The sequence below is a fragment of the Pseudomonas sp. Z1-14 genome, from assembly GCF_051132005.1.
Lineage (GTDB): Bacteria > Pseudomonadota > Gammaproteobacteria > Pseudomonadales > Pseudomonadaceae > Aquipseudomonas.
In genome coordinates this window covers 1,581,432-1,639,102 of record NZ_CP071646.1, presented here as the reverse complement: position 1 = coordinate 1,639,102, position 57,671 = coordinate 1,581,432, and the positions used below count along the sequence as shown (strand labels likewise).

The window sequence follows — 57,671 nt, the reverse complement described above, 5'->3', positions numbered from 1 at the left end:
TGCTGCGCGTCAGGAAACCGTCGACCCGACGGGCCAGCTCGCGAAACTCCTCGGCACCGACTTCGCGACGCATGAAGCGCCCCCAATCGGTACTCAACGCCTGGGCTTCCTCGCTCAGGCCGTTGACCAGCGGAGTAGCGCTTTCCACCAGGTCCATGGTGCGGTTGGCCGCGGCTTCGGTCAGCTTGACCACATACCCCAGGCGCTCGGTGGCGTCGGTGATCTGCGAGACTTCCTCGGCCTGTGGCATGTTCGGATCGATCTGGAAATTGACGATCGCGCTGTGCAGTTCACGGGTGAGCTTGCCGACTTCCTGGTACAGACCGCGGTCACGGGTCTGGTTGAGCTCATGAATCATTTGAACCGCGTCACCGAAGCGGCCCTTTTCAAGGCTGTCGACCAGTTCGCGGGCATGTTTTTTCAGGGTCGATTCGAAATCGCCCATTGAAGATTCGTTGTCCATAGCTCCCCCGTGGCGCCGTTAACCGATGCGTTCGAAGATTTTTTCGATCTTCTCTTTCAACGCCTGGGCCGTGAAGGGTTTGACCACATAGCCGTTTACACCGGCCTGGGCCGCTTCGATGATCTGCTCGCGCTTGGCTTCGGCGGTGACCATCAGCACCGGCAGGTGCTTGAGTTTTTCATCGGCGCGCACGTGGCGCAGCAAGTCGATACCGGTCATGCCGGGCATGTTCCAGTCAGTCACCAGAAAGTCGATGCTCCCGCTGTTGAGGACTGGAATGGCAGTGGTGCCATCGTCAGCCTCGACCGTGTTGGTGAACCCGAGGTCACGCAACAGGTTTTTTATGATCCGCCGCATCGTTGAGAAGTCATCAACGATGAGGATTTTCATGTTCTTGTCCAATTCGACCTCCAAGCAGTCTTAAACGCGCCCAGCACCTGGACGCGCCATTTCAATCAATCCGGCACAACACTCGACAACTGTATGGAGTCCCACGGATGGAGACTGGCCCGGCACATGCCATGCCAGCCCCGCTCGCAGCGTCCCCACACTGCCTGTCAGCGCGCTCGCCACTCCCCCAAACGCCCCCGCAAGCGGGCCGCGCACTGGCTGTGTAACTGGCTGACCCGCGATTCGCTGACCCCCAGGACCTCACCGATTTCCTTGAGGTTCAGCTCTTCGTCGTAGTACAGCGCCAAGACCAGTCGCTCACGCTCCGGCAAATTGGCAATCGCATCCGCCAGCGCGCTCTGGAAACGTTCGTCTTCCAGGTCACGCGACGGCTCCATGTGAGCACTCGCATTGTCCTCGTGCAGCCCTTCGTGCTCGCCGTCCTGCAAAAGGTCGTCGAAACTGAACAGGCGGCTGCCCAAGGTATCGTTCAAAATCCCGTAATAATCATCGAGACTCAATTGGAGTTCGGCCGCAACCTCGTGATCTTTAGCGTCACGCCCGGTTTTAGCTTCAATCGCGCGGATCGCGTCACTGACCATACGGGTATTGCGGTGCACCGAACGCGGCGCCCAGTCGCCCTTGCGGACTTCATCGAGCATCGCTCCGCGAATCCGGATACCGGCATACGTCTCGAAACTGGCGCCCTTGCTCGCGTCGTATTTGTTCGACACTTCGAGCAGGCCGATCATGCCCGCCTGGATCAAGTCTTCGACCTGGACGCTGGCCGGCAAGCGTGCCAGCAAGTGATAGGCGATGCGCTTGACCAACGGCGCATAACGCTCGATCAGTTCGTACTGGGCGTCCCGTGCCGATTTTTTGTAGAGATGGTTGTAACCGCTGGCTGTCATAACACGGGCCCTGCCGTTTGTTGCACGAGACGCTCGACGAAAAATTCCAGATGCCCGCGAGGGTTGGCCGGCAGCGGCCAGGTATCGACCTTCTGGGCGATAGCCTTGAACGCCAGCGCGCATTTGGAACGTGGAAAAGCTTCATAGACGGCACGTTGCTTCTGGACAGCCTTGCGTACACTTTCGTCGTAAGGCACTGCGCCGACATATTGTAGGGCGACGTCCAGGAAGCGATCCGTGACCTTCGTCAACTTGGCGAACAGGTTGCGTCCTTCCTGCGGACTCTGGGCCATGTTGGCCAGGACGCGGAAGCGGTTCATGCCATAGTCGCGGTTGAGCAGTTTGATCAGGGCGTAGGCATCGGTGATGGAGGTCGGTTCGTCGCAGACCACCAGCAGGACCTCCTGGGCGGCGCGGACAAAACTGACCACCGAGTCACCGATACCGGCGGCCGTGTCGATCACCAGCACATCGAGGTTGTCGCCGATGTCGCTGAAAGCCTGGATCAGGCCGGCGTGCTGCGCCGGGGTCAGGTGAACCATGCTCTGGGTACCGGAGGCGGCCGGCACGATGCGAATCCCGCCAGGTCCCTGCAGGAGCACGTCGCGCAGTTCGCAGCGGCCCTCGATCACGTCCGCCAGCGTGCGCTTGGGGGTGAGCCCCAGCAGCACGTCGACGTTCGCCAGGCCCAGGTCGGCGTCCAGCAGCATGACCCGTCGGCCAAGCTCTGCCAGAGCCAGGGACAAGTTCACTGACACGTTAGTCTTCCCGACGCCACCTTTGCCGCCGGTCACCGCGATCACCTGTACGGGATGCATGCTGCCCATGTTCGTTCTTTACCTTGTCTTACTTAGACGGAGGCCACATTACTGGCTGCGCGTTCGCATACGGAACAATGCATGGCAGACCATCGATGTAGGTACAAAAAATATTCATGATTACCTCAGCCGACCTGCTTGGTCGGGCTGTGGTAGATGTCAGCGAACATGTCAGCCATGGCTTCGTCGCTGGGTTCTTCCTGCATTTGCACACTCACGGCACGACTGACCAGTTGATGACGGCGCGGCAGATGCAAATCATCCGGGATCCGCGGCCCGTCAGTCAGGTAGGCCACCGGTAGTTCATGACCGATCGCCAGGCTCAACACCTCGCCCAGGCTTGCCGTTTCGTCCAGCTTGGTCAGGATGCAACCGGCCAGCCCGCAGCGTTTGTAGCTGTGGTATGCGGCGGTTAGAACCTGTTTCTGGCTGGTGGTTGCCAACACGAGATAATTTTTTGACTTGATGCCACGCCCGGCCAGGCTTTCCAGCTGCATGCGCAGGGCCGGATCGCTGGCTTGCAGGCCGGCGGTGTCGATCAGCACGACGCGCTTGCGCAGCAGTGGTTCCAGCGCCTGGGCCAGCGATTGGCCCGGATCCACATGGGTCACCGACACATTGAGGATCCGGCCCAGGGTCTTGAGTTGCTCCTGGGCGCCGATGCGGAAACTGTCCATGCTCACCAGGGCGATGCTCTGGGCGCCGTACTTGAGTACATAACGAGCGGCGAGCTTGGCCAGGGTGGTGGTCTTGCCCATGCCGGCCGGGCCGACCATGGCAATCACCCCGCCCTCTTCCAGCGGCTCGACTTCCGGCGTGGCGATCATCCGCGCCAGGTGCGCCAACAGCATGCGCCAAGCCTGGCGAGGTTCTTCGATATCGTTGATCAGTGCCAGCAGGTCGCGGGACAACGGGCCGGACAAGCCGATGCGTTGCAGGCGGCGCCACAGGTTGGCCTGGGCCGGACGGCTGCCTTGCAGCTGGTTCCAGGCCAACGAGCCAAGCTGGACTTCCATCAGCTCACGCAGGCTGTTGAGTTCAAAGCGCATCGAGTCCAGGGCACGTGGGTCGACACCCGCGGCTGGCGCGGCTGGCGCCGGTGCCGGACGACGCGGCTCGGCCTGGGCTGGCTCGATCAGCGGTTCGGCAGCGGTCAGCGGCAGGCCGGCCGTCAGTGGCTGGCCGGCGAACAATTGACGATTGGTCCCCGCGCTGCCTTCGCCTTCGCTGCTGCGCAGGCTCAGTTCGGCCTGGGCGCTGGCGATGCGCGACTGAGTCTTGCGCAGCTCATCCTCAAGCTCCATGTTCGGAACCCGTGGGGCCAGCGCCGACAATTTGTAATCCAGGGCAGCCGTCAGCTCGACACCGCCGGCGATCCGGCGATTACCGATGATGGCTGCTTCAGCGCCCAGCTCGTCACGTACCAGCTTCATGGCCTGACGCATATCGGCGGCAAAAAAACGCTTCACTTGCATAAACCACTACCTCAGCCGTTGGGCCCTACTGTCGCAACGATGGTCACTTGCTTGTTGTCCGGTATTTCCTGGTACGCCAGCACATGCAGCCCCGGGACCGCGAGGCGACCGAACCGCGAGAGCATCGCGCGAATCGGACCGGCCACCAGCAGGATCACCGGTTGGCCTTGCATCTCTTGCCGCTGGGCTGCTTCGATCAACGAACGCTGCAGCTTCTCGGCCATGCTTGGCTCCAGCAGAACACCCTCTTCCGAGCCTTGTCCTGCCTTCTGCAGACTATTGAGCAATATCTGTTCCAACCTTGGCTCCAGAGTGATCACAGGCAGCTCAGACTCAGTGCCTACAATGCTTTGGACGATTGCGCGGGATACGCCGACCCGCACCGCAGCGACCAACGCGGCGGTATCTTGACTCTTCGAAGCGTTGTTGGCGATGGCTTCGGCGATACTGCGAATGTCGCGCACCGGGACCTGTTCGGCCAACAGCGCCTGCAATACCTTGAGCAACTGCGACAGCGACACCACGCCCGGCACCAGCTCCTCGGCCAGTTTTGGCGAGCCTTTGGCCAGTACTTGCAGCAATTGCTGGACTTCCTCGTGACCGATCAGCTCGCTGGAGTGCTTGTACAAAATCTGGTTCAAGTGGGTCGCCACCACGGTGCTGGCGTCTACCACGGTATAACCGAGCGATTGCGCCTGGGCCCGCTGGCTGATTTCGATCCACACCGCTTCCAGGCCGAAAGCCGGATCCTTGGCGGTAATACCGTTGAGCGAACCGTAGACCTGTCCTGGGTTGATCGCCAGCTCGCGGTCGGGATAGATCTCCGCTTCGGCCAGGATCACGCCCATGAGCGTCAGGCGATAGGCGCTCGGGGCCAGATCGAGGTTGTCGCGGATATGCACGGTGGGCATCAGGAAGCCTAGGTCCTGGGACAGCTTCTTGCGCACGCCCTTGATCCGGGCCAGCAGTTGACCACCCTGGTTGCGGTCGACCAGTGGGATCAGGCGGTAGCCGACTTCCAGGCCGATCATGTCGATCGGCGTCACATCGTCCCAACCCAACTCCTTGGTTTCCATGGCACGCGCCGGCGATGGCAGCAGTTCCTGCTGACGCTTGACCTCTTCCAGCGCCTGGACCTTTTGCCCGTTCTGCTTTTTCCAGAACAGGTAGGCGCCACCAGCAGCCAGGGCAGCCATGCTCAGGAACGACACGTGGGGCATGCCCGGCACGATACCCATCACCGCCATCAGGCCGGCCGCCACGGCCAGGGCCTTGGGCGAAGCGAACATCTGGCGATTGATCTGCTTGCCCATGTCTTCGGAGCCCGAAGCACGGGTCACCATGATCGCGGCAGCTGTGGATAACAACAGTGATGGCAATTGCGCCACCAAACCGTCACCGATGGTCAGCAAGGCGTAAACCCTGCCAGCATCACCGAACGTCATACCATGCTGGAAGATACCAACGGCCATCCCGCCGATGAGGTTGATGAACAGGATCAGCAGGCCGGCAATGGCGTCGCCACGCACGAACTTGCTCGCACCGTCCATGGAACCGTAGAACTCGGCCTCCTGAGCCACGTCAAGACGACGAGCCTTGGCCTGGTTCTGATCGATCAGGCCGGCGTTGAGGTCGGCGTCGATCGCCATCTGCTTGCCGGGCATCGCATCGAGGGTGAAACGCGCGCTCACCTCGGAAATCCGCCCGGCACCCTTGGTCACCACAACGAAGTTGATGATCATCAGGATGGCGAAAACCACGATACCGACCACGTAGTTACCGCCGATCACCACTTCACCGAAGGCCTGGATCACCTTACCGGCGGCAGCGTGGCCGTCCTGGCCGTGGAGCATGACCACGCGAGTGGACGCCACGTTCAGCGCCAGGCGCATCAGCGTGGCGACCAGCAGGATGGTTGGAAACACCGCGAAATCCAGCGGCCGCAGAGCGTATACGCAGACCAGCAGTACCACGATGGACAGCGCAATGTTGAACGTGAAGAACACGTCGAGCAGGAACGGCGGTATCGGCAGCATCATCATGGCGAGCATGACCAGCAGCAACAGCGGCACACCCAGATTCCCCCGGCTGAGGTCGGCTACGTTGCTGCGTGCGGTGCTGAATAACTGAGAGCGATCCACCAATATTCCCCGTTCCTGTGAAGCAAGTTTTTGACGCCCGGAGGGGGCGCAGACGGGGTATTGCAAGAAGCTTTCCAACTTTTGCAAAAGCTTGAAATAGAAAGGCCGAAGCGACTTCAACCCTGTGGGAGCGAGCCCGCTCGCGAAAGCGGTTTGTCAGTCGGCGCCTGTATCGACTGGATCACCGCATTCGCGAGCAGGCTCGCTCCCACAGGGTGATGCGGTTCACTTGAGAAGAAGGGTACCCGTGGCGAGGGAGCTTGCTCCCGCTCGGCTGCGAAGCAGTCGCAAACCGGCGGGTGCGGCGTGTCTGATGCCCCGCATCTGTCGCTTTCCAGGCAAACCTAACAGTTCTGCTAGTTTTCCCTTTGCATCCGAACCTCGATAATCCGGCGGAGCCTCGTCCGAACGGATCGTCGACCGTGCCAGCCACACTCCTCTGCATTTACCGCTATGACCCATTGGATCGTCTCACCCACCACACGGTGGCGACTCATATTCCCATCCAGCGGTTCTACTGCAAATCGCGCCTGGCCACCGAAATCGACGGCGTGATCAACCGATCAATAGTTCAACACGCCGACCAGCTGCTGGCCCTGACTGAAACCCAGGGCAACCTAAGGCAGGCAACACTATTGGCGACCGACCAACAACGCTCGGTACTACAGGCCATTGCCTGCAATGAATCGCAATCCCATGCGTATTCGCCTTATGGCAACCGAACTATCGGCAGCGGTTTGTTGAGCCTGCTCGGCTTCAATGGAGAACGACCGGACCCGGTGACCGGGCATTATTTGCTGGGGAATGGTTATCGGGCGTTCAACCCGGTTTTGATGCGTTTCAATAGCCCGGACAACCTAAGCCCCTTCGGCAAGGGTGGTCTGAACCCTTATGCCTATTGCCACGGCGACCCGGTCAATCAAAGCGATCCAACCGGACATGCGATAGTGCAGTTTGGAAGTCTTCTGCGTGCAATGATTGTCCTGAAACGCGGCGCTAGAGCTTTTAAAGCTGCTAGAGCTGCTAGAGCTGCGGCGCCTTCACCTGCGCCTGTGGCTCAATCGAGCACCGCGATGCTCGACGCGCCAAGTGGGCCTTCATCAACTATCAGCCCCCGCTTTCGTGATGAGATGGCACGCCTGCATGATGGGAATCAGCAAATAATAGACCAGCTACTTGCAACAGCGCGATCAAGCGTGCCATTACCGCAAACGCGCAGGAATTATTCGCTACAGCTAGCAACAGACGATGTAGATCTCGAAATTTATGCCCAAGCAATCGATGCAAATTCGATGCGGCAAAATTGGAACAGTGCGCAACGCCAGGCCGCTCTGAACGGAGCCGAGCGAGGTCGGCTAACAGCCGAGCGACATCTGCTGGCAACCGAGCGAAATGTGCTACGAGCCGAGCGACATTCGCGGCTCGTTACGCGTTCTCGGCGCATACGCGCGTATGGACGGCCAGAACGTGGTTGAGCCCCGAGCAAACAGATATTCTTCGCCGATGCGACCTTTGTCGAGCCGCATTATCCGAGCGCATCGGCAAGCTCGCGATGGGGTCGGGACTATCACCGCAGCGATTATGAGTCACGCCGCAAATCCGGCGGGATCGGCAGGTCCTTGAGCGGTTCGGGACGCTTGCCCTTGCCGGCGCGGTGCTGGCGGATCTGGTAGACGTAGGCCAGCACCTGGGCCACAGCCAGGTACAGACCTCCGGGAATTTCCTGATCGAGTTCGGTGGAGTAGTAGATCGAGCGCGCCAGCGCCGGAGATTCGAGCAGCATCACTTCGTTGGCAACGGCGATTTCGCGGATCTTCAACGCCAGGAAATCACTGCCCTTGGCCAGCAGCACCGGCGCATTGCCTTTTTCAGGATCGTATTTGAGCGCCACCGCATAGTGGGTCGGGTTGGTAATGACCACGTCGGCGTCGGGAATCGCCGCCATCATGCGCCGCTGGGAGACCTCGCGCTGCAATTGGCGAATCCGCTGCTTGACCTCCGGCTTGCCCTCCGAGTCCTTGTGCTCGTCGCGCACTTCCTGCTTGGTCATCATCAGCTTCTGCTTGCTCTGATAGAGCTGGATCGGCACATCGATGGCAGCGATCAGGATCAGGCCGCAAGACATCCACAACGTGCTCCATCCCACCAGCTGCACGCTATGAATGATGGCCTGTTCCAGCGGTTGATGGGCGATGCGCAGCAGATCGTCGATGTCGCCCTCCAGCACCACCAACGCGACGGACAGGACCAGCAGGAACTTGCCAAAAGCCTTGAGCAGCTCAACCAGCGCCGTGGTGGAAAACATGCGCTTGATGCCGGCGGCCGGGTTCATCCGACTGAACTTGGGTGCCAGGCTGCCGGCGGCGAAGAGCCATCCACCCAGGGAAATCGGGCCGATGAATGCCGCCAACAATAAAAAAATCAGCACGGGCTGAATCGCCAGAAGTGCGATCTTGCCCGAATGCAGCAGGTACTGCGTCATGGCGCCAGGGGTCAGCAATACTTCCCGAGGCAAGGAAAAATTCAGGCGCATGATTTCCAGCAGTTCCAGCGCCAGCCCGCCGCCATAGATCAGTAAGCCGCCAGCGCCGGCGAGCATGATCGCCAGGGTATTGAGCTCCTTGGAGCGGGCGATCTCACCCTTCTCGCGGGACTCCCTGGTGCGTTTCTCCGTGGGGTCTTCTGTCTTGTCCTGACCGCTTTCGCTCTCAGCCATGGTTCAGCGCGCCTGTGCCATGTCGCGTAGCAGCTGCAAGGCCTGGGTGGCCAATGGCTGATACTGGTTGAGAATATCCCCCAGGCTGACCCAGAAGATCACCATGCCCAGCACCAGCGTGAGGGGGAAGCCGATGGAAAAAATGTTCAGCTGCGGCGCCGCGCGGGTCATCACGCCAAAAGCGATGTTGACCACCAGCAGCGCGGTGATGGCTGGCAATACCAGCAGCATCGCCGCCCCCAGGACCCAGCCGAGCTTGCCGGCGATGTCCCAGAAATGATTGACCAGCATCGCACTGCCCACCGGCATTGTGGTGAAGCTCTCGGTGAGCACTTCAAACACCACCAGATGCCCGTTCATGGCGAGGAACAGCAACGTCACCAGCATCGTCAGGAACTGCCCGATGACCGCGGTGTTGACGCCGTTGGTGGGGTCGATCATGGAGGCGAACGCCATGCCCATCTGGATCGAAATGATTTGCCCGGCCACCACGAACGCCTGGAAGAACAGCTGCAGTGAAAACCCCAGCAGGACACCAATGAGAATCTGCTCGGCCACCAGCATCAGCGCACTGAGGTCAAGGGCATTGACCGGCGGCATCGGCGGCAGTCCGGGCGCGATGACCACGGTGATTGCCACGGCCAGGTACAGGCGCACACGGCCTGGCACCAGGGTCGTGCCGAAGACCGGCATGCTCATCAGCACGGCGGTGACGCGAAACAGCGGCAGGATAAACGACGCCACCCAGCTGCTGATCTGGGTGTCCGTCAGTTCGAGCATCGACATCGGGTCAGCCGATCAACTGGGGAATACTGCCGTACAGCTGCAGGATGTATTCCATGAAGGTTTGCACCAGCCACGGGCCGGCGACGATCAGCGTCACCAGCATCACCAGCAGGCGCGGCAGGAAGCTCAGGGTCTGTTCGTTGATCTGCGTGGCGGCCTGGAACATCGCCACCAGCAAGCCCACCAGCAGGCTCGGAATTACCAGGATGGCAACCATCATGGTGGTCAGCCAGAGTGCTTCGCGGAACAGGTCTACCGCTACTTCAGGCGTCATATCGAGCTACCCGCGCAATTGGTCTAAACACCGCCGAAACTGCCCGCCAGCGTACCGATGATCAAGGCCCAGCCATCCACCAGCACGAACAGCATGATCTTGAACGGCAATGAAATGATCAGCGGCGACAGCATCATCATACCCATCGCCATGAGGATACTGGCGACCACCAGGTCAATGATCAGGAACGGGATGAAGATCATGAAACCGATCTGGAACGCCGTTTTCAGCTCGGACGTCACGAACGCTGGCACCAGGATGGTCAATGGGGCCTGGTCGGGGCTGGCGATGTCGGTGCGCTTGGACAGGCGCATGAACAGCTCCAGGTCGCTGCTGCGAGTCTGGGCGAGCATGAAATCCTTGATCGGCACCTGGGCCCTGGCCACCGCGTCCTGGGCGCTGAGGGTTTCGGCCAGGTAGGGTTGCAGCGCATCACGGTTCACCCGGTCGAAGACTGGCGCCATGATGAACATGGTCAGGAACAACGCCATGCCCGTGAGTATCTGGTTCGACGGCGTCTGCTGCAAACCCAGGGCCTGGCGCAGGATCGAAAAGACAATGATGATCCGGGTGAAACTGGTCATCAGCATGACGAACGCCGGGATGAAACTCAGCGCGGTCATGATCAGCAGGATCTGCAGGCTGACCGAATACTCCTGAGCCCCTTCGGCGTTGGTGCCCAACGTGATCGCCGGAATCGACAACGGGTCGGCGGCAAACGCCAACGGTGCAGCCAGCAACAGGGCCAGCGCCAACAGAATGCGCAACGGCATTACTTTTTATCCTTTTGATCTTTACCCAGCAGTTCCATGAGCCGCTGGGCAAATTCGGGGGTGGCCTGCTCGGTGGCGGGCACCTGCACCGGCTCCTTGAGAACGTGCAAAGCGGTGATCGTGCCAGGGCTCAGGCCGAGCAGGATCTGCTCGTTGCCAACTTGCACCAGCACCAGCCGATCCCGCGGGCCGAGCGCGCGGGAACTGATGATGTCGATGACCTGGCCTTTGCCGGCAGGCCCCGCCTGTTGCACGCGCCGCAGCATCCACGCGAGGAAAAAAATCAACCCGAGCACCACGAGCAGGCCCAGCACCAACTGCGCCAATTGCCCGGCCATGCTGCCGCCACTTGCCGGCGCAACCGCCGCCGTGGCCGCGGGCTCGGCCGCCAGCACGCTGAACGGCAGCATCAAGGCTGCGGCGAGAAAGCCTTTCATTCAGCGCAGCTTCTTGATGCGTTCGCTCGGGCTGATCACGTCCGTCAGGCGAATGCCGAACTTCTCGTTGACCACCACCACTTCGCCATGGGCGATCAGGGTACCGTTGACCAGTACGTCCAGCGGTTCACCGGCCAGGCGATCCAGCTCGATCACCGAGCCCTGGTTGAGCTGCAACAGGTTGCGGATGTTGATGTCGGTGCTGCCCACTTCCATGGAAATCGACACCGGGATGTCGAGAATCACGTCCAGGTTCGGCCCGTCGAGGGTGACTTGCTCATTGCTTTTCGGCACGCTGCCAAACTCTTCCATCTGCATGCGATTGGAAGCGTGGTTGCCGGTATCGGCGGCCAGCAGCGCATCGATATCGGCCTGCCCGGCGTCGCCGGTTTCTTCCAGGGCCGCAGCCCATTCGTCGGCCAGCGCCTGGTCATCCTGGGTATTCATATCGTCAGCCATCATGTTTCCTCGGCGGGCAAGAATCGGTAAAGAACTAGAAATCCGTTACAAACGTAAGCGATTGACAGCACTCAGCGGCGTTCGATCGGCTCGATCACTTGCAACGCGAGGTTGCCTTTGTGAGAGCCCATCTTGACCTTGAAGGCCGGCACGCCATTGGCGCGCATGATCATGTCTTCCGGCATCTCGACGGGGATGATGTCCCCCGGCTGCATATGCAGGATGTCCCGCAGGCGCAGCTGGCGCCGGGCAACCGTCGCGCCGATCGGCACGTCGACGTCCAGCACGTCCTGGCGCAACGCATTGATCCAGCGCTCGTCCTGGTCGTCGAGGTCCGACTGGAAACCGGCGTCGAGCATTTCGCGCACCGGCTCGATCATCGAGTACGGCATGGTCACGTGCAGGTCGCCGCCGCCACCGTCGAGTTCGATGTGGAAAGTCGACACGACAATGGCTTCGCTCGGACCGACGATGTTGGCCATGGCCGGGTTCACTTCCGAGTTGATGTACTCGAAGTTGACTTCCATGATCGCCTGCCAGGCTTCCTTCAAGTCGATGAAAGCCTGCTCCAGCACCATGCGCACGACGCGCAGCTCGGTCGGCGTGAATTCGCGGCCTTCGATCTTGGCGTGACGGCCGTCACCGCCGAAGAAGTTATCCACCAGCTTGAACACCAGCTTGGCGTCAAGGATGAACAGTGCAGTGCCGCGCAACGGCTTGATCTTCACCAGGTTGAGACTGGTGGGCACGTACAGCGAGTGCACATATTCGCCGAATTTCATCACCTGCACGCCACCAACGGCCACGTCGGCCGAACGGCGCAGCATGTTGAACATGCTGATGCGGGTGTATCGGGCAAAACGCTCGTTGATCATTTCCAGGGTCGGCATGCGTCCGCGAACGATGCGATCCTGGCTGGTCAGGTCGTAGCTTTTGACGCTGCCCGGTTCAGCAGCGTTTTCGGTCTGCACCAGGCCGTCGTCGACACCATGCAACAGCGCGTCGATTTCGTCCTGGGACAACAAGTCCTGCACGGCCATGTCGTGTTCCTACTGCAATACGAAGTTAGTGAAGAGCAACTGTTCGATCACCACTTTGCCAAGCTCTTTCTGAGCCACTTCCTGAACGCTGGCCGTGGCTTTCTGACGCAGCATTTCCTGGCCGACCGGAGTGGCCAGGGTGTCGAAACTCTGTCCGGAGAACAGCATCACCAGGTTATTGCGAATCAGCGGCATGTGCACCCGCAGCGCTTCCAGGTCAGCCTGGTTGCGGCCCAGCAGGGTGATGCTCACCTGCATGTAGCGCTGGCGACCGTTCTGGGTGTAGTTGGCCACAAATGCGGGAGCCATCGGCTCGAAAATCGCCGGCTGCTTGCCCACCGGCGCGGTTTCCACCACTTCTGCCGGTTTGCTTTGAGCGCTGTGCATGAAATACCAGGTCGCCCCCACGGAAACACCCATCGCCAGGAGCAAACCCACCACGATCATGATGATCAGCTTGAGTTTGCCTTTGGTTGCGGGGTCTTTTACAGCTGCTGCTTCACTCTTCGCCATGCCAATAATCCGTCGCTAATCGGGGGTTTCACTGTTGCACGGCTTGGCTGGAGCAAGTGTTATGCCAGAAGCGCAAGGAAGGCGTCAGATGCATTCTCCGGAACACCGCAAATGAATGTGGGAGCGGGCTTGCTTGCGAAGGCGATGCATCAGTCACATATCGTTAACCGACACACAGCCTTCGCGAGCAAGCCCGCTCCCACATTGGGTACCGCGTTGGATCAGGCGTAGTAGTCGACCGCGCTGGTGCCGATGACGCTGGTGGTGTTGGCCGCCACTTCGGCAACGCTGGCCGGCAACTCTTCGTCTACCGAATCCACTCGGCCACCAGAGGAAGAGCTCGTGCGACCAGCCTGGGCCTGCTGCTGGGCTTGCTGTTCCTGACCCTGGGAGCCACGCGACTGATCCGACACGCTGACGTCGACCTGGCCCATACCCTGCTGGGCAAAGCTGTCGCGCAGGCGATGCATCTGGCCTTCGAGGGCTTCACGGACGCCTGAATGGGCGCTCATGAACGTGACCTGGGTCTGCTGGTCGGGGACCATGTTCACGCGAATATCCAGGCGCCCGAGCTCGGCCGGCTGCAGTTGGATATCAGCCGCCTTGAGATTGACGCTCGACAGGTACATCACCCGGTTGACCACTTCTTCGGTCCAGCCGCTCTGGTTCATGGCGATGGGCTGGTTGACCGGGACCGCGTTGGCGGTTTTTGGCGTAGCCGCCTGGGTCAATGCCGCCAGGCGGTTGGCGAAATCATCTACCCGCGTGTCGCTGGAGGCTGCGGTCAGGTCCTTGAGGCCTTCGTTGAGCAAGCCACCGAACGCCTTCTCCCCGCCCTGGCTGCCGGCACTGGTACTGTCCTGGTCGGCTTGTACATTGAGCATGCTCGCCATGCCGGCTGCGAAGGTCTGGGCCGACGTCGGCTCGCCATCGACGGACGCTGACGCCGTTGCCTTGGGCTGCGCCTGGCTGGAAGCGGACACATGGCCGCTCTGCTCCATCGCCAGACGCAACGCCGGCAGGGCGTCAAGCGGATCGGCCTGGGGGTCGAATTCCGGATCGGTCACCGGGGCCGACGTGGCCGAAGCCACCACGGGCGCCGCGACTGCCGCGACGACTGGCGCCTCGGTTGTGTCAACCACAGGCGCGGGCAGCGCCTCGGCAACGACTTCAGGCACGATGACCCCGGGCAGCAAGGCCGGGTCGAGTGTCGGATCGACTGGGGCGGCGTCGGCTACAGGCGTCTCGGCCGTATCGCTATCGTCCTGCGTCGGCTTGTCGTCGGCCGTGGCCGGCTTGTCGGCGGGCAAGGGTTTGCCGCTATCGGCAACCGCCGGCTCAGGAGCGGCAGCCGTGTCGCTGCCTGCATCCTTTTTGACGGTGTTGTCGGAGGCCTTGTCGCGCACCGGCTTAATCGCCGGTTCAAGGGCCGTCGAGGGTTTGACGGGGGCCTGCTTGGCGAAGACCTGGGCGAAACTGGAGGCTTTATTCCCGGCGTCCGGGCCAGCTGCCAACGAATTGACGGTGGCCTGCGGCTTGGCCTGGGTAACGGCCTGAAGGAGTGTATTAGGCGTAACGGGCATGAAATGGTCTCCGCTGCACTGGGATCTTTGATGCAGTCGAGACAGGACAATGCAAGGGATGGGCCAACGCGCCGAACAACAACTTTTTAACAGTGAAAGCCTTCGCGCTCTTCCTTGCAAAGCTTTCGAACGTAGGTAAATTCGCTGTTGATCTCGCTGACCAGTTTCTCGATTCCACCCAGCGAGGGCTGCTTGGCGCGTTGTTCCAGCTCGCCGCACAGTTCAGCCAGGCGGATGGCGCCCATATTGCTGCTACTGCCCTTGAAACTGTGGGCGGTGGCGCTCAATTGCTCCGCATCCCTGGCCTCAAGCAACACACGCAGGCGTGCCTCGGAATCGTTGAGGAACGTATCCAGCAATTCCGGATACCCTTCCTCCATGACTTCCTTCAACGTGCTGAGCACGTCCCGATCCAGATGAATCTCGCTCACTTGTTCGCTCCTTGATCAAGAATGGCCCCGATTATGCCAGAGCCTCCCAGAAAAACTCCACGCGCGCACTACGACCATCGTCGGACCAACTGGCCTCGTGGCATAGCTGGCGCACCAGGCTCACACCGCGCCCGGATAACCGGTCACGATCCACAGGCCGGGCCAGCACACGGCTGACATCGAACCCCTGGCCGCTGTCCTCGACCTCAATGACCAGGCGCCCACCCTCCCCTTGGGGAGTCACGTGCAGATGCACGCGGATATGGCCGCTGTCCAGCTCATCCAGACGGATGCCGCGCTCCGTATAATAGCGGGCAAAACCCGCCGCATCACGCTTGAGGCCCGAATCGAGCCCCAGTACGCCGTGCTCCAGTGCGTTGGAGTAAAGCTCCGTGAGGACACTGTACAAGGCGCCACTCTGGCCCCTGAGCCCATGGACCTCAAGCAATAACTGCAACAGGTAAGGCATCGGGTTGAAGCGCTTGAGCGTCTGTGCGCGGAACTCGAAACTCACCGACCAGTCCAGCGGGCTCGACTGGCCGCTATCGGAATAGACCGGTGGCGGCGGACTGAGTTGCGTCGGCGCGACCAACCGCACCTCGACCATGCTGAAGTCGTCGCGGGCCTCGCCGCGAAAATCACCGAGGGCCTGCTGGATATCTTCGAACAGTCGATCGGGCTCGCGGTTGGCCGCAAACACCTGCTGCAACCTTTCCACGCCAAACGGCTGATCATCGCGGTCGCTGGCTTCGATGACGCCGTCAGACAACAGGAATACCCGGTCGCCCACCGACATCGGATGCACTTCAGTGCGATCATCAAACAGTTGCGGCGTGAGCACGCCCAACGGCAAGTGCCGCGCCGGCAACGGCGTACGCACGCCACTGAGGCTGTCATGCAGGTAACCATCGGGCATGCCGCCGTTCCAGACTTCGACGGTGCAGCGCTGGAAGCTCAGGCACAGCAGCGTTGCGCAACAGAACATGTCCACTGGCAGGATGCGCTTGAGCTTGGCATTCATCTCTCGCAGGATCTGCGCCAGGCCGTAGCCTTTCGCGGTCATCCCGTAGAACACTTCAGCCAGCGGCATCGCCCCGACCGCCGCCGGCAAGCCGTGGCCGGTAAAATCCCCAAGCAGGATGTGCATGTCACCAGCCGGGTTGAAGGCGGCCAGCAGCAGATCGCCATTGAACAAGGCATAGGGCGATTGCAGGTAACGGATATTCGGCGCGCTCAGGCAACCGGAGTGGGCAATCTTGTCGAACACCGCCTTGGCAACCCGCTGCTCGTTAAGCAGGTAGTCGTGGTGCCGGGCGATCTGGTCACGTTGTTGGACCACCGTGGCCTGCAACCGACGCAAGCGGTCCATGGCCTTGATCTTGGCAGCCAGGATCACTTGGTTATAGGGCTTGGCGAGGAAATCGTCACCGCCAGCCTCCAGGCAACGGGCCAGCCCTTCGCTTTCGGTCAACGAGGTGAGGAAAATGATCGGAACCAGTTGGTCCCCGGCCAGTTGCTTGATCTGCTGCGCGGCTTCGAAGCCATCCATGACGGGCATCATCGCGTCCATCAGCACCAGGTGCGGACGCTGCTCCCGGTAGACTTCGACCGCCTCGGCGCCATCCGCTGCGGTGAGCACCTGATGGCCTTGACGGCGGACGATGGTCGACAACAGCAGCCGGTCGGCGGCGCTGTCTTCGGCAATCAGGATCGTCAGCGGCTCCGGCGACGATTGCATGGTAATCAACTGATATCGAACAACTTGTCGAAATTGGAAATCGCGAGGATTTTCTTGACGTCGCTGCTGCTGTTGACCACACGGATATCCGACTCGTCGCCACCGGCATGATCGCGCAACAGCAGGAGCATGCCCAAGGCAGAGCTGTCGAGGTAGGTGGCTTCTTTCAAATCCACCACGATGGACTCAGGCTTCGTATTGAGCTTTTCGTAAGACTCACGAAATTCCTGGTGCCGGCCAAAATCGAATCGACCTTTGATCGAGATCGTCAGCTTTTGTCCATCTGGGGACACTTCAGTTACGACAGACATATTCACTTCCTTGTCGTGGACATATGTGTACAAGGTGTAGCATCAGGTAGAGGTCTGAGCAAGGAATCAAACCCTCCAACCGACAGAATTCCGCTTTCATGTTCAATACGGATCATGGCGCGGCAGACGCTGAGACAGTTCATCAAGCAACTTCTGCTCGCGCTTGTCTTCCAGCTGCCGAGCTTCATCGATATAACGCTGTACAAGTTTGCGCAGCCCTTCGACCCGGGCGAAGGCTTCCTGCCAGCTCTGGCGAGCCTTTTCCAGGTTGTTCTGGTGCCAGACGAGGCTTTGGCGCTGCTGATCGATCGCGGTGCCCAGCTGTGCGAGGAACCCCTGGTAGCCCAACAGCCATTGCCCGGAAACGCCATGGCTGCCGCGGGCGATCCACTGCTCCTGGTATTCGAGACGAAAATTCTCCAGGTCGGCCAGCTTGCTCTCGGCCACGACCACTTGTCCCTGGAAATAAGCCAGCCGCTGAACGGCGGTCTTCTCGGCTTTTTCCGCCATGTCCACCACCGGCGCCAGGCGCGCCGCACGACTCGTGGCCATAGGCGGTTATCCGCCCGCGACGGGGGCGAAGATGGTTTGCAGGTGCGCTTCGCTGGCGGCCATGCCGATGTTGTCGTTCAAGCCTTGGCGCAGGTAGACCGCCATGGCCGGATAAAGATTGATGGCCATGTCGGTTTCACGATCACCGCCAGGCACATAGGCGCCCACGCTGATCAGGTCGCGACTCTGCTGGTAACGTGACCAGTATTGCTTGAACTGCTGGGCGCGCTTCATGTGCTCGGCACTGATGACCGACGGCATGACCCGGCTGATCGACGCTTCGATATCAATCGCGGGATAATGCCCTTCTTCGGCCAGGCGCCGGGACAGCACGATGTGGCCGTCGAGTACACCTCGGGCCGAGTCGGCGATCGGGTCTTGCTGATCGTCACCCTCGGACAGCACGGTGTAAAAAGCGGTGATGGAACCGCCGCCCTTCTCCGCGTTACCGGCCCGCTCCACCAGTTTCGGCAACTTGGCAAACACTGAAGGCGGATAACCCTTGGTCGCCGGCGGCTCGCCGATGGCCAGGGCGATTTCCCGCTGGGCCTGGGCGAAACGGGTCAGCGAATCCATCAGCAACAGGACGTTCTTGCCCTTGTCGCGAAAATACTCGGCGATGCGCGTGCAATACATCGCGGCACGCAGGCGCATCAACGGCGCATCGTCCGCCGGCGACGCCACCACCACGGAACGCTTGAGCCCTTCTTCGCCGAGAATGTGCTCGATGAATTCCTTCACCTCGCGGCCCCGCTCGCCGATCAGCCCCACCACGATGATGTCGGCTTCGGTAAAGCGAGTCATCATGCCCAGCAACACACTCTTGCCCACCCCGGTACCGGCGAACAGGCCCAGGCGCTGACCGCGACCGACCGTCAACAACCCGTTGATACAACGAATGCCCACGTCCAGCGGCACGCTGATCGGGTCACGCTTGAGTGGGTTGATTGTCGGGCCGTCCATCGGCACCCAATCTTCAGCCTTCATGCCACCCTTGCCGTCCAGGGCCCGCCCGGCCCCGTCCAGCACTCGGCCGAGCATGCTCATGCCCATGGGCAGCCGACCGGTATCGGCCAGCGGAACCACGCGGGCACCGGGCGCGATGCCGGCGACACTGCCCACCGGCATCAGAAATACTTTGCTGCCGGAAAAGCCCATGACTTCGGCTTCGACCTGCACCGGGTGATAACTGTCATCGTTGATCACCATGCACCGGCTGCCCATCGCAGCGCGCAAACCTTCCGCTTCGAGGGTCAGGCCGACCATGCGCAGCAGGCGCCCTTCGAGGATCGGCTGGCCGGCCAGTTCAGTGGCCTCGGCGTAGCTGCCCAGGCGCTTGCCGAAGCTGGTGCGGTCAAGGCGCATTACGGCCGTCCAGTTCAGGAGCAATCAGTTCGGCCGCGTCCGGGTCAACGATGGCGGCGGCCTCCGGTTCGTCCGGCAACTCCAGGCTCAGGTCGGCCGGAGCCGGATGCAGGGCCTGCTCGTGCAATTGGTCGAACAGCTTGGCCATGACCTGGCTGATACGTGTTTCGACTGTCGCATCGATGCGGCTGTGCTCGGTTTCCACCCGGCAACCGCCGGGCAGCAAGGTTTCATCCTCGACGATGCGCCAGCTTTCCTCGTGACGCTCGCGCAAGGCCTTGACCAGCTCGAAGTCCTGCGGATTGATGTACAGCCGCACGTTGCCCACGCCCAGGGGCAGAAGCTTGAGGGCCTCGCGCATGACATGCTCGATCTGGCTCGAATCGATGGCCAGCTCGCGCTGGATCACTTGCCGGGTGATGTGCTGCACCAGCCCGACCAGGGATTTCTCGATTTGGGTGTCCTGCTCGGCGATGGGTTCGAACAGGTTCAGCATCAGCGATTCCAGCGCCCGCAGCTTGGCCGTCAGCGCCACGTCGGCTTCCTGGCGGACCTTGAGCGTGGTGCTGTGGAAGCCTTCCTTTTCGCCGATGGCGAAGCCCTCGTTGTAGGCCTCCTGGCGAATGCTCTCGACTTCTTCGAGGGTCAGCGGCTGGACTTCCTCCAGCGGCACCTCTTCCATCTCCGGCAACTCTTCCACCGGTGCAGGCTCAGGCTCGGGCACAAAGGGATCGAAGCTGGGCAGCGACCAGACGTCGAAACCACCGACGTCGCGGGCGCGGATCAGGTCGCTGGGTGAATCATCGCTCTTGGCAGACATAACGACCTTAGATCATCTCTTCGCCGCCCTTGCCACCGAGCACGATTTCTCCGGCTTCGGCCATACGGCGGGCGATGGTGAGGATTTCCTTCTGTGCGGTTTCCACATCGCTGACGCGCACCGGGCCCTTGGCCTCGAGGTCGTCGCGCAACAGTTCGGCCGCCCGTTTGGACATGTTCTTGAAGATCTTCTCCTTGACGCCTTCGTCCGAACCCTTGAGGGCCAGCACCAGCACATCGGAGGACACTTCGCGCAACAGTGCCTGGATACCGCGGTCGTCGACATCGGCCAGGTTGTTGAAGACGAACATGAGGTCTTCGATCTGACCGGACAGGTCTTCGTCGACTTCGCGGATCGAGTCCATCAGTTGACCTTCGATCGAACTGTCGAGGAAGTTCATGATGTCCGCCGCGCGCTTGATACCGCCCAAGGTGGTGCGCGAAGCATTGGAGTTGCCCGAGAACTGCTTCTCGAGAATCTGGTTCAATTCTTTCAGGGCCGCCGGCTGCACGGTGTTCAACGACGAAACCCGCAGGATGATGTCGAGGCGCACTTTATGGTCGAAGTTGCCGAGCACCTCACCGGCCTGGTCCGGATCGAGGTACGCGACGACGATCGCCTGGATCTGCGGGTGCTCGTAACGGATCACGTCGGCGACCGCGCGCGGCTCCATCCACTTCAGGCTGTCCAGGCCGCTGGTATTGCCACCCAGCAGGATCCGGTCGATCAGGCCGTTGGCCTTGTCCTCGCCCAGGGCCTGGGTGAGCATCTTGCGCACGTAGTCGTCGGAACCGACGCCCAGGCTGGTCTGATCGCCGACGATGTCGACGAACTCGCTCATCACCTGCTCGACCTGCTCGCGGTGCACATTGCCCATCTGCGCCATGGCCACGCCGACGCGCTGGACCTCTTTGGGTCCCATGTGGCGCAGCACCTGGGCGGCGTCCGTCGAACCCAGGGACAGCAGCAAAATCGCGGCTTTGTCGACCCGGGACAATTTGGCAACAGCGGCTCGATTATCACTCATCTGCGTTAATCCACTCTTTCACGACCTGGGCCACACGACCCGGATCCTCTGCCACCAGACTCTTGATGGCGTTCAACTGAGCGTCATAGCCTTCGCTCGGGCTTGGCAGCAGAATGCTCTGCGGCCCGCCGAGGCTGACGCGATCGTTGGCCAATTCGCCATCCAGGCCGCCCATGCCTCCCAGCTCTACATCGCCCAAGCCTGCCAGCTGCTTGTTCTTGCCGCCACCGGTGATGTTGTTGAGCACCGGACGCAGCACTCCAAATACCAGTATCAGGATGAACAACACACCCAATACCTGCTTGACCACATCCCAGAACCAGGGTTGCGAATAAAACGGGATATCGGCGATTTCTTCACCGCGCTCCAGGGAGAACGGTACGTTGATCACGCTGACGCTGTCGCCACGGCTGGCGTCGAAACCGACGGCGTCCTGCACCAGGCGAGTGAAGCGCGCCAATTCGTCGGCGGTCCATGGCGCGCGGCTGGTTTCGCCGTTGGCCGGGTTGACCTTGACCTGATCGTCCACCACTACTGCGACAGACAGGCGATTCAAACGGCCCTGCTGCTGCTTGGTGTGGCTGATGGAACGGTCGAGCTCGAAGTTCTTGGTCGATTGCTGACGCTTGTCGGCCGGGTACGGCGCGAGCATCGGCTGGCCGGTGGCCGGGTCCATGATCTGCTGGCCATTGGCGTCGATCAGCGGCTGGCCTGGCTGCACCATGCCTGCGGCGGCGGTAGCGCCACCGGTGGTTTGCGGCGCGCTGGCCGGTGCTGGTGGCTGGTTGCTCAGGGCACCCGGTACACCTTGCGGGCCATTGCTGGCGGTCCGTTGCTCGTTCACCGACTGCTCGCTGCGCAACGCCGGTTGATCCGGGTTGAACTGCTCGGAAGTCGATTCGACGGCGCTGAAATCCACGTCCGCCGAGACTTCGGCCTTGTAGCGGCCGTTGCCGAGGATCGGTTGCAGGATGTTGTGCACCCGCTGGGTAAACATGCCTTCCATGCGGCGGCTGTAATCGTATTGCTTGCCGGCCATGGTCAGTTCGGAATTTTCCGCCTGGTCGGACAACAGGTTGCCCTTCTGGTCGACCACGGTGATCTGCGACTTGCTCAACTCGGGAACGCTGGTCGCCACCAGGTTGATAATGGCAACGACCTGGCCTGGCTCAAGCGAGCGGCCGGAATACAGTTCGACCAGTACCGAGGCACTCGGCTTGCGCTCGTCGCGCACGAACACCGAGCTTTTCGGGATCGCCAGGTGCACGCGGGCACCCTTGACGTTGTTGAGGCTGGAAATGGTCCGCGCCAGTTCGCCTTCCAGGCCGCGACGATAACGAGTCGCTTCCATGAACTGGCTGGTGCCCAGGCCCTGGTCCTTGTCGAGGATCTCGAATCCGATATTGCCATCGGTCGGCGTCACGCCGGCGGCAGCGAGCTTGAGGCGCGCGCGCGCGACGTCGTCGGCCTTGACCAGCAAGGCGCCGGAATTGGGTTCGACGGTATAAGGAATGTCGGCGGAAGCCAGGGTTTCCATGACTTGTTTGGCATCCATGCCCTCCAGGCTGCCGTACAGCGGACGGTAGTCCGGCTGCTGGGACCAGAGGACCACGGCGAAACCAATCGCCACGCTGGCAGCCAGGCCGACCAACAGGCCAACCTGACGCAGCATGGTCATCTCGGAGAGGTTTTCCAGGAAAGACAGGCCGAACAACGGCGGTTTGCCGTCTACCGGAGTTGCCTTGGCTGGAACGTTATCAACGGCTGCTTCTGCCATGACTCAATAGTTTCCTTAGACCGGCATCTGCATGATGTCTTGATAGGCTTGAACCAGCTTGTTGCGAACCTGGGTCAACGCCTGAAACGAGACAGTGGCTTTCTGCGAAGAGATCATTACGTCCGTCAGGTCGACGCCACTTTTGCCAATCTCGAAAGCACTGGCCAACTGGTTCGAAGCCTGCTGGGTATCGTTCACTTTATTGACGGCCTGACCGAGCATGTCGGAAAAGCTGCTGCCGGCCACTTGGGGCACCGCGACCGATTTAGGCTGGGCCATGGCGTCCATCTGCATGGAGCGCATGTCCAGCATCAACCGGTTAAATTCAATACCTTGGCTCATGATCTATTCTCTCTGGCGGCCCGCATTTTTTTGACACTTACTCAGCGGGTACGTAGGTAGTAGCAACAAGGGTGCCAGCTCCGTGGCCGTCGGAAACAAATGCGCGCGCGGATCCTTCCAGGCTTCTGTGGGAGCAAGCCTGCTCGCGATAGCGGTGTGTCAGCCGGCGCCCACGTCGCGAGGACTATTGTCTTCGCGAGCAGGCTCGCTCCCACAGGGTTTGTTTAATGCTTCAACTGGCGAAGAGATAAGCCTCTACATCCATCCCGGCATCACGCATCTGCGCCAGCTTGTAGCGCAGGGTCCGCGGGCTGATACCGAGGCGCTCAGCCGCCTCCTTGCGTCGGCCGCGTTCGGCGCGCAGGGTGTCGATGATCATTTGGAATTCGCGACGGCGCAGGTCATCTTCCAGGGCGCCGGCGGTTTCCCCCATCACTTCCCCGGGAGGAATCTGCACCGGGGCGGACTGCAACACCGGTAAAGGCGCGCAGGCCACCGGGCCGGCCAGGCAGAAATCTTCCGGCTGGATCAAGCCGCCCTGCTGCAGGATCAGCGCCCGCTGGATGGCGTTGTCCAGTTCACGGACATTGCCCGGCCAGGGATAGGCGATCAGACAGGCCTGCGCCTCGGCGGACAACCGCGCCGCCGCGTGCTTCATTTTATTGACGTGTTTGGCCAGCAGGCGCTCGGCCAGCGGCAGGATATCGGCGGTGCGCTCACGAAGTGGACGCCAGGCCAGCGGAAAAACCGACAGTCGGTAATAAAGGTCTTCACGAAAGCGCCCCGCCGCTACTTCCCCGGCCAGGTCGCGGTTGGTCGTCGCCACCACGCGAATGTCCAGGCTGATGGGCTTGCGCGCGCCGACCCGCTCCACTTCCCGCTCCTGCAAGACGCGCAGCAGCTTGGCTTGCAGGCCCAGCGGCATCTCGGAAATTTCATCCAGCAGAATGGTGCCGCCATCAGCCTGCTCGAACTTGCCAGGCTGGGCCGCGATAGCGCCGGTAAACGAACCTTTCTCGTGGCCGAACAGTGTCGCCTCGAGCATGTTGTCGGGAATCGCCGCACAGTTGATGGCAATGAACGGTTCGCTGGCGCGCCGGGATTGCTGATGGATATATCGGGCCAGGACTTCCTTGCCCGTGCCGGATTCGCCGGAAATCAGCACGGTTGAATCACTGCGGGCCACCCGCGCGGCCAACTCCAGCAACTGTGCACTGGCCGGCTCGATGGCCACCGGCCCCTCGCCCTCGACGGCGGGGCTGCCCAAGGCATGGCGAGCCACCAAGTCCAACAGCGCCTTGGGCTCGAACGGCTTGACCAGATAATCCGCCGCCCCTTGGCGCATGGCATCCACCGCCCGCTCGACGGCGCCGTGGGCGGTCATCAACAGGACTGGCAGTTGCGGCTGGCGTGCGCGCAGAAGGCCGAGCAATTGATGGCCGTCCATGCCCGGCATATTGACGTCGCTGACCACCAGGCTGAATGGCTCACGGGCCACTGCGAGCAATGCCTCTTCCGCCGAACCGACAGCGGCATAATCATGCCCGGCCAACAGCAACGTATCGGCGAGTGCTTCGCGTAGCGCGCGATCATCTTCAACCAGTAGAACCTTGGTCGCCATTTGCTCACTCCACCCCTTGCGCGCTGGAAAACAGCGGCAAGCACACCGTCGCGCACGTACCGCGCCCCAGCCGCGAGCGCAGCCGCAACTCGCCCTGATGGGCACGCGCCACCGCCTTCACCACGGTCAGGCCCAGGCCGGTCCCAGTGGTCTTGGTGGTAAAAAATGGCTCGCCCAGACGTGCCAGCACGGACGGCTCGATACCGCTGCCGCTGTCGCTGACACACAGGCGCAAGGTGTTGTCGCGGGTATACAGGTGCACTTTCAGACGGACATCAACGTCACTGGCCTGAATCGCGTTTTCAATAAGATTTAATACCGCGCCAACCAGCGTGTCACGGTTGCACAGCACCTCGCCCGCATGACTGTCGCACTGCCAGCGGATCGACACGCCCTGCACATGAGTCAGTGCTGCGGCCTGCAAAGACTGCAGCAGCACCTTGGGCGCGACGCGGTCGGTCAGCGGCAACTCGCCGCGGGCGAACACCAGCATGTCGCGCACCTGGTGTTCCAGCTCATGCAAGCGCTCCTTCAAGCGGCCGGCAAAGCGCTGCTGGGTCTCCATCGGCAGTTGCTGCTCGGTCAGGTGGCTGGCGTACAACAACGCGGCGGACAGCGGCGTACGGATCTGATGGGCCAGCGACGCGACCATCCGCCCAAGGGAAGACAGACGCTCGTGGCGGGCCAATTGGTCCTGCAAGTGACGGGTTTCGGTCAGGTCGTTGAGCAGCACCAACTGTCCGGGCTCGGCATCCAGCGAACGGGTCGAAATGGACAACCGTCGACCATCCTTCAGGGAAACTTCGTGGCCGTCGTCATCGCGGGGCGCGAAGCAGCGAGCGATGACGTGCCGCCAGAGCTGGCCTTCCAGAGGCAGGCCGAGCAGCTCGCACGCCGCCGGGTTGGCTTCGCGCACAAAGCCATGGGCATCGATGACAATGACGCCGCCGGGCAGGAGGTCGAGCAGATTCTGCAGCCGGTTGGCCAGGCGTTCTTTTTCCGCCAGTTCCTGCATGCGTTGGGCACTGACCACCGCCAGCTCACCCTTGAGCTCGGTAACCCGCGCTTCAAGCAGGCTATAGGAGTCGGTCAACTGGCTGGACATCTGGCTGAACAGCGAAAACGCCTGTTCGAGTCCAAGCCGGCCAGCCTGTTCGGCGGACGGCATATGTCCCGGCTCGGGGACAGAAGACATCAGGGCGGCTTGGGTCATCGTGCTCTCTCGCTTGGCTGACCGTCAGTTAAACGGAACGTTGCGAGAGCTGTAGCAATACCCGTGCCGAAAAAAAACCGCCTGAAAATCAGGCGGTTGCAAAACAGGCGTCAATCATCCGCCTGTTCATCTCCTTCGCGGCGGCTCATGCCGTACTTGCGCATCTTTTCCACCAGGGTGGTTCGACGAATGCGCAAGCGCTCTGCCGCGCGGGCGACGATGCCGTTGGCGTCGTCCAGAGCCTGCTGGATAAGGCCTTGCTCCAGGCCGCCCAGGTAATCCTTGAGGTCCAGGCCTTCCGGCGGCAGCAAGGCATTGGTGGTGAAATCCGGCGTATGGCCGTTGATCGCCACCCGCTCTTCCAGGTCGCTGCGCAGGCTGTCGACCATTTGCTCGTCTTCGTCATCGACGTAGCGGAATTTCTTCGGCAGCTCATTCACGCCGATCACACCGTAGGGGTGCATGATCGCCATGCGTTCCACCAGGTTGGCCAGCTCGCGGACGTTGCCCGGCCAGCCGTGACGGCAGAGGGACATGATCGCCGCCGAGTTGAAGCGGATCGAACCACGCTTCTCATGCTCCATGCGCGAGATCAGCTCGTTCATCAACAGCGGGATGTCTTCGACCCGCTCGCGCAACGGCGCCATTTCGATCGGGAATACATTGAGACGGTAATAAAGGTCTTCGCGGAAGCTGCCGACCTCGATCATGGTCTCGAGGTTCTTGTGGGTCGCGGCGATGATCCGTACGTCGACGCTCTGGGTCTTGTTGCTGCCCACGCGCTCGAAAGTGCGCTCCTGCAAGACGCGCAGCAGCTTGACCTGCATCGGCAGCGGCATGTCGCCGATTTCATCGAGGAACAGCGTGCCGCCATTGGCCAACTCGAAACGCCCGGCGCGGCTGGTGATTGCACCGGTGAACGCGCCCTTCTCGTGACCGAACAATTCGCTTTCGAGCAGCTCGGCGGGAATCGCCCCGCAGTTGACCGGCACGAATGGCGCTTCGCGGCGCTTGGAATGGTAATGCAGGTTGCGCGCGACCACTTCCTTGCCGGTGCCGGATTCGCCGAGGATCAGCACGCTGGCGTCGGTATCGGCCACCTGCTGCATCATCTGGCGCACGTGCTGGATGGCACGGCTGGTGCCGACGAGGCTGCGGAAAAGGTTGGGTTCGCGATGCCGGCCGCGCTCACGCGCCTGGTCGTACATTTCGCGATAAACCTGGGCGCGGTGCAGCGAATCGAGCAATTTGCTGTAGCTCGGCGGCATCTCCAAAGTGGAAAGTACCCGGCGGCGCTGGTCTTCCGGCAGGTCGAGGGAAGAATTTTCGCCCATCAGCAAAACTGGAAGGAACTCATCCCAGGTCGAGAGTGTCTTTAGCAAGCCCAAAAGCGACGCGGGAGCATTGACCGTCCCGATAAGGACGCAAATGACTTCACGACTGGACGACAGAGAGCCGACAGCCTGCTGCCAATCATGGCTACTGCAGGGTAAATTTTCTTCGCCAAGAAAATTCAGGATCACCGCCAGGTCGCGGCGGCGGACGCTATCGTCATCGATCAGGAGAATTTTGGTTTCACGCCACATGCAATAGCAACTTCCCTAGTCAACTCAGTGCCCGGATTTGGGGGCAAGCTAGACGCTTGCAGACTTGTCATGCCTGTAGACGCCTGAAATCTGTAAACAGCCACTAGTTAAGTCAAAAAATCGTGCACAGTCAAATTTATGGCGCACTTTGTTCGGTATTAACTGAAAATTAAATCAGCCGAACAAGTGATAAACCTTCGCCGCGTTCTGTGCCTGATGAATCTGCGACATTTCGCTCACGATTGCCTGACGCTCGCCCGTCGCCGCTTCCAGCAACTGGCGATAAACCCCCAGCAGTTCTTCCAGATTATTACGCAACGCCGCCTCGTCCACCTCGGACTCGCTCAAGACGTCCTCCATGCAGGAACGACACGCCAGGTCCAATTGACCAATGGCTTCCCAGTTACGTTCAGCCAAGGCACCAACCAGGGCATCACGGGTTTGTTCGATTCGCTGCAGGACAAGACTCATGAGAGCACTCCTTAGAATTGCGGACCAGGCGTGGCGATGGCATCCCAACCTTCCTTGACCGTGCGAAGCAGATCGGCGACTTCGTCGAGGATCTTCGGATCAGCCTTTACGTTGGCTTCGGCCAGGCGTTTCATCATGTAGGTGTAGAGCGCATCCAGCTCGGCGACCGACTCGGCCTGGTTTTCCAGGTCGAGGCCTTCACGCAGGCCACCGACGATGCCGATGGCCTTGCCGATCAATATGCCTTTTCCGGCAATGTCCTTACGCTCCATCGCACCTTTGGCCTGGGCGATACGGTCCAGACCACCTTCCATGAGCATTTGCACAAGACGATGGGGACCTGCTTCGGAGGTTTGCGCCTGAGCACCAATTTTCTGGTATTGGCGAAGGGCTAACATCGGATTCATGTTCTACCTCATCAAAAATTCGGTTCGTATAAACAGCGTATCGACGTCGCGTCAAAAAACTTTAGATCGAAAAAGCCGAAAGCCCGGGAGCGCCTTGCGACGTTTCCGGGCTTTTTCGTGTCAGCTGGAATCAGCTGTTTCTTTGCTGCGCGTTCATCGCTTCGAACATGGAGGTGATGTTGTTGGCGGTGGCTTTGAGCTTGCCGACCAGGGTATCCATGTCGTTGTACTTCTTGGTCAACACTGCGGTCAGGTTCTCAACCCGACGATCCAGGGCTTCCTGATCGTTCTTCAGTCGCGTCTGGGTCCTGGTCAACGCCGTAGTCCGCTGATCAAGGACACCGCCGGGCTGACTGAAGGGCAGGATCGCTTTTTCCATGCGCTCCAGCAAGCCGTCAGGTCCGGTGAACATCGTCTGGACCTCACCACTGAGCTTTTTGTCAGTCATTGCTGCAGTGAATTTGGTGCCATCGAAGTTCAACGCACCGGTCTTCTGATCGGTTGTAACACCCAGTTGGGCCAGCGACGTCAGCTTGTCGCCAGCGCCTGCTTCTGACAAAGGACCGCGCATCGCCGCCAGGAGCGAGCGAGGCAATGCGTCACCGGTCAACTTGGCCGGCACCGTCGGGTTACCATCATCATCGAGCGACGGCTTGGTCAGCGCGGTGATGCTGTTGGCGACCGCGTTATAGGCATCGACGAATTTCTGGATCGAGGCTTTCAGGCCATCATTGTTCGGCGCCACGGTAACTGTAGAAGTTGCGTCCGTCCCTCCAGCCACCAGGTTCATGGTCAAGCCGGAGATCGCCTGGTCAACCTTGTTGCTTTTGCTGGTCAGTTCCATGCCATCGACGGAAAACTTGGCATCGACCGCCACGGCACCGATGGCCCCAGCCGAAGTGGCCGTCATCGGACTGCCAGGCGTACCCACGACATTGGTCCCATCGATCTCCAACCCGGCAATGCCACTGACCGAAATGTCGGAGCCGGCGCCGGTAGTACTGGACCCCAGCACCAGGCGAGAACCGAAGGAGTCGGTCACGATGTTGGCACTGATACCCGCAGCCTTGAGCGAAGAATCAGCGTTGATCGAATCACGAACCGATTGCAGGGTCGAGCCGTCCGGCACCGCGAGGGTACGATCGACGCCGTTCTGCTTGATGGTCATGGTGCCAGAGGGAATGGCACTGGTAGTGCCGCCGGCAAAGGCTGCACTGGCGACCTTGGACGAAGTGGCGATATTTCCCACTTTGATCGTGTACGTGCCGGCGACCGCCGAGTTGGTGGCGGTGGCGGTTACAAAATTGGTGGCAGAAGAAGTTGCGGCAAAACCCGAAAACGCTGGATTGGTCTTGCTTGACAGCTCCGTCATCGCGGACCTGAAGGCGGCCAGCAAAGACTTCAGGCTTCCAATCCCGGAGATGTTATTGCTCGTGGTCGTCGTTGCACGGGTGATCTGGCCTTGCTTGGCCGCTTTGTCAGAATCCACCAGCGCCTTGACGATTGCACCGGTATCAAGGCCTGAGCCTAGACCCAGTCCCGGAAGAATTGGACTTGCCATTGTGATACTCCCTTCAGTATGTCGCCGGCCTTTTGGCCAATACAACGCCCAAAAGAATAGAGCAACAAAATTCGTGCCAGCTGTCAGGCTTCAGCGCTGAACAACAAGCTGTTTGCATCATTTAAACTGTGGGCCAATTTCAGAACTTCTTCGTTCGGGATCTGACGAATCACTTCACCGGAACCACTGGCAATCACTTTGACGATTACTTTGCCAGAAGGCTCATCAATAGAGAACTCCAGGTTACGCTTGACCGACTGGACGAACTTTTCGATTTCCTGGACGGCTTTCTTCAGTTTGTCCTGCTCGGCGGCAGCGTCTTTCGGAGTTTCCTTGACCGGTGTCAAAATAGCCACGTCAGCCTGAGGCTTCTCCACTGGCTTGTCGACCACTGTAGGCGCCGGCTTCGCCGCTGGATAAGACAAGTTCAGCTTCACGCTCATATCCATGTCCATCACCTCTTGAACGGAAAAAGCGAGAGAGCACGCAAGCGCACCCCCCCGCTAAAACTCATCCGGCTATTACTGAAGCAGCTTCAGTACAGCGGATGGCAGTTGGTTGGCCTGAGCCAGAACCGAAGTAGACGCTTGCTGCAGAGTCTGCTGCTTGGTCAGTTGTGCAGTTTCAGCAGCGAAGTCGGTATCTTGTACGCGACCCAGTGCAGCACTGGCGTTTTCGTTGATGTTCTGCAGGTTGGAGATGGTGCTGGAGAAACGGTTTTGTGCAGCACCGAGGTCGGCACGAGCACTGTTGATGGTATCAATTGCGCTGGTGATTGCGCCCATGGCGGCCGAGAAGTTGGTCTCGGCAGTAGCGCTGTCGGAACCAACGATGGTGATTGCCGAACCGACACCCAGGCTCGTAGCGTCGAAGCTGGCGCTCAGGGTCAGGGAGATCTGGTTGTCAGCACCGGTGTTCGAACCGACCTGGAAGGTCATGGTGCTGGCGGTACCGTCGAGCAGGTTCTTGCCGTTCAGGTTGGTGCTGTCGGCGATACGGGTCAGTTCGTCGCGCATTTGCGAGAACTCTTTGTTCAGAGCGATACGGTCGTCTGCGCTGTTGCTGTCGTTACGGGCCTGGATGGCCAGTTCACGCATACGTTGCAGAATGTTGGTTTGCTCTTGCATCGCGCCTTCAGCGGTCTGCGCCATGGAGATACCGTCGTTGGCGTTTTTGATCGCCATGTTCTGACCGCGGATTTGCGAGGTCATACGGGTAGCGATCTGCAGGCCGGCGGCGTCGTCTTTGGCGCTGTTGATTTTCAGGCCGGAAGACAGGCGGGTCATCGAAGTGGACAACGCATCGGAAGCCTTGTTCAGGTTCTTCTGAACGTTCAACGATGTGACGTTAGTGTTTACTGTTAAAGCCATGACGAATTCCTCGTTGGGTGGGTACTGCGGCTTCCGGCCCTGGCAACCGCCGGGTGTGGCCTAGAGAACCTTCGTAATAGTTATCGTCGGATTGGGAACTTGCTTGAGGGCTTTTTGCAAAAAATTTACTAGCAGTCTGCCACCCCCGTAAAAACAAAGACTTACCGGCCAATAAAAGCCCGAAAAATGGCGTCAAGAAAACCTGCGACGATCGCCAGGCAAAAAAATAGCGCCCCAGGCCAAGCCTGGAGCGCCATTCAGAGACCCGCGCGGGCTCAGTCGCGATAGAGAATCGCCGACCCCCATGACAGGCCCACACCGAAACCGCTGATCGCCACGCGCTTCCAGTCAGCGTCCAGCACATGCTTTTCCAACAGCAGCGGAATGCTCGACGACACGGTATTGCCGGTCTCGACCATGTCCTTGATGAATTTCTCGGGTTCGCCCTCGAAACGCCGCGCCACGGCATCGACAATCGCCGCACTGCCCTGGTGGATGCAGAACGCGTCGATGTCGCTGGCTTGCAGCGAGGATTCGTTCAGCAGCTCGTGCAAATGCGCCGGCACCTTCAGCAAGGCAAAGTTGAACACCTGGCGACCGTTCATGAAAAACACCCCGTCGCTGACCTTCAGGTGCGGCGCGCCAGAACCGTCGGTGCCGAACTTGGCCTTGCCCAACTGCCAGCTGGCGCCTTCAGCCATCCAGGTGGCCGTGGCGGCATCGCCGAACAGCATAGTGGTGTTGCGATCTTCCGGGTCGACGATTTTCGAATACGGGTCGGCTGTAACCAGCAGCCCGTTCTTCAGCCCTGCAGCTTCCATGAAGCCTTTCAAGGCATAGATGCCGTAGACGTAGCCCGAGCAGCCCAGCGATATATCGAACGCCGCCACATGGGTCGGCAGGCCAAGCTTGTCCTGCACGATTGCGGCGGTGTGCGGCAACCCCTCTTCATCGCCGTTCTGGGTGACGACGATCAACGCGTCGATCGACTCGCGCGAAAGCTGCGGGTTGTTGGCGAACAATGCGTTCACGGCTTCGACACAAAGGTCCGAGGTTTCCTGGTCTGCGTCTTTGCGCGGCAGGAACGCCGAACCGATCTTGCCAAGGATGAATTCTTCATCCTTCTCGAATTTGGCACCCTGAGCGTAGTTATCCACACCAGCGGTCGGCACATAACTCGCTATGCTTTTTATGCCAATCATCATGGCTTCCCGATCATGTACTGCGACTAGGTTCACCCCCGAAAGCTCAGGGGCGCTAAAAAAATGGTTGATTTCCAGGGGCGGACGCCTTGTCCAGCGAACGAACAGGCCTCCACTCCGGGGAATACAATACAGTGAAGATGCACTTTGTGACCTATGCGTCACGCCGTTTTGTCCTGAAGGAGCATTTTTTCATGACAAACGCAGCCGCGTCACTCCCGCAATGGTGCGCGATGTCGGCAGGAAATCCTGGGGAATGGTGGTGAAAATCCGGCGAAGGCGCCGGCAGGTTTTACCTGCCGGCTTGGCTGGGAAGCCTCGCAAGGCAGGGTTATGCGGCAGGCTCGTCCAACAAGTCGGTCCACGGTACGTTGCGCACCGGGCCCAAGGTGAAACCGGCACCGTCCAGTGCCAGGTTGCCGTTGTAGAAACGATCCTGGGCAAACGCCTCGGACCACTTGGCGCGCAGCGCCGCCAAAGTCTCAGGCGTACTCGCCAGCACACCGGGCTGGATGACCAGCACGTGTGGCGTCCATACCGTCAGGTAGCCGGCCTGGCCAACCCTGAGGCACAGGTCGACATCACCCAGGGCCTCGTTGAACAACCCGCTGTCTACGCCGTCGGCAGCCTCGAACAACTGCTTGGAAATCATCAGGCAGGCAAACGACACTGCCGAACAGTTCTGCTCGACCACCAGCCTGTTCATGTAGCCTCTGGCGTGCTTCGGCTCGCCGACGAAGGCTGAACCCACTGCGTCATTCAAACCCAGGATCAGGCCGGCCTGGGTAATACGTCCGTCGCGCTCGATCAGTCGGGGACCGACCACGCCGACTTCCGGACGCAACGCCTGGTTGAGCAACGATTCGATCCAGTTGACGTTGACCATTTCGCTGTCAGCCGCCAGGGTAACCAGGTAGTCGCCCTTGGCCTCCTGGCTGGCAGCGTTGATCAGCGACCCGGTCGCGACGCCCGCTTCGATATCCAGCAAACGAACGCGACTGGCCTGGTGCCCCTGGCCGTCGAGCCAGGTGCGCAGCACGGAATGGTTTGCCGCGCCGGTAGGCACCAGTACCTCATAGCGCTGATAGCGGGTGCGTTGCAGCACGCTGAGCAGGCAGCGTTGCAATACCGGAAGGTCAGCACTGCCATGGACGATGATCGACACCAGCGGTCGCTCGGTAAAGCGGTAGTCGATCTTGTGCGTACCCGTTATGACCGCGCTCACGTCCGCTTGATAACCACGAACCGCCAGATGACGCAGCAATGTCTTGCGCTCATCGACGTTGTCTTCCACCGGTGGCGCCTGGCCTATCAGCAGGGGCTCATTGAGGTGGGCAAGCCCTTCAAGGCCGTCCTGCTCGATCAGACGCAACAGCAGGTCGAACTCCATCGCTTTCTTGAACTCGCGGTAATAACCGCCGAGCTTCACCAGCGTCTCGCGGCGTACCAGCCAGTGACGGGCCATCAACGCCGGGTAGTTTTGCAGCAGGTCAAGGTTGAAACCGGGCCGGAAGATATCGGCCAGTGTTCCATCAGGCTGGCGCTGCAACTCATCCATCGCCACGGCCTGGCACTGTGGAGCGGCGAGCAATTCCACGCTCGCCCTGAACAGGCCACCCGGCGTCAGCTCATCGCCGGCCTCGGCCATGACCATCCAGTCGCAATCGCTCTGGTTGACCACCTGGTTGATTTTGTCGACGTAGTTGCTTTCGTTGACTTTGACGAAGTGCAGGACGTTCTGTGGCGTCGTCTCGGCCGGCAAGTCACCGGTGGTAAACACGACAATCTTGAACGCCCGGCAATAGCCATTGATTACGCTGTCGAAGGTGGCCTGCATCTTGAAGATGTCGGCGTCAAGGTCGAGGATCAAAATGCCAAACGTAGGGCCGCCGTTACGGGCAGCCAGGTACTTGGAGACTTTGCGGGCTTCACTGGCGCTTGGTTCGCGCGCCTCGAGCCAGCGCAGCAGCTGGCCGGAACGCGAGGCATCGAACAAGCGCGCAGTATTTTCAAACGCCGCCGCCTCGAGCCGTTGCTTCCACGCCTGGAGCATCTGCACGTAGCGCTCGTCACCCTTGGCCTGCATGACTTCAAGCAGTGGTTGCAGCAGATCCTGGTTGAAGGCATAGCTCAGGAAGGCTCTGGCCAGCTGTTCATCAAGCGGCTCGGCGCTGGTGTTGCGCTGGGGGCGAGACAGCTCTTTCTGCTTGAGCATGACGGCTTCCAGTTCCTTCAACTGCACCAGCCCGCTCGGTGCCGCATGAAGCAGGAATTCCAGTGCGGTGAGGACGTCAAAAAAAGCCTGGTTATAGAACGGCAGCTCAACGTATTGCGTCGGTTCGAAACGCCGCACCGGTTCGCCACGTCGCGAATCCCAGATCGACTCGAACAGCTTTCCGGCCTGCGGCACCGAGCGCTCGTCCAGCTTCTTGACGATCGCCTTGGCGTATTCGCGCACCGACTCATCCGGGCCGAGGGCACTGGCCAACGTCGTGGCCAGGCGTTCCTGTTCAGCGACCGCCAGCATGTCCTGGGCGCCAGGCGCCACTGCGGGAAGGCTTCGCGGCTTCGCCACGCGATTGCGCTCATGCAAACCGTAGGGAATGTCCAGCAAGCGGACCCTCGCCTGAGCCAACACCGCCAGGGAGTGGCCGGCTTCCTGTAACCGCGAATCAAAATCGGCGGGCAACGAAGCGTAACTGCGCCGCAGGGTTTCAGTGCGCGTCAGGGCGTTCACCAGGGACGGGCAATCCTCGGCAAACACTGCCAGGCGGGCTTGCACCGATGCGTCGCAATAGTCTTCACAGCCCTTGCGGTCGAGCAAGTAATAGTCGACACGGTCGGCATGGGCCTCGAACGCCAGGCTGTAGCCTTGGCAGGCGCTGTAATCGGTCTGGGTTTCGAGGAAACCCAGCGCCTGTTCGAGTGCCTGGGGCAACAGGAAACTCTCGACATCGACGATCGCCACGTAAGGCGTGGCGACTCCCTCGACGGCCTGGCGAACCTTGTCACCAAAACCCTTCGCGGCGGGCGCGTGCAGGTATTGCACGGTGGGAAATGCTGCCCCGATATCAGCTTCGATCCGGCTCGACGAGTCGACAACCAGCAGTGCGAACGAACTGTCGCGGTAATAGCGCAACGCTCGCCGCAGGGCAGTCGACTGGTCGTGAGCGAGCAGCACCAGGGTAATCCGTTCATTCAACGGCGCAGTCGATCCGGTTGAGACATTGCTTTGCATATTGATTCCTTAACGAGTGGGTGGCCGCATCAGCGACGCCGGAGTTTCGAGCTTGCAACCCATCAATCCGGCAACCATCCATTGGCCCAGTACTGCAGGTTATCGCCGCGCAAGATAAAGTCGCGCAGCACCACTTCACGTAATTCGTCGCCCATCCGGTAACTGGCAATTGGATCCGCCAGGTGCATGCGGATGGCCTCAAGCCATTCTTCGGTGCTGTTGCTGAGGACCCGTGTGCAAGGCAGGTGCCCTCGGTAAGCTTCGGTATCCGAACAGATGACAGGATAGCCGCACGCGCCGTACTCCAGCAGGCGCAGGTTGCTTTTGCAGTCGTTGAAAATATGAAATTCCAGCGGTGCCAGGGCCAGGTCGAGATTGAGGCTGGCAAGCTTCGCCGGATAAGCCGCCAGGCTCACGCCGGGATGAAACTCATGGATATAGGGCTTGAGCAGATCCGGGCACATGCCAAAGAAAACCCATTCGACTTCATCGGCCAGTTCCCGCACGACATCGGCGATGAGTTCCAGGTCGCCACGGTGGCTGGTGCCGCCGCCCCAACCGATACGTGGCTTGTTGGAGGTTGCCCGCTGGGGCCTGAGTTGGTTCCACAGGCCGGCAGCCAACATGTTCGGCACGACGCGAATGTCGTGGTGCATGCTGGACAAGACGTCCGCCAGTGGATGGGTGGAAACCACCACCCGATCACACAGGGCAATCCCTTTGCGCAGCAAGTCCTCGAGGTTGTCCGGCATATTACGACGGTGTTCGTTTTTTTCCGGAACCTTGGCAATGTAGTCATCCAGCTCGTAGATGCGCATGGCCTTGGAGTAAGTCTTGACCTGGGCGATGTCCTTGAATTTGCCGACGTTATAGCGACCTTGAAGAATGATCACATCCGGTGACTGGCGCTCGATGTCGATGATCGAGGGCGTATCGTAGGCGACACGCCCGACGATTCGTCCCGCTGCTTCGAGTTCGAACAACGGTTGGCTGACCCGGTAATGCCCTACCGCCGAGGTATTCACCGCAAGCCCGAGGATCGAAGGTACGTTGCGGGTGATCAGCGGATTCCATCCGGTACGTGGGCCGGGCTCCAGACTGAAACTTTTCCCGGTCAGGGTCAGGTTATGGTTGTAGGCCGGATCGTTGGCGATCCTGGGCAACCAGCGCTGATAGAACGCCTCCTGTTCATGCTCCAGCCGCTGCTTCCAGGAAGCATCGCGGCTGGCTTCCACGCCGGACGCCAGGACAACGTCACAGTAAGGCGTGGTGACGATCAGGTAACCGTTTTTACCGACTTGTTGGCATAACTCCAGAGAGTTGATGCGCTGCGTTGTGATCGATTCATCGAACCCACCGGCCTCATCCAGGACCTGCTTGCGCACCAACAGGCAATGATCGCCGATCGCACTCCAGTTCTGCACAGCCTGCAAGCGCTGCATATAGCCGCCGGACGTTACCGATTCGTTGACGAACGCCCTGCCCGCCAACCCACCCAGCCCCATGATCATGCCGGAGTCGATGACCCGGCCCTGCAGGTTGAGTGTACGTGGGCCGACGATGCCGACCTCGGGACGTTGGCCATGATTGAGCAGTTCGTCCAGCCAGGCGGCTTCCAGCACGACGCAATTGGGGTTGAGCAACAACAGGTATTCGCCGCGAGCCTGTTGCGCGGCAAAGTTGCGGATCACGGCTTCGCTGGCATGTTCGGAATGAGCAAATATTCGCAGCTTTTCACTGCCCAACTCGGCCATCGCCCGCAGCCAATGCTGCAACTCGGGATCTTTACTGGCGTTGTCGACAATGATTATTTCGTAGTGCGGATACGCGGTGAGACTGATCAGGCTGTTGACGCAACGCTCCAGCGCGCCCAGGTCATCCTTGACGCTGATGATGATCGACACCAGCGGTCGCTCGGAGAACAGGTATTCGATGCGCGGGATCAACGCCAGGAGCGGCCCGGGATGCAGCTGGTGGGGCACGCCGATACGCGTCAGGTGGGTGGTGGTCAGCCGGGCGTTCTGCTCGATGACTTGCGGTAGCGACAGCCACTGCGCAAACGAAAACGTCGACTCGACCTGGACCTCCGGAATATGGCCGATGACCTGCGGCCCGTCCGTTTCCACCAGTCGCCAGATCAGGTCATGGGGCGCCAGTTCGCCCAGGCTCGGATCGAATCCACCCGAGGCGAGGCATCGCGCACGCTCGAAAGCCAGGGTCCGACCGACATAAGGATAACCGCGCATCAGGTCGAGGTTGAAGTCGGGCTTGAAGATTGGCTCCGCCGACCTGTCATCCACCAGCGCGCCTTCATCGCTGTAGATACAGGCAGCCGCCGGCGAGCTGACAATCCGGTCGGCCAATATCAGCAGCGCCGAATCGGTCAAGCGATCGCCGGCACGCAGCAAATAGAACCAGTCGGCGCCGTCCAATTGCGGCAGCAGCCCATTGAGCTGCTGCGCCCAGTCCGCTTGCAGGCCGAGGCGCAGCACATGGTTGTCCAGCGCCTGGCGACCGTTGGATAACAGCAGCACCGATTCGCAGGCATAGGTTTGGGCGGAGATACTCTGCAGGGTAATACCCAACGCACCAGGATCGTCCTGCTCGTCGATGATGACGGGCACGATCATCGGACGATAGGCCCAACGGGCTATCTGGCGGGACAGGACCTGCTTGCGCAATGGGCTGAAACGCCGACATTCCAACCACTGCACATAGAGGTCCGCGTAGCTTTCGATGTCCGTGCCGACTTGCGAACCGATGACACCCTGCCGAGTCGCAATGACCGAATAGACGTTGATTTCTTCCCACTCGGAGGGACCTTGCACCTTGTCCCGCTCCAGAGCCTGGTAGCGCACCCAGCCACTGGCGGGCGCCGGCTCGCTGCCGCGCTGGGCGAGCATTTCCTTGAGCCATGTCAGCTCCACCGTGGCCGCCTCAAGCATCCTGGCCTGACGCGCGAGACGGTCCGGATGCAAGCGCTGGCCACTGCCCTCGGCATACAGCTGGACCAGATTGCCCCGGCGCAACAGGCAGATGAACAAGGCAAAATCGAGGATCGCCTCAAAGCCTTCACCGGGCCGCGCCAACGCTGGCAGCAAGGCCTCGACATCGGTGCGGCGCATCAATGCGCCGCTCAAACCGCCGAGAATGTTACGGGTGGTTTTTTCAAAATACGCCAGCATGTCGCTGCCGTTGAACATCGCATCGAACTGCGTGATGCCGGTGTTTTCAACGCGGATCGGCAGGGCAAAGTTGTCTGCATCGATTAAATGATGCTTGTTGATCACCAGCGATACTTGCGGATGCTCCTGCAGAATGTCGGCCTGCTGGCTGACGCAGTGCGCCAGCAACTGGTCGTCATCGCAAAGGAACTTGATGTACTCGCCCCGCGACTCATCAAGGCAGCGCAACAGGTTTTGCTGGAACCCCAGCCGAGTCGGGTTGGGCAGGTAGCGCAACGCAACCTTCGAGTCGACGCCGACGTCCTGAACGATCCGCTCGATTTCATCGGTACGGCAGTCGTCGCAGATGACGACCTCAAGGTTTTCGTAGGTCTGCTCGAGCGCGCTTTGCAAGGCGAGGCGGAAAAAGCGTGGGTTGAACGCGGGGATGGCGATGCTGACAAGAGGAGCTGATTTCACACGCATGGCTCTCAACCGGTGGGCGTCAACTCAGGCGAGAGCAGGACGTCCTGAATCGTACAGAGGGACGGGTCAGGGACCGCATGGCTTTACGGCCCCTGCCCTTGGATCAGACTTTGTTGAACAGGCCCAATTGAGCGATTTTGCTGAACGCCAATTGCGACGCCTGCAGCATCGTCTGCTGCATGGTCAGGCGCACCAGCACTTCAGCCGAGTCGGAATCACGGATGGCCGACTGGGTCTGGGTGTTGGCCAGGACAAAACTCTGGTTGGTCTCGTTCTGGGTATCCAGCGCCTGCCCACGCCCACCGACCGAACTTCGGGCGCTGGTCAACTGGTCAGTACCGCTGGCGAGGTTACCAATACCCGAGGCCAGCGCCGCGTTGAACTTCTGCAAGCCGATGCTATCGCCGTCAACCGGTGTGTTCAACGCTGTCCGCAGTTGGCTCACGGTGTCCAGGATGCTCTGGTTCTCGTGAGTATTGACCGCGATGTTGAACTGGTCGTTGGCGCCGGGTGTACCGTTGAGGGTAAAACTCACGCCGGAAGCGGTGGCGACGTTGCCGGCCAGGGTCCCGCTGGAAACAGGCTGGCTGTTTGGGGTCAATGGTGCCGCGTAAAGCTCGAAATCGGTGGCGCTGGTGAACTTCAGCACGGCCGAGCCGGACGGGAAACTGGCGTGGTAGGCCACCGGATCAGTGACCGAGCTGCCGGTGATTTCCGTTGCGTTGGAGTTGCTCGGGCTGCGACCCGCGACGAAGGTATCGGGTTTCGCCGCCAGGGTGAATGTATGGCCGGGCAATGCCGTGGCAGGATCGTCGCCGGCCTTGAGGTTGACGTTCAAGGTCAGGTCGATGCCGCGAAACTTCACGCTCTGCCCGGCCTGGGAGTTCGGGTCGATCGAGCCCCCCTGGCTGGCCTCGGCAGTCACGTCGTTACCCGACGAATCGGTGATCTTCAGCTGGGTACCGCTGACGAATTCCACCGTGTACGGCTCGCCGCTGCGGAACTGGTTGTTATAGGCAACGCTGGAGTTCACCTGGCCGTTGGAAAACACCACGCGCCCGTCGTCCACCGCAGGGGCGGTCATCGTCATCTGGCTGCGGCTGGTGTTGATGGCTTGTTGGAATACTTCCCACCCGGTGCTGTTGGTCGCCATGGACATGGTGTCGCCAACCGGCAGGTCGAGGGTGGTCTGATCGCCGTTGTAGCTGTAGGTGCCATCGGTGTTGCGGGTGAACGGTACGACATCGCCCTTGGAGCCGGCGAAGATGTACTTGCCGTTTTCGTCCTTGGTGTTCATCAGGCTCAGCAACTGCTCTTCGATCTGGCCCAGCTCCGAAGCATTGGCTTGACGGTCGGCGTCGGTGAGGCCGGCGTTACCGGAGCTCACGGCCAGTTCCCTGGCACGCTGCAGCACGTTACCGATGCTCTCCATGACCGCCTCGGTGGTGCCCAGGGTCGCCTTGATGGTCTTGGTGTTGGTCTCGTACTGCTCGAGCATCGCCGCCTGGGTACCCAACTGCAGCAGACGCGAAGCGCCCACCGGATCATCGGCCGCAGTGTTCACGCGCACACCGCTGGAGCTCTCGTCCATGGTCTTGAGGACTTTTGCGAAGTTCCTCTGGTAGTTCGCAGCCGAGGTGTCATAAAACTGGGTGGTGGAAATTCGCATGGGCTACGACTCCTTAAAGACTGTTGATCAAAGTGCTGAAGATTTGCTGCGCCGCCTTGATGATCTGCGAGGACGCGGTGTAGTACTGCTGGAACTTCACCAGGTTCCCGGTCTCTTCATCCAGGTCGACGCCGGACAGCGAATCGCGAGCGTCCGAGGCGTTTTTCAGGATCGCGCCGGTGGCGGCGCTGTCGAGCTTGCCCTGGGAGGCCTTGGCACCGACGCCCTCGACCAGTTTGCCGTAGGCATCGCTCAGGGAAATACCTTTGCTGTTGCTGTTGGTGTCGACGGTCTTGCCGGTCTGCAGGTTGGCCAGCTCGGTGCCGTTACGGTTGTCCAGGCTGCCGGCCTGGGTGAGCGTGACGTTGATGCCGGCACCTTTGGTCGGCGAGCCGGCGATCGTCATCTCAAAGGCGACCGTGCGTTGTACCGGCGGGGTCGCGCCATCCGTGATCGGGTTGCCATTGGCATCCTTAAGCGGAATGGTCAGGTTCAAGGTGTTGCTTTCGCCGGGCTTGATCGAACCGGCACTGATCTCGTTACCCTGGGCATCGAGCAACTGGTACGGCTGGCTGGTGCCGTCGGCGGACGGATCACCGAACACCACCTTGACCGGCGTGGACGTCTTGATGCCATTCTGGATAATGGTGGTGGTGGCGGCGTCGTAGATGTCCAGCTCGGTCGTCAGGGTCGGCTGGCCGCTGGCCGGAATGGTCAGCGTGCCGCTGCCGCCGGGTGCGATGGCAGCGCCCAGCGGCGCGGCGATCGCCAGCCGCTTGGAGTCGGTCATCTCGGTCTTGATGCTGGCCGCCGCGTTGCGGGTCGGGGTCAGCTTGAACGAGTCGCCGGTTGCCGCCGTGCCGTTGACAAATTTCATCGAGAAACCGTCGATTTCCGGCGGTGGATTGGTCGTGGTGCTGAAGCTGCCCATCGACGTACCGTCGGGCAGGCGCTGCACGGTGTAGTCGGTGCCGCTGGTGAAGGTGACCTTGTAGTCATTAGTGCTCAGCTTGCCGGTGTCCTTGATGGCCACTTCGAAGTTGCCGGACCCGGTGCTGTTGTTCAGCGACGCCACGCTGCGCTGGCTTACCTGCGCGGCGCTGTTGATATTGGAGAACAGGTTGGAGCCAAAATCACCGTTGCGGTCGATGCCCGAGGCCTGGATGGCGTTCATCTGGTCGGCAACGACCAGGGCCACGCGCCCCAGCTCGTTCATGGCCGGGTCGAGCACGGTGCTGCGGTAGCGCATCAGGCCGCCGATCTCGCCGCCAGTGAGCACCGAAGTGAGGTCCATGACGCTGGAACCGCTGTTGAGCTGGATGCCCAGGCGTCCCGGATCGTTCTTGTCCGGCGAGGTTTCCAGTTTGTTGACCGTGGTGCCCAGCACCAGGGGCTGGCCGGAGCCCAGGTAGATGTCCAGGCTGCTGCCATTTTCCACGACCTGGGTGCCGGTCAGGCTGGACATCTGCCGAATGACTTCGCCGCGAGCATCGAGCAAGTCGTTGGGTGCGCCACCGCTGTTGGAAACCTCGGCGATTTTCTTGTTCAACTGAGCCACGGTATTAGCCAGGCTGTTGACCTGCTCGACCATGGTCTTGATGTTGCCGTTGATGGTCTCGCTCTGTTTGTTCAGCTCGCTGGCGACGGAATTGAACCGGGCGCTCATGGCCTGGGCATCGCTGAGCAGCAACTGGCGGGACGCATCGTCGCCCGGCTTGGCGTTGACGTTCTGCACCGAGGCGAAGAACTTGGTCAGGGCACCATTGAGGCCGGTGCCGGTGTCCGACAGCAGCGCATCGAGCGGGGAAATCTGCGACTGGTAGGCCGCCGCGTCGCTGTTGAGCGAGGTGGTGGTCTTCAACTGCGCTTCGAGATAGGCGTTGTACACCCGACGCACGTCAGCCAGGGTGGTGCCGGAACCGATGAACACGTTGCCGTATTGATTGGACGCCTTGGTGCCCTGCACGGTCTGCTGGCGCGAATACCCATCGGTATCGACGTTGGCAATGTTGTTACCCGTGGTTAACAGGGCGAACTGACTGGCCGACAGGCCCGACATCCCTATGTTGAGCAGACTCATGGTTCAATCCTTATAAAATCGTGGTAGCGCTTGCCGAAGCGAAGTTCTGTGGACTCGTCATCTGCCGAGCTATCTGCGAAATCTTGCTGGCGTAGTTCGGGTCGGTGGCGTAACCGGCCTTCTGCAACTCGCGTACAAACTGTTCCGGGTTATCGGCCGACTTCAGCACAGCTTGATAGCGACTGTTGCTTTGCAGCAGATTGACCAGGTCATGGAAGCTGTCGCGGTACGACGCGTAGGAGCGGAACTCGGCGGTTTCCTTGACCATCTCACCGTTGCGGAACTCGCTGGTGATTGCCCGCGCCGAATCGCCCGTCCAGTTCTTGCTGGCCTTGATGCCGAACAGGTTGTGACTGCTGCTGCCATCAGGCTGACGCATGACCGATTTACCCCAACCGGTTTCCAGGGCGGCCTGGGCCACCAGGTAACGCGGATCGACACCGATGCGCTCGGCGGCCTCCTTGGCCATCGGCAACATCGCATTGACGAATTCATCGGCATCGCGGAACGCTTTGCGGGCCGGCGCCAGTGGCGGTTGTGCCACGGCGCGCCCATAAACCTGTACCTGCCCTTTCGACTCGGAATCCTTGAGCGCGGCCAGCCAGTCACCATTGGCCAATTCGCCGGTGGCCGGCTTGACGGCGGCAACGGCGCGGTCAGGCAGGATGTTCTGTGCGGGCGCCTCGGTCGAGGCCGCAGCCGCAGGCACCAGCCCGGCGAGCAGGCGGTCGGCCAGTTTCGGCGGCAGCGCCAGGCGACGCTGGTTGAGCAATTCCATATCGTTGCGGTGCACGCCCTCGCCTGCACCTTGCGGCGCGTTCACGGCCCGCGAAGCCCACAGCGGGCGCTGGCCATTGGTGCGGGGCAAAGGCCCGTCGGTGGGCAGCGTTCCGGCGGCCACCGGCGTTATAACCGGCTTGGCCACCTTGTCCAGCGCCTCTTGCTGCTTGGCGGCGGACAACGTCGCCGCCTCACCTGGCGCCGTCGGTTTGTTCTTCGACATCTGGCGCAGCAGCACATCTGCCAGGCCGATACCACCGCCCTCGCGGGACATCGAAACGGCCAGCTGCTGGTCGTACATTTCCTGATACTGCTTGGCTTCGGCAGTATTCATCGGATTGTCCTTGCCCATCGCTTCGGTGGCCGAACGCATGGACTTGAGCATCTCGCCAAGGAACAGCGACTCGAACTCCTGCGCCACCTTGCGCAGGTTACCGTCGCTGTTCTTGTCGCCGACCTTGAGCTGGTTCAGGCGGTTGAGGTCCGAGTAGGACCCCGAATCGCCGCTGATCAAAGCGCCCTTGCGCATATCCATGGCTCGTTCCTTAAATCACGATCAGGTCGGCTTGCAACGCGCCGGCCTGCTTCAAGGCTTCGAGAATCGCCATCAGGTCGCCCGGTGCCGCGCCGACCTGGTTCACCGCCCGGACGATCTCATCCAGGGTGGTGCCCGGGCCGAACTTGAACATCGGCTTGGCTTCCTGTTCGGCATTGACCCGCGAGCGCGGAACCACGGCGGTCTGGCCGTTGGACAATGGCCCCGGCTGGCTGACGATCGGGTCTTCGGTGATGGTCACGGTCAGGCTGCCGTGGGTCACGGCGGCCGGCGAAACCTTGACGTTCTGGCCGATCACGATGGTGCCGGTGCGCGAATTGATGATGACTTTCGCCACCGCCTGGCCCGGATCGACCTCGAGGTTTTCGAGGATCGACAGGTAGTCGACGCGCTGGCTCGGATCCAGTGGCGCGGTGACGCGAATCGAGCCACCGTCGATGGCCTGGGCCACGCCTGGGCCGAGCATGTCGTTGATCTTGTCGACGATGCGCTTGGCCGTGGTGAAGTCGGAACGGTTGAGGTTCAAGGTCAGGCTGTTGCCCTGGTTGAAGCCGCTCGGCACGGCACGTTCAACCGACGCACCGCCGGGAATACGGCCGGCCGACGGAACGTTGACGGTGATCTTCGAACCGTCACGCCCCTCGGCATCGAACCCGCCCACCACCAGGTTGCCCTGGGCGATTGCGTAGACGTTGCCGTCGATACCCTTGAGCGGGGTCAGCAGCAAGGTCCCGCCACGCAGGCTCTTCGAGTTACCGATGGACGAGACAGTGATATCCACTTGCTGGCCGGGCTTGGCGAACGGCGGCAGGTCGGCACTGATCGACACCGCCGCGACGTTCTTCAACTGCACGTTGCCGGAGCCGGCCGGCACCTTGATGCCGAACTGCGACAGCATGTTGTTGAAGGTCTGCAGGGTGAACGGAGTCTGGGTGGTCTGGTCACCGGTACCGTTCAGGCCCACGACCAGGCCGTAGCCGATCAACTGGTTGGAACGCACGCCGGAAATGCTGGCGATGTCCTTCAGGCGCTCGGCTTGAGCGGTGAAGGCTGCCGACATCACCAGGGCACCGATCAACAGCTGTTTAAGATTCAACTTGATCACCTAGAAAGGGAACTTCGGGCTGAGGAAGAAACGGTCGAACCAACCTGGCTGACTCGCATCGGCAAAGGCACCAGTGCCCGAATAGGTGATGCGCGCATCGGCCACGCGGGTCGACGGAACAGTGTTGTCGGTGGAGATGTCATCGGCGCGGACCATGCCGGCAATACGCACCAGCTCATCGCCGGTATTGAGCGTCAACCATTTCTCGCCGCGCACGGCGATGATGCCGTTGGGCAGTACATCGGCGACGGTCACGGTGATCGAACCGGTCAGGCTGTTGCTCTGGCCAGACTGGCTGTCGCCCTTGGAGGCGCGGTCGGAACCGTAGCCGGCGTTGAGGCTCAGGTCGCCGCCACCGATCGGGTTGTTGGTGGTCAGGCTGGAGCCGAACAACGACGTCAGGCCGACGCTGGTCTGGCTGGTCTTGTCGATCTGCGAGTTGGCGTTCTTGCTGGCCTGGGTCCGCTCGTTCAAGGTGATGGTGATGATGTCACCGACCCGGAAAGCCTTGCGGTCGCTGTACAGGTTCTGTTCGAAGCCAGCCTGGTAGATCGAGCCGTTATTGGCGGCAGCCGGCAACGGCGTGCGTGGCAACACCGGAGCGTAATACGGGTCATTGGGCTTGGGCGTTGGCGCGACACAGCCCGCCAGCGCGGTAACCCCACTCAATGCCAGAACAGATACAAAGCGATTCATGACCCTACCTCTTGGTGTTGCAGGCGACCCTGGGGCCGCCCTATCTACCTAATGACGGATTTAGCGACGTATTACAGGTTCTGCGTGACGAACGAGAGCATCTGGTCGGCGGTGGAGATCACCTTGGAGTTCATCTCGTAGGCGCGCTGAGTGGTGATCATGTTGACCATTTCCTCGACGGTGCTCACGTTGGAGGTTTCCAGGGTGTTCTGCAGCGTAGTGCCGAAACCGTTCAGGCCCGGGGTGCCGACTTGCGGCGCGCCGCTGGCGGCGGTCTCCAGGAACAGGTTGTTACCCACCGCCTGCAGGCCGGCCGGGTTGATGAAGTCAGCGGTCTGCAGGTTACCGATCACCTGTGCGGCCGGGTTGCCCGCGATGGTGATGGACACGGTGCCGTCACGACCCACGGTGAATGTCTGCGCATCGTTCGGGATGACGATGGCCGGCTCCAGGGCGAAACCGCTGGCGTTGACGATCTGGCCGTTGGAGTCGAGGTGGAAGGTACCGTCACGGGTGTAGGACGTGGTGCCGTCCGGCTGCAGGATCTGGAAGAAACCGCGACCGTCGATGGCCATGTCCAGCGGCTGCTCGGTGGTTTGCAGGCTACCGGCGTTGAAGTTTTTCTGGGTGCCGACAATCCGCACACCGGTACCCACTTGCAGGCCCGACGGCAATTCGCTGTCCTGGGTCGACTGGGCGCCTGGCTGGCGTTTTACCTGGTAGAGCAGGTCCTGGAACTCGGCGCGATCACGCTTGAAACCCGTGGTCGAAACGTTCGCCAGGTTGTTGGAAATAGTGGAAAGGTTGGTGTCCTGGGCGGACAGACCTGTTTTGGCAACCCAAAGAGCCGGAAGCATTCGATTCTCCTCATACGCCTGTTTTTCGGCGCAGCGCTGTAATTAATGATTAGATCTGCAAGACCCGAGCCATGGCCTCATCGCCTTCTTTGGCGGTGGTCATCATCTTGACGTGGAGCTCGAACTGCTTGGCCAGGGCCAGCACCGAAGTCATCTCATCCACGGCATTCACGTTGCTCGCTTCCTGGAAGCCCGACACCAACTGCACGTTGCCATCGATGGGCGCCGGCTGGCCGTCCTTGGAACGGATCGAGCCGTCCAGGCCCTTGGTCATGGTCTTGAGGTCCGGGTTGACCAGCTTGATGCGGTCCACCTCAGCCATCACCCGTGGGCCTTCACCCATGGCGCGGATGCTGATAGTGCCGTCCTGGCCGATTTCGATTTTCTGCTCTGGCGGCACGGCAATCGGACCGCCGTTGCCCATCACCGGCATGCCGTTGCCGGCGCGCAGCACGCCAAGGGCGTCGACGTTGAGGCTGCCGGTGCGCACGTAGCTTTCGCCACCGTCGGGGTTCTGCACGGCCATCCAGCCCGGCCCGCTGACCGCCACGTCCAGTTCACGGCCGGTTTCAATCAGCGCACCCGGAGTGAAATCGGTAGCAGGCCGTTCGGACATGGCAAACGCCCGCGCCGGAAAGCTGTCGCCGAACACCGGCATCGAACGTGCCTGCTCCAGGTCTTTCTGAAAACCGTTGGTGGAGATGTTCGCCAGGTTGTTGGCATGGGCCCGCTGCGCCAGTGCGTTCTGGCTGGCGCCGGTCATTGCCACATAAAGGTACTTGTCCACTGTCGTTCCTCTGCATGCCGGACGTTTGCCGTCCACTGCTGTGTTGCAGAGCCTTAAGCAATTAGCAGACCAACTTTTTTCTGGCGGGCCCAGGCCCGTAAAACAAAGGGCTCTGGGGTTTAAGCGGACATTGGGGGGTGGTGCCGAAGTCGAAAAACCGGCGGTGTCATGCCGCTAAGTGGCAAGCGCAGCCAAAGCATTGCCAAGTACATCCACTACCCGGTCTTGCTGCTCAGTGGTCAAACCGAGCCACATCGGCAAACGCAACAGACGCTCGGAATAACCGTCGGTGATGTCCATCGAGCCATGCACACGCCCATAGCGCACGCCTGCGGGGGATGAGTGCAGCGGCACGTAATGGAACACCGGATAAATGGCGTGCCGCTTGAGCTCATCAAGAATGGCCTGGCGATCCACCTCAGGGGCGAGGAGTACGTAGTACATATGCGCGTTGTGCTGGCAATCTTCAGGAATTATCGGGCGACGCAGCGCTCCTTGTTGCTCGAGGCCTGCCAGCGCCGCGTGGTAATGGTCCCAGATTGCCAGGCGGCGGTCGGTGATGGCCTGGGCGTCTTCCAACTGGGCCCAGAGGAAGGCGGCGGTCATTTCGCCGGGCAGGAACGAGGAGCCCACCTCCTGCCAGGTGTATTTGTCCACTTCGCCCCTGAAGAAACGACTGCGGTCGGTGCCTTTCTCCCGGATGATCTCGGCTCGCACCGCCATGGCGGGATCATTGACCAACAATGCCCCGCCCTCCCCCGAAATCACGTTCTTGGTCTCGTGAAAGCTGAAGGCCCCGAGGTCGCCGATACTGCCCAGCGCACGACCTTTGTAGGATGACATCACCCCTTGCGCGGCGTCTTCGACGATCGCCAACCCATGCTTTCGCGCGATCGCCAGGATGCTGTCCATTTCGCAGGCCACGCCGGCGTAATGAACGGGCACGATAGCCCTGGTCCGCGAAGTGATCGCCGCCTCGATCAGGCGCTCGTCCAGGTTCAGCGTATCAGGACGTATATCGACGAAGACCGGCACCGCGCCGCGCAGTACAAAAGCGTTGGCCGTAGAGACGAAGGTAAAGGAAGGCAGGATGACTTCGTCGCCGGGCTGGATGTCCAGCAGCAACGCGGCCATCTCCAGGGCAGCGGTGCATGAATGGGTGAGCAATGCCTTGTCGCAACCCGTGTGCGACTCCAGCCAGCGGTGACAACGCTTGGTGAACGGGCCATCGCCGGCGAGCATGTTGCCGAACTTGGCCTGGGCGATGTAATCCAGTTCCTTGCCGGTCATGTACGGGCGGTTGAAGAATATCGTTTCGTTGCTCATTGCAAACGTCCCCAGGTGGGCAGGGTGATGGGTGGCGCATAGCAGAAAACCTCAAACCGCACTGATCCGCCCACCTATCTGACTGCCTGTTTCAAGATTTTCGTAGAAGTATGGCGTGAACCCGGCCCTGTTCATGGCCTGCTGGGTTTCACCGATATCGTAGTCAACCCGGTGCAGGTTGAACGCTTCACCGTCCCAGGTCGCGAAACCCGCACGGGGATCACCATCACGGGGCTGGCCGACCGAACCGGGGTTGCAATAGACCTTGTCCTGCCCGCTCCACAAGTACTGGACATGGGTATGGCCCGAGGCGAAATACCGCCCGGGGAAAGGCGCGAAATACGCGTCTGAGGGCCGCACGTATTCGTCCAGCGGATCGTTCCATCCGCCGTGGACGATGCTCAACTCTTGCTGCGTCGAGCGCTCCGGGAGCGAGCCCAGCCAGGCCAGGTTCTGTGAAGTGATGACGCCCCGCTGGTAGTCCAGGCAGGCATTGGCGCTGTTGGAGCGAGGGCATCGCTCATTCCTCGCCAGGTACCAGTCATGATTGCCCATCACGGAAAAAATATTCCGCTCGCGCAAGGCCTCGCAGCACTCGTTGACTTGGCTGTAATAACCGGCCGTATCGCCCAGGCAGATAATTTGCGATACACCCAGCTCATCCAGACTGGCAAGCACCGTCCGCAGGGCACTGTAATTGCCATGGACGTCAGAAATGATCCCGATCATAGATAACGAAGTCCTCTATATAACGAACGGCGAAGCCATTGCGGATGGCTGGCTGGCTGGGCGTCTTGCCGTCGAGGTAATAATCCAGGCACATCGCCGCCTCGTTGTAGCCGAATGCGCGACGTATCGAACTGGTCGAGGATATTCGCGGATTGATCTCCAGCAGACTCCATGAGCCGTCGCTGCCACGCCGGAACTGCAGGTTGGTCGGCCCCACCGGTTTGAACGCGCGGCACAACCTGATCACCGTCCGGTCCAGCGAGTCATCCTGATACACCCAAGCCTTGGCGGTGGACCCGTCCGAGGCCAGCCTGCGCTGGAACGCGATGATCGGCCCGGCATCGCCCCGACCATCGCCAAACGCCGCCACGGTGAATTCGTCGGCCGCGCTGCCAATAATCGGTTGCGCCATCAGATGGTCGCCGAGTAGCGCCGCGTGAGGCGTGAAATCGCGCTCCTGGTGAACCCAGACCAGCCCTTTGGAAGCGTAGCTCCTGCGCGGCTTGAGCAGGAACGGCAACCCCAGAGCCGCCTTGAGCGAGTTAAAATCCCCCGACAGCAGGCTCGGAATACGACTGAGATCACCAAGTTCCCGCAGCGCCTGGTCCATGGCCCACTTGTCCCTGGAAAGCTCAATCAGGTTCTGGGTGTTGAGCACCACCTGGCAGTCGAATGTGGCCAATAACGCTCGGTTGTCGGAGAGCCAGTGGATGTCCTGTTCGATCCCCGGGATCAGCAGATCCACCTGGTGCCCGGCCAGTGTCTCGCCCAGCCATCGGCCGTACTCCGGGGCGGAGGTCAACGGGGCCTGCACGAACACATCGCTCCAGCCGCGACCAACCGCGTCGTCGTAGATATCGGTGCCGACCAGGTGCACGCAAGGGTCCGCCGCACGCAACGACTTGAGCAGGCCGTAGCCCATGATGGCGCCTACGCCCGTCACCATGACGGTCTTCATGACAGATTCTCCCGCTGCGCTCTCATCAACTCGAAGCCTTGGCGAACATCTACTCTCGGAGTGAAACCTATTTGTTCGTACAGGTCATGGGCGCAGACGAAGGGCGGCAGATCGGGGATGTCGCTTTTGTCTGGCAGGAAGCGCACATCCAGCGGGTTGCCAAACGCCTCGAATGCGGCCTGGGCGATTTCGGAAAGACGCGGAGATTCTGGATGGCCGCAGTTGTACAGGCCAACAATGCCTTTCTCCGCCACCCGCCCGCAGACCTCGGCGAGGTCACTCAGATGCAGGTAGTTGCGCCTGGCGTCGTTCTTCCCATACAACTGGACGGTTTGCCCCGCCTGAGCCTTGTCGGCGATAGCGTATAACAACGGTTGGTGCGGCCGGCACTGCTCGCCGCTGTCGTAGACCTGGCTGATGCGCAGGATGCTCAATGCCATGCCCCGTTCCTGGCAATACAGGCTCGTCACTTCTTCAGCATGGCGTTTGGAAAGCGAATAGATGCCAAAGTAGGGATCCGTCGGCTGATGGCTGGCCCAACGCGACGACAGCAGAATGAAATGATGCGCCCCACATTGTTCGGCCAGGCGACAGGCAGCCAATGCACCGGCACTGTTGACCCGTTCGGCGCGAATCAGATCATCTGGCTGGCTGCCGCCGAAATCAGCCGCTGCCAGCACAACCACGTCGAAGCGCTCGTCGCAGGCGCAGGGCTGCTGGCTATTCAAGTCAAAGGCAATATCGGCGTCTCGGCGCCCCGCCAATTTGACCGGGCCATGGCGCGACAACGCCTGGGCGATGGCCTTGCCGATGACCGAAGTACTCCCTATGACCAGGCTTTTCATGACGGCGCGACTGTCGCTTCCAGCATCATTGCACAACACAGCTCTGGATAATCGATACCCACGGTGCACATGGCCTGGATGATGTCCGGGCTCAAGTTCAGCTCTTTCAATTGCCCAGTGGTGAAGGGTTTGAGAAATACGCCTTCCTTGCGCACAACCTGGAGCCCGGCGGCTTCAAGCTCCGCGGTCAGGGTCTGTAGTGAGTAGCTGCGCACATGACCCAGCTCAAGATCACCACCGCCCAGCGCCGTCATGTCGCCAAGCAGCCCGGCAGCATGACCGAATCGCCGATGCAGGGACTCGCCGTTGGGAACCAGCACGAAGCAACGACCACCGGGGGCAAGAAAACGCTTGAACCGTTGCAGTACAGTCTGTGGATCATCGACATGTTCAAGGATAAAACCCATCACGATCAGATCGAAACGCTTGTCGGTGTCAAATGTCTCGAAATAACTTTCAACGATCTCGGCCGCATTGTCCGGGTATTGGGTCTTGAACTGGGCGATGACCGAGGCAGAACCATCGATGACTGTGTGCTCACTGAAGAACTGCGAAAAGCGCTGGGTGCTGAAACCATGGCCTACACCCAGCTCCAGCAGGCTTTGCGCCTGGGTACACAGCGCCATGATGCGTTGGGGATACCAGTTAAGAATGATGTTGTTGTCGTACGCGTAGCCAAAGCTGTCGCTGTAGGCTGCGATGAAGGTATCGAGATCGTTGCTCATGTCACATGCTCTCCGCTGAGTGACCAAGGTCATAATTAATAGAGATCAATCGGCTAACCAGGCTCGGCGCCAGGCATCCAGGCGCTCGCCTTCGAGCAGCCACTGCGCACGCACGCTCGACTGCAAGGCGTCCCCCAGGGTCGCAGAGGCCTCGCGGTCATCCAGATGCAAGCGAATGGTGCGGATCCAGTCTTGCGCCTCGTTACTCACCCGGGACAGCGGCAACACCTCACCGCCGATAAAACCCGGCACCCGGCTGCAAATGACCGGATGGCCGCAAGCGGCATGCTGCAGGACACGCAGGTCCCCGGAACAGGCGTTGCCCAATGTTTGCGCCATGGGCACCAGCGCCAGATCCAGGTTCAACGCGGCCAGGGCCGTCGCCAATTGCTGCTGCGCGACACTCGGGTGCAGCTCCTTCAGGAAAGGTTGCAGTGCCACGGGGCAGTCACCCAGCACCACGAAATCCACTTCGCCAGCGAACGCAGGCAGCACCCCGGCCAGCAACTCGGCATCCTTGCCACCCAGCCAGCCCAGGCGCGGCTTGGCGCCGATGCGTCGCTTGCCTTGTACACGCCCCCAGGCGGCCGGCAACAGGGTTTCCAGCACACGGATGTCGTCGTGCTGGCCTTGCAACAGTTCGGCCAGCTCAGGTGTGGGCACCAGCACCCGATCAGCCTGCATCATCCCGAACCGCAGGCGCTCGAGCAGCTCATCGGCGGAGTAATCACCCTTCAATTCCATCTGCGGCAGATAACCGTCCAGGTCGTAGACGGTGAATGCCTTGGAGAACGCTCTCAGACGGCTCAGGGCCAGCAACCCGGCATCATCCAGCGGACGCTGCAAAACCACGGTGGTCGGAGCCAGACGCTCGATCTCCACCGGCGACAGCAGGCTTGAAACAGCCGCGCCTTCGACCTGGCCCGCTTCAACCAATGTGCTGAAGGGCTGGACCAGTCGCGAATAAGCCCCCACCTGCTGGTCAGTGACACACACCAGCACCCTCGGCACGCTGCCTTGCAGCGGGTACCAACACAGGTCCTTGTTCTCGCGGACAAAACCTTCGCCTGTGCGCAGCGAAAAGTTGGCGTTGTAGACCGGGTCGCGGGCCAGCTGCGGCAACCAGCGGGCGAACAACGCCTCTTCCTGCTCGCTGTTGGCACGGGTGGTGTCTGGCAAAGCGTCCATCAACAGTCGTGCGTAAGGCGTCCAGACGTTCAGGTAACCGGCCTGCTGCAACTTCAGGCACAGGTCGACATTCGTCCAGGGCGCCAACAGCGGATCGGTATCGAAACCACCGGCCTCAAGGAACAGCGTTCGCCCCAGCATCAGGCATTCGCCGCCGACCGCGGAGCAGTTCTGCTCAAGCCCGAGCCGGCCCATGTAACCCTCGGCCTGGGCTGACAAGCCTGCAAAAGCCCGACCGACAATGCCACCCAGCCCCAACACCAGACCCGCCTGGCGTAGGCGCCCCTGGCTATCCTGCAAGGTGCCGCCCACCGCGCCGACTTCCGGGCGCTGGGCGTGATTGAGCAAGGCTTGCAACCAACCCGGCTCAAGCACAGCGCTTTGCGCATCGAGCCAGAGCAGGTACTCGCCGCGTGCCTCTTGGGCCGCCGCATTGCACATCGCCGCACGGGACTGCCCCGGCATGAAACGCAACGCCTGGAAACGGCCTGCGCCCATTTGCTCGACCAGGCCCAGCCACTCCAGCAAGGCGGGATCGTCGTTGCCCGGCTCAATCAGCAAGACCTCGAAATCCACCGCATCAGTCTGCGTCAGCAGGCTTTCCAGGCAGCGCTGGAAATTCCCCAACTGGCCTTCCAGGTAGATCAGGATACTGACCGAAGCCTGCCGCTCGTGACCGTAATCGATACGATAACGACCCGGCGCGTTGTCCAGTGCAACGGCTCGCGCCTGAGCGTAGCCACGCGCCTTGAGATGCGCGTCGATGACCGCGCGCTCATCGGCGCATTCCGCCTGGCGCACCTCGTTGGCGATCAACAGGGGTTCGCTGACGTGGCCAATGCTGCCCAGCCCTTGCTCGCTGATCAGGCGCAATTGGTAGGCCAGTTCAAAAGCTTCACCGCAGGCAGGGTCAAAACCGCTCAAGCGCACCAGCGCCTCACGACGGAACATCCAATGACGGCAAAGCCCGGCCGGAAACGCCAGGAGCAGATCCAGGTTCAGGTCGGGCCGCAACGACAGGTCGACCACTCCGCTCATACGCAGTGCCTCGTCGGCGTACACCGCCAGGCAGCTGTCAGGCGCATCCAGCAGATTCTGAGCCGTCACCAGCAGCCCCGCGGCGGTGAACTCCTCGCCCGCATCAACCAGCAGGAACCAATCGGTCTGGATGCCTTCGAGCAAGCCATTAATCGCTGCCGCCGGTTGCCGCGGATCACAGGCCAACCACTGGACGTTGGCACGCACCGGATCAACATCCCCCGTCACACACACATGGATGCGCTGGTACAACTGGCGATCCAGGCTGTCGAGGGTGTGAGCCAGCGCCAACTGATTGCCGTTATCGCGGACCAGGACCGTGAAGCCAGGCGCCGCCGCGTTCGCCAAGCGCTCATTGACCAGGCGTAATTGCTGCGCCGTCGGGTAGCGTTGGCGCAACCAGTCAAGCGCGCCCAGACGGTTGCCAACCGCTTCTCGGGAGGCGGTTGCCTGGGTTTTCGTGATAAACACGTCCAACTGCTGCCAGAAAGAGGCGGTGCGTTCAACGTAGCGGTGCAAGGCCTCACCGAGGCCTGCACGGGCATGCTCCAAGGCGTCCGGCTGATCGGACATGGCAAAGCCGACACTGCCGAAGAAACTGTTGTCGAGCAGTGGCTGGTCGACACCGTGCCCTGGGATGAAGATCACTGGGCAACCGCACAGCACGGCCATCACGCACGTCATCGACCACTCGTAGCTGTACATCACCTCTGCGCTGCGCAGAACCTTGGCCAGCTCGGGCAGCGACAAAGGATTGGCCATGCTCAGCAGACGGATATCCGCTGGCAGCCGCGAGTAATCGATCTGATCCAGCGGGTGGCGGTTCTGGTAGAGGTAGCTGCCCTTACGCTCGGCTCCAGCGCCGACAGTCGAGAACATTTCGATATCGATCGCTGGCAGGCACAACAGGTCGCCGTCAGGGTCGCCACGGTGTTCGGCGAGCCTGGCTGCGTAATAGAAAAACAAATCGTTGGGCGCGGCGTCCATGCCTTTTCCCGTGAGGAAGCCTTCGAAATTGAGCAGGAAACGCGCCACCACCGAACAGTTGAGCGGATTGCCCGGGAACACTTCGGGATAGACCGCGATCGGCACCTTGCCCGCTGCAATATGGCGCTGCTTGATCGCGGAGCTGATCACCGGTGTCTTGAGGTCTGGATTAACCACTTCAGTGCCGCAGATGTAGGCCTCGCGACCACTGAGGTTGAGCATATGGCAGAGGTAGTGCAGCGAGACGACGCCCGACGACGATTCCCGGTAGGCAGGTGCCAGGAAGTAGTATGGATGCTCGGGTTTGGCATACATCAGCCGTAGACGCGCCAACGCCTGTTCGAGCGAATGAGCGTCCAGCTGCGCGAGGTTCGACATCGGGTGCAATCTCCAGAATCAAATCAAAAGGGTGTCACTGGCAAAGGCACCGTCAGGCAGCGCCTTTCCCCAGAAAAGCCGATGCATCCGCGCCGGTGTTGAACAACAGGTCGATGACACTGACTGCATGCTGGAAGTCGCCGTAAACCTGCGGATATTCGGGATAGCCGGTATAGGTCATATACGAAATCTCGATACCGCTGGCGGCAAAGGCGGCTTCGTCGAGGTAATGACTGGCCGCGGGTCCCGAGAGGTATTCGCTGGCGCCAAGGGTCTGGCAGAGGTGGATCAGGCGCTCATTCTTGCCCGCCACACCACCCAGTTCCTCGGAACGGTAGAGCGGTGTATGAATGCCCAACAGGGGACACAAGCCGGCAATGAACAGCTGATTGATGCGGGTCAGGTGGGTAAAGTCGGCAGCCTGCTCGTAGAGCGCGCGAATTGGCGCCTCCATCTGCGCAAAACACGCCGCGCGCCGGTAGCTCTGCTCGATGGTCTTCCAGTGCGCGGCGGCCCAATCCGGACTGCTGACCTGGGCTTCATTGATCAACTGGCCGAGACGGCCCTTCGTCGTGACCGGGATGCTCAGCCAATGCTCGCCCTGGGCAGTCTTGATCTTGTTGCGGTTGCGCCAGTCGTTGCGGGTGTACTGGACGTCGTCATAGAGGATGAACGCATCGACGCTGCGGATCATGTCGAAATACCCCTTCCAGGGAATGTAGTTCGACTGCACCACAGCTATTTTCTTATGCATCCTGAACCTCACGTACGCAGCGGAAACCGGGGGCTCTGCCCTGTCAAAAAATCGCCACCGAACATGAATAAGCGGGGGACAGGACGGGATACAGCAAATCTCATACCAGCTGCTGCCAGCGAGCGCGCCCCGCCCGCTGTGGTTGCGCGCTAGGGCTCGGTCTTGCCCACCTCATACTCGCGCAGCTTATTGGCAATAGTCGTATGGGAAACCCCCAACCGCTTGCCCAGCTGGCGACTGCTCGGGTGTTCGGAGTACAAGCGCTCCAGCACCGCTTTCTCGAAACGCCCGACGATCTCGTCCAGCCCACCCTCCAGGGAAAAGTCGCCAAGGGGTTGGCGCACGCCGTAGTCCGGCAGGCGGATGTGCTCGGCCTTGACCTTTGCGCCGTCGCACAGGGAAACGGCCTGGAACAGCACGTTTTCCAACTGCCGGACGTTGCCTGGCCAATGGTAGTGGCTGAGACGTTCCATCGCCGCCGGGGCAAGCCTTGGCAGCGGACAGCCGATCTGACGGCTGGCCTGGTCGAGAAAATGTTCCACCAATGGCTCCAGCCCATCGAGGCATTCGCGCAGCGGTGGGATGTGCAACGAAAGCACGTTCAAGCGGTGGTACAGATCCTGACGGAATTCCCCTCGGGCGCAGAGTTCGGACAAGTCGACCTGGGTCGCGCAGATCACCCGGACATCCAGGTAGACCTCTTCGTCACTGCCGACGCGACGAAAACATCCGTCCTGCAAGAAGCGCAGCAG

The 57,671-nt window shown here is 60.8% G+C and carries 51 protein-coding genes (2 of these 51 cut by a window edge); 1 reads left to right on the top strand and 50 read right to left on the bottom strand.

All coding sequences use genetic code 11. The features are described from left to right. From J3P89_RS07665 to flhA, 6 genes are all read right to left on the bottom strand, one after another. Nucleotides 1-463 carry the 5' portion of a protein phosphatase CheZ gene (locus J3P89_RS07665; protein WP_434629252.1) on the bottom strand. It extends 323 nt beyond the left edge of the window, so 463 of the gene's 786 nt are visible here — the first part of the coding sequence; it begins with the start codon at nucleotides 461-463; its stop codon lies off the left edge, out of view. Nucleotides 464-481: 18 nt separating this feature from the next. After that, nucleotides 482-853, bottom strand: a complete 372-nt coding sequence (locus J3P89_RS07660; protein ID WP_003183998.1) for a chemotaxis response regulator CheY — start codon at nucleotides 851-853, stop codon at nucleotides 482-484. Nucleotides 854-1,020: 167 nt separating this feature from the next. Further along, nucleotides 1,021-1,764: an RNA polymerase sigma factor FliA gene (fliA, locus tag J3P89_RS07655; protein WP_014337177.1), complete on the bottom strand. Its 744-nt coding sequence runs from the start codon at nucleotides 1,762-1,764 to the stop codon at nucleotides 1,021-1,023. Then, nucleotides 1,761-2,591, bottom strand: coding sequence for a flagellar synthesis regulator FleN (fleN, locus tag J3P89_RS07650; RefSeq protein ID WP_003184001.1), 831 nt, complete (start codon nucleotides 2,589-2,591; stop codon nucleotides 1,761-1,763). Before fleN ends, fliA begins: the two co-directional genes overlap by 4 nt. Before the next feature lie 116 nt (nucleotides 2,592-2,707). After that, the gene (gene flhF / locus J3P89_RS07645; RefSeq protein ID WP_434629250.1) at nucleotides 2,708-4,057 is read right to left on the bottom strand and encodes a flagellar biosynthesis protein FlhF; all 1,350 of its coding nucleotides are present in this window, start codon (nucleotides 4,055-4,057) and stop codon (nucleotides 2,708-2,710) included. 11 nt (nucleotides 4,058-4,068) lie between these two features. Beyond that, entirely contained in the window at nucleotides 4,069-6,198 is a 2,130-nt protein-coding gene (gene flhA, locus J3P89_RS07640) for a flagellar biosynthesis protein FlhA (protein WP_434572646.1), read from the bottom strand. Between the two features lie 422 nt (nucleotides 6,199-6,620). On the opposite strand from flhA, the gene J3P89_RS07635 reads away from it, so the two are divergent. Further along, a complete protein-coding gene (locus J3P89_RS07635) occupies nucleotides 6,621-7,673 on the top strand; it encodes an RHS repeat-associated core domain-containing protein (protein WP_434697177.1) in 1,053 nt (350 codons plus the stop codon). Nucleotides 7,674-7,777: 104 nt separating this feature from the next. Here the strand turns inward: J3P89_RS07635 and flhB are convergent, their stop codons facing one another. The 44 genes from flhB to J3P89_RS07415 all read right to left on the bottom strand — a co-directional run. After that, nucleotides 7,778-8,914 (bottom strand): flagellar biosynthesis protein FlhB, encoded by a 1,137-nt coding sequence (gene flhB, locus J3P89_RS07630; protein WP_434697176.1) that lies wholly within the window; start codon nucleotides 8,912-8,914, stop codon nucleotides 7,778-7,780. 3 nt (nucleotides 8,915-8,917) lie between these two features. Next, nucleotides 8,918-9,694 carry a flagellar biosynthetic protein FliR gene (gene fliR, locus J3P89_RS07625; protein WP_370871115.1) on the bottom strand — a complete coding sequence of 259 codons (777 nt, stop codon included), beginning with the start codon at nucleotides 9,692-9,694 and terminating at the stop codon, nucleotides 8,918-8,920. A gap of 10 nt (nucleotides 9,695-9,704) precedes the next feature. Beyond that, complete coding sequence (gene fliQ / locus J3P89_RS07620) at nucleotides 9,705-9,974, bottom strand: flagellar biosynthesis protein FliQ (protein WP_003184009.1); 270 nt, start codon at nucleotides 9,972-9,974, stop codon at nucleotides 9,705-9,707. 23 nt (nucleotides 9,975-9,997) lie between these two features. Then, nucleotides 9,998-10,747: a flagellar type III secretion system pore protein FliP gene (gene fliP / locus J3P89_RS07615; protein WP_434572641.1), complete on the bottom strand. Its 750-nt coding sequence runs from the start codon at nucleotides 10,745-10,747 to the stop codon at nucleotides 9,998-10,000. After that, nucleotides 10,747-11,184, bottom strand: coding sequence for a flagellar biosynthetic protein FliO (gene fliO / locus J3P89_RS07610; protein ID WP_305499621.1), 438 nt, complete (start codon nucleotides 11,182-11,184; stop codon nucleotides 10,747-10,749). Before fliO ends, fliP begins: the two co-directional genes overlap by 1 nt. Next, nucleotides 11,185-11,643, bottom strand: a complete 459-nt coding sequence (gene fliN, locus J3P89_RS07605) for a flagellar motor switch protein FliN (protein WP_305499620.1) — start codon at nucleotides 11,641-11,643, stop codon at nucleotides 11,185-11,187. It lies immediately after the preceding gene. Nucleotides 11,644-11,714: 71 nt separating this feature from the next. Beyond that, on the bottom strand, nucleotides 11,715-12,683 hold the full coding sequence (fliM, locus tag J3P89_RS07600) for a flagellar motor switch protein FliM (RefSeq protein ID WP_053120288.1): 969 nt from the start codon (nucleotides 12,681-12,683) through the stop codon (nucleotides 11,715-11,717). A gap of 9 nt (nucleotides 12,684-12,692) precedes the next feature. Then, nucleotides 12,693-13,196 (bottom strand): flagellar basal body-associated protein FliL, encoded by a 504-nt coding sequence (fliL, locus tag J3P89_RS07595; protein ID WP_434572638.1) that lies wholly within the window; start codon nucleotides 13,194-13,196, stop codon nucleotides 12,693-12,695. 221 nt (nucleotides 13,197-13,417) lie between these two features. Beyond that, nucleotides 13,418-14,779, bottom strand: coding sequence for a flagellar hook-length control protein FliK (locus J3P89_RS07590; RefSeq protein ID WP_434697175.1), 1,362 nt, complete (start codon nucleotides 14,777-14,779; stop codon nucleotides 13,418-13,420). Nucleotides 14,780-14,865: 86 nt separating this feature from the next. Then, complete coding sequence (locus J3P89_RS07585) at nucleotides 14,866-15,210, bottom strand: Hpt domain-containing protein (RefSeq protein ID WP_434572634.1); 345 nt, start codon at nucleotides 15,208-15,210, stop codon at nucleotides 14,866-14,868. A 31-nt stretch (nucleotides 15,211-15,241) separates the two neighbouring features. Continuing rightward, nucleotides 15,242-16,948: an ATP-binding SpoIIE family protein phosphatase gene (locus J3P89_RS07580; protein ID WP_434697174.1), complete on the bottom strand. Its 1,707-nt coding sequence runs from the start codon at nucleotides 16,946-16,948 to the stop codon at nucleotides 15,242-15,244. 5 nt (nucleotides 16,949-16,953) lie between these two features. Then, nucleotides 16,954-17,259 (bottom strand): STAS domain-containing protein, encoded by a 306-nt coding sequence (locus J3P89_RS07575; protein ID WP_258648063.1) that lies wholly within the window; start codon nucleotides 17,257-17,259, stop codon nucleotides 16,954-16,956. A gap of 102 nt (nucleotides 17,260-17,361) precedes the next feature. After that, entirely contained in the window at nucleotides 17,362-17,811 is a 450-nt protein-coding gene (fliJ, locus tag J3P89_RS07570; protein ID WP_434629236.1) for a flagellar export protein FliJ, read from the bottom strand. A 6-nt stretch (nucleotides 17,812-17,817) separates the two neighbouring features. Beyond that, nucleotides 17,818-19,176 (bottom strand): flagellar protein export ATPase FliI, encoded by a 1,359-nt coding sequence (gene fliI, locus J3P89_RS07565; RefSeq protein ID WP_434572630.1) that lies wholly within the window; start codon nucleotides 19,174-19,176, stop codon nucleotides 17,818-17,820. Further along, nucleotides 19,166-19,996, bottom strand: coding sequence for a flagellar assembly protein FliH (fliH, locus tag J3P89_RS07560; RefSeq protein ID WP_434697173.1), 831 nt, complete (start codon nucleotides 19,994-19,996; stop codon nucleotides 19,166-19,168). The genes fliI and fliH overlap by 11 nt, the downstream gene beginning before the upstream one ends. Nucleotides 19,997-20,003: 7 nt before the next feature. Beyond that, nucleotides 20,004-21,023 (bottom strand): flagellar motor switch protein FliG, encoded by a 1,020-nt coding sequence (gene fliG / locus J3P89_RS07555; RefSeq protein WP_007958288.1) that lies wholly within the window; start codon nucleotides 21,021-21,023, stop codon nucleotides 20,004-20,006. Continuing rightward, nucleotides 21,016-22,800: a flagellar basal-body MS-ring/collar protein FliF gene (gene fliF / locus J3P89_RS07550; protein ID WP_434629230.1), complete on the bottom strand. Its 1,785-nt coding sequence runs from the start codon at nucleotides 22,798-22,800 to the stop codon at nucleotides 21,016-21,018. The genes fliG and fliF overlap by 8 nt, the downstream gene beginning before the upstream one ends. Nucleotides 22,801-22,815: 15 nt before the next feature. Further along, nucleotides 22,816-23,142, bottom strand: coding sequence for a flagellar hook-basal body complex protein FliE (gene fliE / locus J3P89_RS07545; protein ID WP_434697172.1), 327 nt, complete (start codon nucleotides 23,140-23,142; stop codon nucleotides 22,816-22,818). 232 nt (nucleotides 23,143-23,374) lie between these two features. Beyond that, nucleotides 23,375-24,763: a sigma-54-dependent response regulator transcription factor FleR gene (fleR, locus tag J3P89_RS07540; protein WP_434697171.1), complete on the bottom strand. Its 1,389-nt coding sequence runs from the start codon at nucleotides 24,761-24,763 to the stop codon at nucleotides 23,375-23,377. Between the two features lie 4 nt (nucleotides 24,764-24,767). Next, nucleotides 24,768-25,976, bottom strand: a complete 1,209-nt coding sequence (locus J3P89_RS07535) for a sensor histidine kinase (protein ID WP_434697170.1) — start codon at nucleotides 25,974-25,976, stop codon at nucleotides 24,768-24,770. 110 nt (nucleotides 25,977-26,086) lie between these two features. Continuing rightward, nucleotides 26,087-27,562 (bottom strand): sigma-54 dependent transcriptional regulator, encoded by a 1,476-nt coding sequence (locus J3P89_RS07530; protein WP_434697169.1) that lies wholly within the window; start codon nucleotides 27,560-27,562, stop codon nucleotides 26,087-26,089. Nucleotides 27,563-27,736: 174 nt separating this feature from the next. Beyond that, a complete protein-coding gene (locus J3P89_RS07525) occupies nucleotides 27,737-28,033 on the bottom strand; it encodes a flagellar protein FliT (RefSeq protein WP_305499599.1) in 297 nt (98 codons plus the stop codon). Nucleotides 28,034-28,044: 11 nt separating this feature from the next. After that, nucleotides 28,045-28,440 (bottom strand): flagellar export chaperone FliS, encoded by a 396-nt coding sequence (fliS, locus tag J3P89_RS07520; RefSeq protein WP_434697168.1) that lies wholly within the window; start codon nucleotides 28,438-28,440, stop codon nucleotides 28,045-28,047. 130 nt (nucleotides 28,441-28,570) lie between these two features. Beyond that, nucleotides 28,571-30,001 (bottom strand): flagellar filament capping protein FliD, encoded by a 1,431-nt coding sequence (gene fliD, locus J3P89_RS07515; RefSeq protein WP_434697167.1) that lies wholly within the window; start codon nucleotides 29,999-30,001, stop codon nucleotides 28,571-28,573. An 83-nt stretch (nucleotides 30,002-30,084) separates the two neighbouring features. Further along, nucleotides 30,085-30,450, bottom strand: coding sequence for a flagellar protein FlaG (locus J3P89_RS07510; protein ID WP_434697166.1), 366 nt, complete (start codon nucleotides 30,448-30,450; stop codon nucleotides 30,085-30,087). Between the two features lie 72 nt (nucleotides 30,451-30,522). Continuing rightward, the gene (locus J3P89_RS07505; RefSeq protein ID WP_434697165.1) at nucleotides 30,523-31,371 is read right to left on the bottom strand and encodes a flagellin domain-containing protein; all 849 of its coding nucleotides are present in this window, start codon (nucleotides 31,369-31,371) and stop codon (nucleotides 30,523-30,525) included. Between the two features lie 275 nt (nucleotides 31,372-31,646). Next, nucleotides 31,647-32,573, bottom strand: coding sequence for a ketoacyl-ACP synthase III (locus J3P89_RS07500; RefSeq protein WP_163006878.1), 927 nt, complete (start codon nucleotides 32,571-32,573; stop codon nucleotides 31,647-31,649). A gap of 331 nt (nucleotides 32,574-32,904) precedes the next feature. Beyond that, a complete protein-coding gene (locus J3P89_RS07495; protein WP_434697164.1) occupies nucleotides 32,905-35,811 on the bottom strand; it encodes a TIGR00180 family glycosyltransferase in 2,907 nt (968 codons plus the stop codon). Nucleotides 35,812-35,873: 62 nt separating this feature from the next. Further along, nucleotides 35,874-39,455, bottom strand: a complete 3,582-nt coding sequence (locus J3P89_RS07490; protein ID WP_434697959.1) for a glycosyltransferase — start codon at nucleotides 39,453-39,455, stop codon at nucleotides 35,874-35,876. A 109-nt stretch (nucleotides 39,456-39,564) separates the two neighbouring features. After that, nucleotides 39,565-41,130, bottom strand: a complete 1,566-nt coding sequence (locus J3P89_RS07485; protein WP_434697163.1) for a flagellar hook-associated protein 3 — start codon at nucleotides 41,128-41,130, stop codon at nucleotides 39,565-39,567. A gap of 13 nt (nucleotides 41,131-41,143) precedes the next feature. Continuing rightward, nucleotides 41,144-43,210, bottom strand: coding sequence for a flagellar hook-associated protein FlgK (flgK, locus tag J3P89_RS07480; protein ID WP_434697162.1), 2,067 nt, complete (start codon nucleotides 43,208-43,210; stop codon nucleotides 41,144-41,146). Nucleotides 43,211-43,220: 10 nt separating this feature from the next. Beyond that, nucleotides 43,221-44,525, bottom strand: coding sequence for a flagellar assembly peptidoglycan hydrolase FlgJ (flgJ, locus tag J3P89_RS07475; RefSeq protein WP_434697161.1), 1,305 nt, complete (start codon nucleotides 44,523-44,525; stop codon nucleotides 43,221-43,223). Between the two features lie 10 nt (nucleotides 44,526-44,535). Further along, entirely contained in the window at nucleotides 44,536-45,606 is a 1,071-nt protein-coding gene (locus tag J3P89_RS07470; protein WP_434574135.1) for a flagellar basal body P-ring protein FlgI, read from the bottom strand. A gap of 45 nt (nucleotides 45,607-45,651) precedes the next feature. Next, complete coding sequence (gene flgH, locus J3P89_RS07465) at nucleotides 45,652-46,347, bottom strand: flagellar basal body L-ring protein FlgH (RefSeq protein ID WP_434656453.1); 696 nt, start codon at nucleotides 46,345-46,347, stop codon at nucleotides 45,652-45,654. A 71-nt stretch (nucleotides 46,348-46,418) separates the two neighbouring features. After that, the gene (gene flgG / locus J3P89_RS07460; RefSeq protein WP_434572605.1) at nucleotides 46,419-47,204 is read right to left on the bottom strand and encodes a flagellar basal-body rod protein FlgG; all 786 of its coding nucleotides are present in this window, start codon (nucleotides 47,202-47,204) and stop codon (nucleotides 46,419-46,421) included. A gap of 49 nt (nucleotides 47,205-47,253) precedes the next feature. After that, nucleotides 47,254-47,991, bottom strand: coding sequence for a flagellar basal body rod protein FlgF (locus J3P89_RS07455; protein ID WP_305499560.1), 738 nt, complete (start codon nucleotides 47,989-47,991; stop codon nucleotides 47,254-47,256). Between the two features lie 174 nt (nucleotides 47,992-48,165). Then, nucleotides 48,166-49,317 (bottom strand): dTDP-4-amino-4,6-dideoxygalactose transaminase, encoded by a 1,152-nt coding sequence (gene rffA / locus J3P89_RS07450; protein ID WP_434697160.1) that lies wholly within the window; start codon nucleotides 49,315-49,317, stop codon nucleotides 48,166-48,168. A gap of 51 nt (nucleotides 49,318-49,368) precedes the next feature. After that, nucleotides 49,369-50,046: a metallophosphoesterase family protein gene (locus tag J3P89_RS07445; protein ID WP_434697159.1), complete on the bottom strand. Its 678-nt coding sequence runs from the start codon at nucleotides 50,044-50,046 to the stop codon at nucleotides 49,369-49,371. Then, the gene (locus J3P89_RS07440) at nucleotides 50,027-51,004 is read right to left on the bottom strand and encodes an ATP-grasp domain-containing protein (RefSeq protein WP_434697158.1); all 978 of its coding nucleotides are present in this window, start codon (nucleotides 51,002-51,004) and stop codon (nucleotides 50,027-50,029) included. Before J3P89_RS07440 ends, J3P89_RS07445 begins: the two co-directional genes overlap by 20 nt. Next, nucleotides 51,001-51,849 (bottom strand): NAD-dependent epimerase/dehydratase family protein, encoded by an 849-nt coding sequence (locus J3P89_RS07435; RefSeq protein ID WP_434697157.1) that lies wholly within the window; start codon nucleotides 51,847-51,849, stop codon nucleotides 51,001-51,003. The genes J3P89_RS07440 and J3P89_RS07435 overlap by 4 nt, the downstream gene beginning before the upstream one ends. After that, nucleotides 51,846-52,574, bottom strand: a complete 729-nt coding sequence (locus J3P89_RS07430; protein WP_434697156.1) for a class I SAM-dependent methyltransferase — start codon at nucleotides 52,572-52,574, stop codon at nucleotides 51,846-51,848. The genes J3P89_RS07435 and J3P89_RS07430 overlap by 4 nt, the downstream gene beginning before the upstream one ends. A gap of 45 nt (nucleotides 52,575-52,619) precedes the next feature. Further along, on the bottom strand, nucleotides 52,620-56,165 hold the full coding sequence (locus tag J3P89_RS07425) for a glycosyltransferase family 2 protein (RefSeq protein WP_434697155.1): 3,546 nt from the start codon (nucleotides 56,163-56,165) through the stop codon (nucleotides 52,620-52,622). 52 nt (nucleotides 56,166-56,217) lie between these two features. Continuing rightward, a complete protein-coding gene (locus J3P89_RS07420; RefSeq protein WP_434697154.1) occupies nucleotides 56,218-56,919 on the bottom strand; it encodes a WbqC family protein in 702 nt (233 codons plus the stop codon). Nucleotides 56,920-57,068: 149 nt separating this feature from the next. After that, nucleotides 57,069-57,671 carry the final stretch of a sigma-54-dependent transcriptional regulator gene (locus tag J3P89_RS07415; RefSeq protein ID WP_434697153.1) on the bottom strand. Its footprint extends 957 nt past the window's final position, so 603 of the gene's 1,560 nt are visible here — the last part of the coding sequence; its start codon lies beyond the right edge, outside the window; its stop codon occupies nucleotides 57,069-57,071.

Coding starts and splice junctions, on each gene's coding strand:
- J3P89_RS07660 (WP_003183998.1), bottom strand. CDS start 853: ATGAAAATCCTCATCGTTGATGACTTCTCAACGATGCGGCGGATCATA.
- fliA (WP_014337177.1), bottom strand. CDS start 1,764: ATGACAGCCAGCGGTTACAACCATCTCTACAAAAAATCGGCACGGGAC.
- fleN (WP_003184001.1), bottom strand. CDS start 2,591: ATGGGCAGCATGCATCCCGTACAGGTGATCGCGGTGACCGGCGGCAAA.
- flhF (WP_434629250.1), bottom strand. CDS start 4,057: ATGCAAGTGAAGCGTTTTTTTGCCGCCGATATGCGTCAGGCCATGAAG.
- flhB (WP_434697176.1), bottom strand. CDS start 8,914: ATGGCTGAGAGCGAAAGCGGTCAGGACAAGACAGAAGACCCCACGGAG.
- fliR (WP_370871115.1), bottom strand. CDS start 9,694: ATGCTCGAACTGACGGACACCCAGATCAGCAGCTGGGTGGCGTCGTTT.
- fliQ (WP_003184009.1), bottom strand. CDS start 9,974: ATGACGCCTGAAGTAGCGGTAGACCTGTTCCGCGAAGCACTCTGGCTG.
- fliP (WP_434572641.1), bottom strand. CDS start 10,747: ATGCCGTTGCGCATTCTGTTGGCGCTGGCCCTGTTGCTGGCTGCACCG.
- fliO (WP_305499621.1), bottom strand. CDS start 11,184: ATGAAAGGCTTTCTCGCCGCAGCCTTGATGCTGCCGTTCAGCGTGCTG.
- fliN (WP_305499620.1), bottom strand. CDS start 11,643: ATGGCTGACGATATGAATACCCAGGATGACCAGGCGCTGGCCGACGAA.
- fliM (WP_053120288.1), bottom strand. CDS start 12,683: ATGGCCGTGCAGGACTTGTTGTCCCAGGACGAAATCGACGCGCTGTTG.
- fliL (WP_434572638.1), bottom strand. CDS start 13,196: ATGGCGAAGAGTGAAGCAGCAGCTGTAAAAGACCCCGCAACCAAAGGC.
- J3P89_RS07590 (WP_434697175.1), bottom strand. CDS start 14,779: ATGCCCGTTACGCCTAATACACTCCTTCAGGCCGTTACCCAGGCCAAG.
- J3P89_RS07580 (WP_434697174.1), bottom strand. CDS start 16,948: ATGCAATCGTCGCCGGAGCCGCTGACGATCCTGATTGCCGAAGACAGC.
- J3P89_RS07575 (WP_258648063.1), bottom strand. CDS start 17,259: ATGTCTGTCGTAACTGAAGTGTCCCCAGATGGACAAAAGCTGACGATC.
- fliJ (WP_434629236.1), bottom strand. CDS start 17,811: ATGGCCACGAGTCGTGCGGCGCGCCTGGCGCCGGTGGTGGACATGGCG.
- fliI (WP_434572630.1), bottom strand. CDS start 19,176: ATGCGCCTTGACCGCACCAGCTTCGGCAAGCGCCTGGGCAGCTACGCC.
- fliH (WP_434697173.1), bottom strand. CDS start 19,996: ATGTCTGCCAAGAGCGATGATTCACCCAGCGACCTGATCCGCGCCCGC.
- fliG (WP_007958288.1), bottom strand. CDS start 21,023: ATGAGTGATAATCGAGCCGCTGTTGCCAAATTGTCCCGGGTCGACAAA.
- fliF (WP_434629230.1), bottom strand. CDS start 22,800: ATGGCAGAAGCAGCCGTTGATAACGTTCCAGCCAAGGCAACTCCGGTA.
- fliE (WP_434697172.1), bottom strand. CDS start 23,142: ATGAGCCAAGGTATTGAATTTAACCGGTTGATGCTGGACATGCGCTCC.
- fleR (WP_434697171.1), bottom strand. CDS start 24,763: ATGGCGACCAAGGTTCTACTGGTTGAAGATGATCGCGCGCTACGCGAA.
- J3P89_RS07535 (WP_434697170.1), bottom strand. CDS start 25,976: ATGACCCAAGCCGCCCTGATGTCTTCTGTCCCCGAGCCGGGACATATG.
- J3P89_RS07530 (WP_434697169.1), bottom strand. CDS start 27,562: ATGTGGCGTGAAACCAAAATTCTCCTGATCGATGACGATAGCGTCCGC.
- J3P89_RS07525 (WP_305499599.1), bottom strand. CDS start 28,033: ATGAGTCTTGTCCTGCAGCGAATCGAACAAACCCGTGATGCCCTGGTT.
- fliS (WP_434697168.1), bottom strand. CDS start 28,440: ATGAATCCGATGTTAGCCCTTCGCCAATACCAGAAAATTGGTGCTCAG.
- fliD (WP_434697167.1), bottom strand. CDS start 30,001: ATGGCAAGTCCAATTCTTCCGGGACTGGGTCTAGGCTCAGGCCTTGAT.
- J3P89_RS07510 (WP_434697166.1), bottom strand. CDS start 30,450: ATGGATATGAGCGTGAAGCTGAACTTGTCTTATCCAGCGGCGAAGCCG.
- J3P89_RS07505 (WP_434697165.1), bottom strand. CDS start 31,371: ATGGCTTTAACAGTAAACACTAACGTCACATCGTTGAACGTTCAGAAG.
- J3P89_RS07500 (WP_163006878.1), bottom strand. CDS start 32,573: ATGATTGGCATAAAAAGCATAGCGAGTTATGTGCCGACCGCTGGTGTG.
- J3P89_RS07495 (WP_434697164.1), bottom strand. CDS start 35,811: ATGCAAAGCAATGTCTCAACCGGATCGACTGCGCCGTTGAATGAACGG.
- J3P89_RS07485 (WP_434697163.1), bottom strand. CDS start 41,130: ATGCGAATTTCCACCACCCAGTTTTATGACACCTCGGCTGCGAACTAC.
- flgK (WP_434697162.1), bottom strand. CDS start 43,210: ATGAGTCTGCTCAACATAGGGATGTCGGGCCTGTCGGCCAGTCAGTTC.
- flgJ (WP_434697161.1), bottom strand. CDS start 44,525: ATGGATATGCGCAAGGGCGCTTTGATCAGCGGCGATTCGGGGTCCTAC.
- J3P89_RS07470 (WP_434574135.1), bottom strand. CDS start 45,606: ATGTCGGCAGCCTTCACCGCTCAAGCCGAGCGCCTGAAGGACATCGCC.
- flgH (WP_434656453.1), bottom strand. CDS start 46,347: ATGAATCGCTTTGTATCTGTTCTGGCATTGAGTGGGGTTACCGCGCTG.
- flgG (WP_434572605.1), bottom strand. CDS start 47,204: ATGCTTCCGGCTCTTTGGGTTGCCAAAACAGGTCTGTCCGCCCAGGAC.
- rffA (WP_434697160.1), bottom strand. CDS start 49,317: ATGAGCAACGAAACGATATTCTTCAACCGCCCGTACATGACCGGCAAG.
- J3P89_RS07445 (WP_434697159.1), bottom strand. CDS start 50,046: ATGATCGGGATCATTTCTGACGTCCATGGCAATTACAGTGCCCTGCGG.
- J3P89_RS07440 (WP_434697158.1), bottom strand. CDS start 51,004: ATGAAGACCGTCATGGTGACGGGCGTAGGCGCCATCATGGGCTACGGC.
- J3P89_RS07435 (WP_434697157.1), bottom strand. CDS start 51,849: ATGAAAAGCCTGGTCATAGGGAGTACTTCGGTCATCGGCAAGGCCATC.
- J3P89_RS07430 (WP_434697156.1), bottom strand. CDS start 52,574: ATGAGCAACGATCTCGATACCTTCATCGCAGCCTACAGCGACAGCTTT.
- J3P89_RS07425 (WP_434697155.1), bottom strand. CDS start 56,165: ATGTCGAACCTCGCGCAGCTGGACGCTCATTCGCTCGAACAGGCGTTG.
- J3P89_RS07420 (WP_434697154.1), bottom strand. CDS start 56,919: ATGCATAAGAAAATAGCTGTGGTGCAGTCGAACTACATTCCCTGGAAG.